General features: G+C 63.8%; 50 protein-coding genes (1 of these 50 running past the window's edge). 36 read left to right on the top strand and 14 right to left on the bottom strand.

Annotated features, from left to right (window positions below; translation table 11 throughout):
* The 8 genes in view from T336_RS0113425 to T336_RS0113390 are tightly spaced (at most 12 nt apart) and all read left to right on the top strand, a layout consistent with a single transcriptional unit that may run on beyond the window.
* A protein-coding gene (locus T336_RS0113425) for a TIGR03752 family integrating conjugative element protein (RefSeq protein ID WP_026432946.1) crosses the window boundary here: on the top strand, positions 1–332 show its 3' portion. Its footprint begins 1,123 nt before the window's first position; only the last 332 of its 1,455 coding nucleotides appear in the window; its start codon lies off the left edge, out of view; the stop codon is at positions 330–332.
* Positions 319–804: a TIGR03751 family conjugal transfer lipoprotein gene (locus T336_RS0113420; RefSeq protein ID WP_026432945.1), complete on the top strand. Its 486-nt coding sequence runs from the start codon at positions 319–321 to the stop codon at positions 802–804. The genes T336_RS0113425 and T336_RS0113420 overlap by 14 nt, the downstream gene beginning before the upstream one ends.
* Positions 801–3,695, top strand: coding sequence for a conjugative transfer ATPase (locus tag T336_RS0113415; RefSeq protein WP_026432944.1), 2,895 nt, complete (start codon positions 801–803; stop codon positions 3,693–3,695). Before T336_RS0113420 ends, T336_RS0113415 begins: the two co-directional genes overlap by 4 nt.
* Positions 3,692–4,126 (top strand): TIGR03757 family integrating conjugative element protein, encoded by a 435-nt coding sequence (locus T336_RS0113410; protein ID WP_026432943.1) that lies wholly within the window; start codon positions 3,692–3,694, stop codon positions 4,124–4,126. Before T336_RS0113415 ends, T336_RS0113410 begins: the two co-directional genes overlap by 4 nt.
* The gene (locus tag T336_RS0113405; RefSeq protein ID WP_026432942.1) at positions 4,123–5,418 is read left to right on the top strand and encodes a TraU family protein; all 1,296 of its coding nucleotides are present in this window, start codon (positions 4,123–4,125) and stop codon (positions 5,416–5,418) included. Before T336_RS0113410 ends, T336_RS0113405 begins: the two co-directional genes overlap by 4 nt.
* A gap of 10 nt (positions 5,419–5,428) precedes the next feature.
* The gene (locus T336_RS0113400) at positions 5,429–6,808 is read left to right on the top strand and encodes an integrating conjugative element protein (protein ID WP_026432941.1); all 1,380 of its coding nucleotides are present in this window, start codon (positions 5,429–5,431) and stop codon (positions 6,806–6,808) included.
* A complete protein-coding gene (locus T336_RS0113395; protein WP_026432940.1) occupies positions 6,805–7,257 on the top strand; it encodes a hypothetical protein in 453 nt (150 codons plus the stop codon). Before T336_RS0113400 ends, T336_RS0113395 begins: the two co-directional genes overlap by 4 nt.
* Before the next feature lie 12 nt (positions 7,258–7,269).
* Complete coding sequence (locus T336_RS0113390; protein ID WP_026432939.1) at positions 7,270–8,898, top strand: conjugal transfer protein TraG N-terminal domain-containing protein; 1,629 nt, start codon at positions 7,270–7,272, stop codon at positions 8,896–8,898.
* Here the strand turns inward: T336_RS0113390 and T336_RS0113385 are convergent, their stop codons facing one another.
* The gene (locus tag T336_RS0113385) at positions 8,899–9,138 is read right to left on the bottom strand and encodes a hypothetical protein (RefSeq protein ID WP_026432938.1); all 240 of its coding nucleotides are present in this window, start codon (positions 9,136–9,138) and stop codon (positions 8,899–8,901) included. It abuts the gene before it with no gap.
* A 272-nt stretch (positions 9,139–9,410) separates the two neighbouring features.
* Here T336_RS0113385 and T336_RS0113380 point away from each other — a divergent pair, with 272 nt between their 5' ends.
* The 4 genes from T336_RS0113380 to T336_RS26685 all read left to right on the top strand — a co-directional run bounded on the left by T336_RS0113380 (position 9,411) and on the right by T336_RS26685 (position 12,326).
* Positions 9,411–9,689, top strand: a complete 279-nt coding sequence (locus T336_RS0113380; protein ID WP_026432937.1) for a type II toxin-antitoxin system TacA family antitoxin — start codon at positions 9,411–9,413, stop codon at positions 9,687–9,689.
* Complete coding sequence (locus T336_RS0113375; RefSeq protein WP_026432936.1) at positions 9,686–10,180, top strand: GNAT family N-acetyltransferase; 495 nt, start codon at positions 9,686–9,688, stop codon at positions 10,178–10,180. Before T336_RS0113380 ends, T336_RS0113375 begins: the two co-directional genes overlap by 4 nt.
* A gap of 27 nt (positions 10,181–10,207) precedes the next feature.
* On the top strand, positions 10,208–11,014 hold the full coding sequence (locus tag T336_RS0113370) for a SprT-like domain-containing protein (RefSeq protein WP_051647202.1): 807 nt from the start codon (positions 10,208–10,210) through the stop codon (positions 11,012–11,014).
* A gap of 349 nt (positions 11,015–11,363) precedes the next feature.
* A complete protein-coding gene (locus tag T336_RS26685) occupies positions 11,364–12,326 on the top strand; it encodes a hypothetical protein (protein ID WP_156957859.1) in 963 nt (320 codons plus the stop codon).
* A 199-nt stretch (positions 12,327–12,525) separates the two neighbouring features.
* Here T336_RS26685 and T336_RS0113360 read toward each other — a convergent pair whose 3' ends face one another.
* The 11 genes from T336_RS0113360 to T336_RS0113325 all read right to left on the bottom strand — a co-directional run bounded on the left by T336_RS0113360 (position 12,526) and on the right by T336_RS0113325 (position 27,766).
* Positions 12,526–13,257 (bottom strand): hypothetical protein, encoded by a 732-nt coding sequence (locus T336_RS0113360; protein WP_026432934.1) that lies wholly within the window; start codon positions 13,255–13,257, stop codon positions 12,526–12,528.
* Positions 13,257–13,481, bottom strand: coding sequence for a hypothetical protein (locus tag T336_RS26105; protein ID WP_084151431.1), 225 nt, complete (start codon positions 13,479–13,481; stop codon positions 13,257–13,259). Before T336_RS26105 ends, T336_RS0113360 begins: the two co-directional genes overlap by 1 nt.
* Positions 13,482–14,065: 584 nt before the next feature.
* Complete coding sequence (locus tag T336_RS0113355) at positions 14,066–14,839, bottom strand: hypothetical protein (RefSeq protein WP_026432933.1); 774 nt, start codon at positions 14,837–14,839, stop codon at positions 14,066–14,068.
* A 125-nt stretch (positions 14,840–14,964) separates the two neighbouring features.
* Entirely contained in the window at positions 14,965–15,753 is a 789-nt protein-coding gene (locus tag T336_RS26100; RefSeq protein ID WP_244883940.1) for an AP2 domain-containing protein, read from the bottom strand.
* A gap of 102 nt (positions 15,754–15,855) precedes the next feature.
* Positions 15,856–16,248 (bottom strand): hypothetical protein, encoded by a 393-nt coding sequence (locus T336_RS26680; RefSeq protein WP_156957858.1) that lies wholly within the window; start codon positions 16,246–16,248, stop codon positions 15,856–15,858.
* 2 nt (positions 16,249–16,250) lie between these two features.
* The gene (locus tag T336_RS0113350; protein WP_026432932.1) at positions 16,251–21,047 is read right to left on the bottom strand and encodes an RHS repeat-associated core domain-containing protein; all 4,797 of its coding nucleotides are present in this window, start codon (positions 21,045–21,047) and stop codon (positions 16,251–16,253) included.
* A gap of 54 nt (positions 21,048–21,101) precedes the next feature.
* Entirely contained in the window at positions 21,102–22,304 is a 1,203-nt protein-coding gene (locus T336_RS0113345; RefSeq protein ID WP_026432931.1) for a hypothetical protein, read from the bottom strand.
* A gap of 14 nt (positions 22,305–22,318) precedes the next feature.
* On the bottom strand, positions 22,319–23,470 hold the full coding sequence (locus tag T336_RS0113340) for a DUF2169 family type VI secretion system accessory protein (RefSeq protein WP_026432930.1): 1,152 nt from the start codon (positions 23,468–23,470) through the stop codon (positions 22,319–22,321).
* Positions 23,467–24,816, bottom strand: a complete 1,350-nt coding sequence (locus tag T336_RS0113335; RefSeq protein ID WP_026432929.1) for a hypothetical protein — start codon at positions 24,814–24,816, stop codon at positions 23,467–23,469. Before T336_RS0113335 ends, T336_RS0113340 begins: the two co-directional genes overlap by 4 nt.
* A gap of 96 nt (positions 24,817–24,912) precedes the next feature.
* Positions 24,913–25,434, bottom strand: a complete 522-nt coding sequence (locus tag T336_RS0113330) for a hypothetical protein (protein WP_026432928.1) — start codon at positions 25,432–25,434, stop codon at positions 24,913–24,915.
* Positions 25,424–27,766: a type VI secretion system Vgr family protein gene (locus T336_RS0113325; RefSeq protein ID WP_026432927.1), complete on the bottom strand. Its 2,343-nt coding sequence runs from the start codon at positions 27,764–27,766 to the stop codon at positions 25,424–25,426. The genes T336_RS0113330 and T336_RS0113325 overlap by 11 nt, the downstream gene beginning before the upstream one ends.
* Before the next feature lie 269 nt (positions 27,767–28,035).
* On the opposite strand from T336_RS0113325, the gene T336_RS0113320 reads away from it, so the two are divergent.
* From T336_RS0113320 to T336_RS26675, 8 genes are all read left to right on the top strand, one after another.
* Positions 28,036–28,983: a LysR family transcriptional regulator gene (locus T336_RS0113320; RefSeq protein ID WP_020425018.1), complete on the top strand. Its 948-nt coding sequence runs from the start codon at positions 28,036–28,038 to the stop codon at positions 28,981–28,983.
* 131 nt (positions 28,984–29,114) lie between these two features.
* Positions 29,115–30,002, top strand: coding sequence for an NAD(P)-dependent oxidoreductase (locus T336_RS0113315; RefSeq protein ID WP_026432926.1), 888 nt, complete (start codon positions 29,115–29,117; stop codon positions 30,000–30,002).
* 69 nt (positions 30,003–30,071) lie between these two features.
* Entirely contained in the window at positions 30,072–31,010 is a 939-nt protein-coding gene (locus T336_RS0113310) for a Bug family tripartite tricarboxylate transporter substrate binding protein (protein ID WP_026432925.1), read from the top strand.
* A gap of 176 nt (positions 31,011–31,186) precedes the next feature.
* Positions 31,187–32,131: a hypothetical protein gene (locus tag T336_RS25180; protein ID WP_051647198.1), complete on the top strand. Its 945-nt coding sequence runs from the start codon at positions 31,187–31,189 to the stop codon at positions 32,129–32,131.
* 525 nt (positions 32,132–32,656) lie between these two features.
* The gene (imuA, locus tag T336_RS25175; RefSeq protein WP_280513498.1) at positions 32,657–33,424 is read left to right on the top strand and encodes a translesion DNA synthesis-associated protein ImuA; all 768 of its coding nucleotides are present in this window, start codon (positions 32,657–32,659) and stop codon (positions 33,422–33,424) included.
* Positions 33,384–34,709, top strand: a complete 1,326-nt coding sequence (locus tag T336_RS0113295; RefSeq protein WP_026432923.1) for a Y-family DNA polymerase — start codon at positions 33,384–33,386, stop codon at positions 34,707–34,709. The genes imuA and T336_RS0113295 overlap by 41 nt, the downstream gene beginning before the upstream one ends.
* Entirely contained in the window at positions 34,706–37,843 is a 3,138-nt protein-coding gene (locus T336_RS0113290; RefSeq protein WP_026432922.1) for an error-prone DNA polymerase, read from the top strand. Before T336_RS0113295 ends, T336_RS0113290 begins: the two co-directional genes overlap by 4 nt.
* Positions 37,844–37,936: 93 nt before the next feature.
* The gene (locus T336_RS26675) at positions 37,937–38,422 is read left to right on the top strand and encodes a hypothetical protein (protein ID WP_156957857.1); all 486 of its coding nucleotides are present in this window, start codon (positions 37,937–37,939) and stop codon (positions 38,420–38,422) included.
* On the opposite strand, the gene T336_RS26095 is transcribed toward T336_RS26675, so the two are convergent.
* A complete protein-coding gene (locus T336_RS26095; RefSeq protein ID WP_244883939.1) occupies positions 38,408–39,493 on the bottom strand; it encodes a tyrosine-type recombinase/integrase in 1,086 nt (361 codons plus the stop codon). The two genes, T336_RS26675 and T336_RS26095, sit on opposite strands and share 15 nt — an antisense overlap.
* A gap of 117 nt (positions 39,494–39,610) precedes the next feature.
* Here T336_RS26095 and T336_RS0113280 point away from each other — a divergent pair, with 117 nt between their 5' ends.
* The 15 genes from T336_RS0113280 (at position 39,611) to T336_RS0113210 (ending at position 53,791) form a co-directional block, all read left to right on the top strand.
* Positions 39,611–40,375, top strand: a complete 765-nt coding sequence (locus T336_RS0113280; protein WP_026432921.1) for a DsbC family protein — start codon at positions 39,611–39,613, stop codon at positions 40,373–40,375.
* Entirely contained in the window at positions 40,372–40,941 is a 570-nt protein-coding gene (locus T336_RS0113275) for a hypothetical protein (protein ID WP_026432920.1), read from the top strand. Before T336_RS0113280 ends, T336_RS0113275 begins: the two co-directional genes overlap by 4 nt.
* A gap of 4 nt (positions 40,942–40,945) precedes the next feature.
* The gene (locus T336_RS0113270) at positions 40,946–41,848 is read left to right on the top strand and encodes a hypothetical protein (RefSeq protein ID WP_026432919.1); all 903 of its coding nucleotides are present in this window, start codon (positions 40,946–40,948) and stop codon (positions 41,846–41,848) included.
* 119 nt (positions 41,849–41,967) lie between these two features.
* Positions 41,968–42,423: a lytic transglycosylase domain-containing protein gene (locus T336_RS25170; RefSeq protein WP_035225997.1), complete on the top strand. Its 456-nt coding sequence runs from the start codon at positions 41,968–41,970 to the stop codon at positions 42,421–42,423.
* Positions 42,420–43,184, top strand: a complete 765-nt coding sequence (locus T336_RS0113260; RefSeq protein WP_026432917.1) for a toxin co-regulated pilus biosynthesis Q family protein — start codon at positions 42,420–42,422, stop codon at positions 43,182–43,184. The genes T336_RS25170 and T336_RS0113260 overlap by 4 nt, the downstream gene beginning before the upstream one ends.
* On the top strand, positions 43,174–44,874 hold the full coding sequence (locus T336_RS0113255) for a secretin GspD/PilQ domain-containing protein (RefSeq protein ID WP_026432916.1): 1,701 nt from the start codon (positions 43,174–43,176) through the stop codon (positions 44,872–44,874). The genes T336_RS0113260 and T336_RS0113255 overlap by 11 nt, the downstream gene beginning before the upstream one ends.
* Positions 44,867–45,496 (top strand): hypothetical protein, encoded by a 630-nt coding sequence (locus T336_RS0113250; RefSeq protein WP_026432915.1) that lies wholly within the window; start codon positions 44,867–44,869, stop codon positions 45,494–45,496. Before T336_RS0113255 ends, T336_RS0113250 begins: the two co-directional genes overlap by 8 nt.
* 22 nt (positions 45,497–45,518) lie before the next feature.
* Complete coding sequence (locus T336_RS0113245; RefSeq protein WP_244883938.1) at positions 45,519–46,898, top strand: hypothetical protein; 1,380 nt, start codon at positions 45,519–45,521, stop codon at positions 46,896–46,898.
* 11 nt (positions 46,899–46,909) lie between these two features.
* Positions 46,910–48,703, top strand: a complete 1,794-nt coding sequence (locus T336_RS0113240) for a GspE/PulE family protein (RefSeq protein ID WP_026432913.1) — start codon at positions 46,910–46,912, stop codon at positions 48,701–48,703.
* A gap of 2 nt (positions 48,704–48,705) precedes the next feature.
* Positions 48,706–49,791 (top strand): type II secretion system F family protein, encoded by a 1,086-nt coding sequence (locus T336_RS0113235; protein ID WP_026432912.1) that lies wholly within the window; start codon positions 48,706–48,708, stop codon positions 49,789–49,791.
* A 20-nt stretch (positions 49,792–49,811) separates the two neighbouring features.
* Positions 49,812–50,393 (top strand): type IV pilus modification PilV family protein, encoded by a 582-nt coding sequence (locus T336_RS0113230; RefSeq protein ID WP_011795810.1) that lies wholly within the window; start codon positions 49,812–49,814, stop codon positions 50,391–50,393.
* A 56-nt stretch (positions 50,394–50,449) separates the two neighbouring features.
* Positions 50,450–51,400 (top strand): ATPase, T2SS/T4P/T4SS family, encoded by a 951-nt coding sequence (locus T336_RS0113225; RefSeq protein WP_026432911.1) that lies wholly within the window; start codon positions 50,450–50,452, stop codon positions 51,398–51,400.
* Positions 51,401–51,429: 29 nt separating this feature from the next.
* A complete protein-coding gene (locus tag T336_RS0113220) occupies positions 51,430–51,849 on the top strand; it encodes a hypothetical protein (RefSeq protein ID WP_244883936.1) in 420 nt (139 codons plus the stop codon).
* Between the two features lie 38 nt (positions 51,850–51,887).
* A complete protein-coding gene (locus T336_RS0113215) occupies positions 51,888–52,547 on the top strand; it encodes a hypothetical protein (protein WP_244883935.1) in 660 nt (219 codons plus the stop codon).
* Positions 52,548–52,561: 14 nt separating this feature from the next.
* Entirely contained in the window at positions 52,562–53,791 is a 1,230-nt protein-coding gene (locus T336_RS0113210) for a type IV pilus twitching motility protein PilT (RefSeq protein ID WP_026432908.1), read from the top strand.
* A 75-nt stretch (positions 53,792–53,866) separates the two neighbouring features.
* On the opposite strand, the gene T336_RS26090 is transcribed toward T336_RS0113210, so the two are convergent.
* Positions 53,867–55,657, bottom strand: coding sequence for an AIPR family protein (locus tag T336_RS26090; protein WP_084151429.1), 1,791 nt, complete (start codon positions 55,655–55,657; stop codon positions 53,867–53,869).
* A gap of 419 nt (positions 55,658–56,076) precedes the next feature.
* On the opposite strand from T336_RS26090, the gene T336_RS0113200 reads away from it, so the two are divergent.
* A protein-coding gene (locus T336_RS0113200) for an IS3 family transposase (protein WP_156957856.1) occupies positions 56,077–57,641 on the top strand; the annotation gives its coding sequence in 2 pieces (ribosomal slippage) (positions 56,077–56,506 and positions 56,506–57,641; 1,566 coding nt in all).
* The last annotated feature ends 30 nt before the right edge of the window (positions 57,642–57,671 follow it).

Here is a 57,671-nt window from a genome sequence, read left to right as displayed (position 1 = left end):
GTGCCAAGGGCCTCGGCGTCGCCGCCGAGGCGCTGGCCCAGGCGCAAACGACGACGCTCAACCGCGGCGACTCGACGTCCTCGGCCGTCACCGGCAATGCGGGCAGCTTTGCGCTCGGCCGCATGGGGTCGGGCGCGGCCGACGAACTCACGCGCTGGCTCACCGAACGCCTCAAGAGCTCGTTCGACGCCGTGGTCACGCCGGCCGGCCAGCAGCTGGTCGTGCACCTGGACACCGAGGTTGCGATCGACAAGCCCGCGAACGCGCGAAAGATCCTCCACCGCACCCAATCCTCCAACGTCCTCTCCGGAGCCCGCTATGGCCTCGAATAGCCGCATCCTCGCTGTCCTGTCGCTTTCCGCTACGCTGCTCGCCGGTTGCTCCGTCAGCGGTCCGAGAGAGAGCCCGCTCAAGGAGGTGACCGAAGGCAGTCCCACCGTCCTGGACGTCTACCGCGGCAAGGCCGCCGGCGGCGCGCCGGAGCGGTCCCTGTCCACGCCCCGGGAACGGCTGGAGCACGACGCGCTCGCGCGCCCGCTCACTGCTGACGATGGCCGGACCCAGCGCTATTGGTCGGCCGTCGAGCCCATGCAGCAGCGCTTTGCCCGCCTGGCGAACCCCGACCTGGTGATGGTCGTGTACCCCCACCTGGCGAAGGGCAAGTACCCGGTGCCGGGGTACGTCACGGTGTTCCCGATGTACGAGCAGACGGAGTACGCCCTGCCCGGCGAGGTGCAGGAAGATTTGCTGCGCGGCCGCGCCGCCGTCCAGGGCCGCTCGCCTGCGGAAGGAGGCCGTCGATGAAGAAATGGTTCGACGTACTGCTTGGCCGCTCCGCGCCGGCAAGCGGGGAACGCGCTGCGCCGTCGCGCGCTGCCTCCAGCGCGACTGGCAAGCCGATGACCTTGGCGGACCGTCGCAGGATGGCGGCCAGGCCGCCGTCGTTCACCGAGCTTCTGCCGTACGTTTGCTATTCGCCGGCGGAGCAGGTGTTTGCCATGCGCGATGGCGCCACCCTGGGCGCCATGTTCGAGCTCAGTCCGGTGGCCACCGAGGCGCAGCCGCTCACCTACCTGCAGGAGCGCGCCCGCAAGGTGCAGGAGGCCCTGCAGGCGATCCCCGAGGCCGAAGGCTCGCCCTGGATCGTGCAGTTCTTCTTGAGCGACGACCGCAACGTCGAGATCCTGAACCAGCAGCTGCACGACTACATCTTGTCCCAGCACAAGGACAACCCGCGCCGGGCCCAGGAGGTGATTTCCTCCGAGTACACCCAGTCCGTCCTGGCCGAGATGCGCAAGCACCTGGACCAGGTGTCTCGCCCGCAGGGCCTGTTCACTGACACCCTCGTCACCGGCCAGGTCTGGCGGGGCCAGCAGCGCCGCGTGCGCTGCTGCATCTACCGCAAGTTCACCGGCCTGGCGAACGAGCCGGCCGAGCCGATCAAGCAGATGGAGGGCGCCGCTACGACGTTGTTTGCGACGTTCACCGAGGCGGGCGTCACTGCGCGCCGCTGCAACGGCCGAGACTTCTACGAATGGCTCCTGCCCTTCTTCAATCGCGATGTTCCGTGGGCGCCCACGCCGGGTGAGCTGCTCCAGAAGGCGCCCTACCCGGGCGAGATGCCTGAAGGCATGTTCGACTGGGACCTGGCCGAGTCGCTGTCGCTCAGCCAGCCGCGTGCGGACGTCGATGCCGGCCTCTTCGAATTCGACGGCGTGCCCGTGAAGGCCCTCACGCTGCAGAACCTGCGTGGCCAGCCCGCCATTGGCCACTTCTCGGCGGAGCTCACCAGCGGCAAGGAGAGCTATGCGCGCTTCGACCGCCTCCCACCCGGATCCATGCTGTCGATGACCGTCACCGTGACGCCGCAGCACCTGGTGGAGCGGAAGGTGGAACGCATCCGCGACAAGTCGCGGGCGAAGACCGCCATCGCCATGGAGGCGCACGCTGAGTGCGAGCGGGTGCTCCAGCGCATGGTGAACGGCGACAAGCTCTACCCGATGTTCGTCACGCTGTACCTCACGGGCCGCGACCGGACCGATCTCGACGCCGCGATCTCGGAGGTGAATGCGCTGCTCGTTCCCACCGGAATGCGCTTCGTGGATCCGCGCCATGATCTGGTGCCGCTCGACAGCTTCGTGCGCGCGCTGCCCTTCAACTTCGATCCGGACTTCGACCAGCGGTACATGCTGCGCTCTCGTCTCACGTTCGCGAGCCACATCGCTGCGATCGCGCCCGTGTACGGCCGCTCCCGCGGCACGCCGCACCCCGGCATGTGGTACTGGAACCGCGGCGGCGAGCCGCTGTTCATGGACCCGCTCAACAAGCTCGACCGCAAGAAGAACGCGCACATGTTGGTGCTCGGGCCCACGGGCGCGGGCAAGTCGGCGACGCTGAACTACCAGGCCATGTTCTCCATGGCCGTCCACCGGCCGCGCCTGGTGATCGTCGACGCCGGCATGTCCTTCGACCTGCTGGTGAAGGACATGGCCGCCAAGGGCCTGTCGGTGCACCGGGTGCGGCTGACCATGGACTGCGAGGAGTCCTTGCCGCCGTTCGTGCACGGTGCCCGGCTGCTTCAGGACAAGGAGATCATGGATTCCTTCCATGCGGCAGAGAACCAGGCGAAGCGCAATGCGGGCCTGACCGTGGACGAGGCGGCGGACGGCGGCAAGAGCTCGAAGATCATGGAGACCGTCGATACGGTGATCGAGGCCCAGGCAGCAGACACGGATAGCGACGACGACGGCGTTGATGAGAAGCGAGATCTGTTGGGCGAGATGCTGATCGCCGCCATCATGATGATCACCGGAGGCGAGCCGGCCGAGGTCGCGCGCATGAGCCGTGCCGACCGCTACCTGGTGACACGGGCCATCATCAAGGCGGCGCTGCAGGCATCGAAGGGAGGCCACAAGCATCCGCTGACCCAGGACGTCGCCATCGCCCTCATGGCGATGCACAACGACCCTACTCTCTCGACGCACCGCCAGGCGCGGGCAGAAGAAATGGGGCAGTCGATGATGACGTTCACCCAGGGACTGCGTGGGAAGCTCTTCAACCGCTACGGCGGTGACTGGCCAGACGCCGACGTGACCCTGGTGGAGATGGGCACGCTCACGAAGGATGGCTACGGCGACGCGCTCGCCGTCGCCTACACCAGCCTGATCGATTCGGTCCAGTCGCGCGGCGAGCAGTTCCAGGACCAGGGCCGTCCGCTCATCATGCTGACCGACGAGGGCCACCTCATCACCACCAACGATCTGCTGGGCCCGAAGGTGGCCAAGGCCACCAAGATGTGGCGCAAGCTGAACATCTGGTTCTGGCTCGCGACCCAGAACTTGAAGGACTTCCCGGACAGCATGGAGCGCGTGTTGTCCATGTGCGAATTCTGGATGCTGCTCACGATGGACAAGTCGGAGATCGAGGAGGTGGCGCGCTTCCGCAATCTCACGTCCGAGCAGCGGCGCATGATGGAGTCGGCCGTGAAGGAGCCGCCCAAGTACACCGAGGGCGTGCTCATCAGTGCAACCGGCCAGTGGCTGTTCAGAAACGTGCCGCCCGCTGTTCCCATCGCTCTCGCGATGACGGAAGGGCACGAGAAGGCCCACCGTCGGCGCCTCATGGATGCCCATGGCTGCACCGAGCTCGAGGCAGCCTACATGGTGGCCGAGAAGCTGGCGGAGGCACGGGCATGAAGCGCAGGATCCTCATCGCCGCGGCCGTGTGTTCCGCCGGTGCCGTGTGGGCCCAGGGTGCTCCATCGGTCACCACGGTGGAGGTGTTCGCCAACAGCGCAACCAACCTCTCCACGCCATCCCAACCTCCCTACGTGCTCCAGGTGTATCGCGTCGACGCGCTCGCCCAGCTGGGCCGCCAGTTCAGTGCCCGGTTGCCGGCGAACGAGGCCCAGGCCCGGGCATACATGCAACAGCAGGAGGCGCAGATCCGCGCCCGCTACAAGGACCAGATCACGCAGGCGGCCAACGGCATGTCTCTGGCGATGCACTACCGGCTCACGCGCCTGCCAGCCGTGGTGATCAACCGTGAGGCTGTGATCTACGGTGTGGCCGACGTGCAGCACGCGGTCGGCCTGTACCAGCAATCCAAGGCGAGGGGCGCCCGATGACGTTCACCCGAATCGCCACCGCCCTGCGAAAGGGCATCGCACTCGCGGCTGCGAGCTCGGTGCTGACGCTCGGGTTGCCCATGCCGGCGCAGGCCATCACCACGCCAGGCGTCATCGCCGGCACCGCGGCCGGCCTCGCCTCATGCCTGTCCTACCGTGTGGAGGGCGTGTGCTTCTTCCTGCGTTGCAAGCTCGCCTTCTGCTGGATCGAGACCTCCATCAAGATCAGCCACTACGTGCCCGACGTGGTGGTGAGCACGTACAACGAGCCACTGCAGCACCCGTGGAGCGACATCGGCCGTATCGTGGCCACGACCATGAACGGGGCGAGCTCCACCGTGTTCAGCCAGCTGTTCGATTCGTCCGCCGGCGGGCTCAATTCGACGTCCGCCATGGCGAACTTCAAGGGTGCCGATGCGATCGGGAATCCGGCCGGCATGCTGGCCAGCATCATCGCGAACGGCGGGCAGGTGACGATGCCCACTACCCTGGTCATCCCGGGCCCGTTCGAGCTAGCCCAGTTCCCCAGCCAGCTTCCCAGCATCGGCGCCAGCTGGGCCAACGTGCCCTCCTCGATCGCGAGCACGGTGGCGTCCGATGCCCGCAAGATGCTCGACGCCCCGGGCCAGCTGCTCGGTAGCCTGCAGACGATCATGCGAGGTGTGCAGGGCGTGAGCCAGGTGATGGAGATCGCAGAGACCGTGAACCTGGTCTACGGCGCTTCCAACACCTTCATGCAGATCGGCAGCATGATCACCGGCTCCACCGGCGGCACCATGTTGCTGTGCCCGGGCAGTGCCACGCTGTTCGGGCTGCACTTCCAATCGGAGCTCGATGCGCCCTTCTGGCGAGGGGTCATTCCCGTCGAGATGCTGTATCCCGACTCGTGGGTTCCCGGGCTGGGCGAAGTCGGCAGCGGCTACACGCAGACGTGGGGGCCGACGTTCCCGCGCACCGGCGAAATCATCCAGGCCCACCCGGTGAAGGCCTCGGCGGTCCTGGCCGAGCGCGTCAAGTCGATCATCTACCGCTCCGCCCAACCGCACATCTACGCCAAGGTGGAACTGCAGGGCACGAAGGACTACGTCTACTTCAACGAAGACAAGGCGCAGTGGCAGATGCTCCATCCGAACGTCTGGACCAGCTGCGAGCAGTTCGGCACCAACGACTCGCTGTCCCTCACCTCCTGGGGCGATGCCCAGACCGATTCCGCCGATGGCTATTCCTGGAACCTGTGGAAGCACTACGTGTGCTGCCAGCGCCGCGGCGCGTTCCTGTTTTCTGTACCGTAAGGACCTCGACATGTCACCCTTCGCCCTGTCGCGCCTGCGCCCGGTGCTCGTCGCCGCCTGCACTGCCGCCGCACTGCTCGCCGCCGCGGCCCCCGCGGCCGCGCAGCCCGTCTCCTCGTCCAGCCTCTACTACCGCATGGGCGGCGGATCTCCCGGCGGCGCCGCGCCCAACCGCGGCATGATGGCAAACCAGTTCAGCGCCGGCGTGCGCGCCAACTACTCGTGCGGCCGCTTCGACATCGGTGCGTCGTGGTCCGCGCTTATGAATGGCATCTCCAATCTGGGCGCGACCATTTCGGGAGCCATCCAGGCGGGCATCGCCGCGCTACCGCTCTACTTCCTGCAGCGGGCGCAACCCGGGCTGTACCAGCTGTTCCAGAACTTCTCACAGAAGGCCGATCTGCTGGTGGCGTCCTCGCTCAAGTCCTGTGAGGACATGGAGGCGCTCATCAAGGCCGGCAAGGATCCGTACGAGGACTATGTCGCCCTGGCCAAGGGCGATGCCTGGAAGGTCGCCGCTTCGACTGGCGGCAACGTCGTTCAAGCCAAGATCGACATCAACAAGAACGAGGTCGCGCAGCGCGCCGGCCTGCCCTGGGTGTTCGGCACCCGGGCCGGCGGCGCCGGCACTGCGCCCATCCAGCCGGTGCGTGACCTGGCCGTGGCCGGCTACAACCTGACCATCAACAAAACGGCCAGCACGATATCCACAGCCAACTACGGCAGTTCCTCCCTCGCCTCCACCCGCCTGGTCCAGGCGTTCAAAACGCCGGACGACCTCGCGAAGTGGAGCACCGAGGTCCTGGGCGATCAGAAGATCTACCTGTGCACGCAGGACTCCAGCTGCCCGACCGCGACTTCGACGGTGACGGCCACCGGCCTGGGCCCGAAGTTCGAGCAGGAGCTCGAATCCGTGCTTCCGACGATGCGGACGCTCGCCGAGGCGAACACGGTCGGACAGGCCGACCTGGTCAAGGTGAGCGCCCCGGGCATCGCCGTGAGCCCGCAGCTGATGGATGCGATGCGCAAGCTGCCGAAGGATGTGCGATCCGTGGCCGTGAACCGTCTGGCGCAGGAGATCGCCATGCACAAGGTGGTGGACAAGGCCCTGGTGGCCCGCAACGCGCTGATTTCCGGGCTGAGCTTGCCCCAGGCGAGCGCAAACGGCCAGGTCAACAGCGAGGTGCAGACCAAGATCGACCGCCTGACCCAATACATCAATGACCTCATGTACGAGTTCCGGATCCGCAAGGAGATGACCGGCGAGACAGCCCTGGCGATTATGCAGAACCAGCTGGCGGCAGGCGCTTCGTCCAACGCGGTCACCGGCGGCTCGCGGGCCGATCCCGCGCCGGTCTTCGACGGCCGCGTCGAGGTTCCCAAGCAATGAGCGCGGGCCCGCACCTGCCTGCCGCCGGCTCCGATAAGTCCGGTGATGCAGCTGCCGGCGCTCGGCCGCCGGCCCGCAGCCGCGTCAGGCGGTGGCTGGGTTGGATCCTCTACGGCCTGGTGCTCGCCGGCGTTGGTGCGCTGCTGCTGACGGCAGTGCTCACGATGCCACCGGAGTTGTTCATCCGCCTGCAGCGCGCGCTACGCGGCGCCGCGCACGTGGGCGTGCTGGTCCAGGTAGCCGTGTGCGTCTGGATAGTGGTCCAGTGGCGATTTATCGTGCTCATCGGCCGCCGCCGGGGGATCGTTGCGAAGCGGGAGGTCCGCCGTGTGATGGCCCTGCGTTGGCACGCGGCGCTTCTTCTGGCGCTCTACCTGGTCACCGTGCCCATCGGGCCGGCGCGTCTGCTCCAGGTCGTGACCCTGTTCCTGGCCGTCCCGCAATCCTGATCGGAATCCACCATGCAGCTCGACAGCTACCTGGAGCTCTTCACCACCATGTACGGGTGGGCCTTCGCCAACATCATGGGCGAGATCATCACCGGCACGGGCCTGGCCGCCCTGCCCTTCGCCCTCATCGTGTTCAACGCCTGGCGGGAGGCCAAGGAGCAAGGCCAAGGCTTCCACGGCGTGCTCGGGCTGCTGGAATCGGTGCAGACGCGCCTGTACACCGCGCTCTTCGTGATGACCGTCTGCTTCGCGACCACGCCGATCACCTCGCTGCACAACGTCAACCTGAGCTACACCCCCACGCGGTCGCTCGACAACAGCGAGCCGCAACCGGTGTCGCTCAAGAGCGGCACGCGCTCGAGCTACGACGTCGCAATGGCCGACGCCGTCTCGGGTGCGTTCAGCAAGGCGGGCAACCTCAGCTACGTGCCGGCGTGGTGGTACGCGGTCATGGGCATCTCGTCGGGCATCAACAGCGCGTTTCGCGCCGGCTTGAGCAGTTCCTCGCGCGACATCCGCGTCATCGAAGACATGGCGCGGATGGCGACGATCGAGGACCCGGGCCTGCTGCACGATCTGCAGCGGTTCTATTCCGAATGCTTCATCCCCGCCCGCAGCCAGTACCTGGCCATGGACAAGGCCACGATCTCAGCGACCGGAAAAGCCATCCTGGCCGAAGGCAGCAGCTACGGGCCAACCGACGTGGACTGGGTGGGGAGCCAGTTCTTCCGGACCGAGAAGGGCTTCTACGGCACCATCCGCTCGTACAACCCGGTGCCGGGCTGGCCGATCGATTTCGCCCGGGACACGGACTACATCCAGACGCCGGCACCGGAGGGCACGCCCGAGGCGGGATACCAGAATCCGGACTGGGGGCGGCCGACCTGCAAGGAGTGGTGGGAGTCAGGCACGATGGGCCTGCGCGAGAAGCTCATCACCAACACCTCGGCCTGGCGAGGCCTCTCGCAGAAGGTCCAGAACACGCTTTCGTTCAAGTCGGCGGACGAGGCCAAGGACAGCGTGGCCCGGCTCGGCTTCGAGAAGGCCAATCCGGTGTTTGTGAGCCCGGAGCGGATCATGGGCGACGAGTACGGTGTGGGCACCAACACGTGGCGAACCGTAACCGGGGCAATCAGCACCTGGGGCGTCGCCAACAAAGCGCTGGACGCCTCGCTCGCCATGGTCCCGCTTCTGAATGCCCTGCCCATGGTCCAGGCCCTGGTGCTCATGGCCCTCTACATGTTCCTGCCGATGATCATCTTCCTGAGCGGCTATGACCTCAAGGTGGCCTTCTACGGCACCCTGGCGATCTTCACGGTGAAGTTCTGGTCGGTGCTCTGGTTCGTCGCGCGCTGGATCGACGCCCACCTCATCGATGCGATGTACCCCGGGTTCAGCGGCTCCGCGATGATGCAGGAGATCACGCAGAGCTTCAGTTCCGGACAACCGCAGATCTACAAGCGGATGCTGCTGAACATCCTGCTGATGCTGATGTTCGTGGGTCTGCCGCTGATGTGGTCTGCCGTTCTCGGCTGGATGGGATATCGGATTGGAATGGACAGCGAGTTGCTGTCGCAATCAGGAGGAATGGCCGTATCCGCTGGCAGCGCGTCCAAGTCCCTCCCGCGGGGCCGTCGATGATTAATCGCCGAGTCGGTCTCGATAGGCTCGGCGTTCGAATGCGTCGATTTCACCGTTGAAGAAAGCTCGATCAGCATCGTGAGAGGTGAAGACCATGCCATCCCCGCCATTTTCTTCTTTGCGAGCGAAGGCGGATGCTGCGTTGCCCATCGCGGGCACAAGCGCGCCGCCCAAAATCATGAGAAGCCGAAAAGCGAATTTGACGGTCTCTACGACCAGGCGAAAAAGAAATTCGAGCATGTTGATCCTCCCACAGATCCTCCGATCACATGCGCGATCGGGCGGCTGCCGACAAAACAGCCCAGACCGAAACGCACCACGCGGTTGGAACCGCGTGTGCCAGGTGGATCACATCACCTGGTCGTCCAAGCCGGACATCACGTCTGCGAGATGCCGGTTGACAGATCGTAGCGAGTGCCCCGGCCGGTGTAAAGCTCGGCTCGGTCCAGAGACCGCTCACGCAACATACATTCCGGCAAATTGCCGTACAATTTTCGCAGGAGGTTCACACCATGGCCATCGCTGCATCCGCCCGGCTAGAAGCCCGGGTCACCCCTGCACTGCAAGAACTGATCAAGCGCGCTGCAGAACTCCAGGGCCGGTCCCTGACCGACTTTATGGTCACGTCGCTCCAGGCCGCCGCACAGCGCGCGATCGAGGAGTCGGAAGTCATCCGCCTGTCCCTCGAGGATCAGCAGCGCTTCGCCGACGCGCTGCTCGTCCCGCCGAAGCCTGCTCCGGCGCTCAAGCGCGCCATGGCGCGCCACGGCAAGCTGCTGCGCTCGGAATGAGCCGGGCCCCGTTTCATGTCGCGTTGCTCGATGGTTCAGCGCACGACCGGAGCCAGTTCTCCAGCGGCGTCCCGGCTCTCGATCGCTATTTGCGCGAGCAGGTGTCCCAGGACATCCGCCGGCGTGTCGCCGCATGCTTCGTCGCGGTGGACGATGCACGGCGCATCGTCGGCTACTACACGCTCGCGGCCGCGGGCGTACCGCTGGACAGGCTGTCCGACGAAGTGAGGCGGAAGTTGCCGCGCTATGCCTCAGTTCCCGCGGTTCGCATGGGCCGGCTCGCGGTCGACGTCGAATTCAAGGGTAAGGGCCTGGGCGGCGCGTTGTTGGTCGACGCGCTGCGCCGCGCCGCCGGCGCCGAGATCCCAGCCGCAGTCCTGGTGGTGGATGCCAAGGACGACCAGGCTGCGGCGTTCTACGCGCACCATGGCTTCATCGCGCTGGTCGACGCGCCTCGCACCCTGTTCCTGCCGCTCGCGACGGTTCGCTAGGCCGCCGTCCAACGCTTATTGCTCCGCATGAACGCCATCCTCGAGCCGACCCTCTTCGCCGCGGCCGGCGCCGCGCCGACTCGGGTTACCTATGCGGAATTGCAGCAGGCCTATGACCACTTCAACGCGCGGCTATTCGGTGGCCAGCTGCCCGGTTGCCTGATCACCCTGCAGCGGGAGAAACGTACCTGCGGGTACTTCTCGGCTGCACGGTTCGCTTCGCTCGACGGCGGAACGACCGATGAGATCGCGATGAACCCGACCTACTTTGCCGCCGTGCCGCTCATCGAGACCATGCAGACAATGGTCCATGAGATGTGCCATCTGTGGCAGCACCACTTTGGCACGCCGGGCCGAGGGCGGTACCACAACGAGGAGTGGGCGTCCAAGATGGAGGCCGTTGGCCTCATGCCCTCCTCGACGGGCCAGCCTGGCGGGAAGCGCACGGGCGACATGATGGCCGACTACGCCCTGTCCGGCGGGCGCTTCTTGGAGGCCTGCAGCGAGTTGCTGACCTCCAGTTTTCAGCTGAGCTGGTACGACCGCTTTCCTGCAGAGGATCACGTCCGCTTGGGCCAGCAAGCGGCCGCGGCCGCACATCTTTCCGGCCTGGTCGGCTCCAGGCCTCCGATGGAAACGGTACCTGCACTCGCGGGCGTCGTGCGTCCCGTGCGCAGCGCTGCAGGGACGGCAGCGGAGCAGGATGGTGCGACGTCCGCCAACAAGTCCAATAGGTTGAAGTACACCTGCAGCCAGTGCCGTGTGAGCGTGTGGGGGAAGCCTGGCTTGAAGATCGTGTGCGGCGAATGCCAGTTGGGATTCATTGCTCAGTAGCTTGAGCACCGATGGTCAACAGTTCTCGTAGTGCAGCCATTTGTGACCGACCAGAACCAGACGACCGTTTTGCAGCGGTTGCCGACCTTGAAGATCTGCTTGCAGGCGACTGCTTTCGGCTAGTAGCAGTCACTCTATCATTGGTAGTTGCACTGCCTGCAACTAGCTCGAATCTCTAATTTTAGGGTTGTCTAAAATTTTTTTGATTGCTCACTCTTAGAATCGCGGGTTATATCCATTTTTATAAGAACTACGAGCCTATTGTTCTTTGCTTTCGTAAGAACTCAAGCACGTCGCCTGAGCCTTTAATTTCTGATGTTGCTCAGATTCGGGAGATTTTTTGGTCATCATGGATAGATATATAAAATATAACTTCAGAGATTTTTCCAATTTTCCAAAAGTTGGAAAAATTGCGTACACTCCGACGGGGGCATTTCGGATTTATGATGAGGGAGTCTTTAATTCGATACACTCTATATCCTTTCCAGCCCAAAAGAATAAAGGGGATAAAAAATTATCTCCTATGAATTTTTGTGTCTACTGCCGCAGAACTCACGATAAACAAGGGGCTAAATTGCAGCTCACAAGTGAGCATATTATTCCTGAATTTTTAGGCGCCTGTCTTGAGCTTCCTGCTTCTTCTTGTTCTGATTGTCAAGAAATAACTTCCGATTTTGAACGCAGCCTTGCTAAAGAGCTATTCCTTGGACCCCGCACACAAATGGGCATCCAAGGAAAGAAAATTGAAGGACGATCAGCTCCGATGAAGAAGAGTTTGCTTGCAGATGCTGGTGCTGAAAACAATGATTACTTCGTCGCATCTCTTGCCGATCATCCAACTGTACTTGTCCTGCCAGTGCTATTTCCTGCAGCCTCTGTAAGCTCAAAACCAAAAATTAATAATGAAATTCTGCGACTGGCAGTCTGCAACTTGAACGTTTCAGAAGATAAGCTATCCAATTTTGGCATCAAATCATTTTCCAGTCAGCATATTGACCTGATAAGGTTTGCTCAGTTAATTTGCAAGATAGCCCTTGCATATTCAATGCATTATTTTAGAGAAACACCCTTCATTGTTTTGGTGGATAAATTTATAACTAGAAAATTTCTTCCACAAGATTCTGCAGTCGATCACTTCGAGCATGTGGGGGTACTATGGAATAGGCCTACCCCAAAGTCAGAAAATCTACACGAAATAGAAGTCGGAGAAATAATTAAAAACGGCGTCAGATTTTGTGTGGTGCGTGTTCAATTGTTTGCCTGTTATGGCATGCCTTCATATTATGCGACCGTCGGATATCATTCGAATTGAAATCCAATTCATTGTTGCTAATGAGCGCCGAAGATTTTCACTACCGCTGGGGACGCTGACATTGGTTAACACCAGATAATCTTCATCAAACGTTGCGAAGACCCAAGATGAACTTCTGCTTTTGCCGATAGCGTAAACTGGCCAAACGACCGCAGTCAGCCTGCAGGGGTTGCCGGGTGTCCTATCAAGGCTCAATTACCTATTTCGCGGGTTGTCGAGGCTTTGCCGCAGTACGCTGCCTTTTTGCTTCGTCCAAACGCGTCTTGGCCTCTGCCAAGTCCTTGTCACTGAGAAGTTCGTCACCTGGCACCAAGAACCACCCCTTGATGCAGGCCAGATCGCGCACGGCAATCTGGATATGGGTGTCCGCGCAAATGGAACTACCCTCGGAAACCACCCCGCCCTGTTCGAAGGCCCCTCGGGACGCCTGATATGGCGCAGAAGCAACGATGGCATGCGTGTCCTGGGCTATGAGCGCTTCGTCGTGGGCCGCTGCCCGAAATGTATGCACCATCTCGCATGCAGCTCGGTCGAATCCACGGTGCAGGAGATCTTGGTCTCCAGGGAACGCGGGCTGGTTCTCCGGCGACGTCGTGCCTCTTTCCGCGCTCGCCTTGCCAATAGCTTTGGCGGCTTTCGTGAAGTCTCCGATTCCGGCCTGGGTAGTCAGATCGAACCAACGATCGACGTCCAAAACTGCGCCCACAACGGCCGGCGTCGCAATGGGCTTCTTAGTTAGCAACCGACTAGGATGAAGGTGGGAGGTCTGGGCCAGCTTCAACGCGCGGCCCCAATCGCTTTCGAAGAAGTACAGGCCATCGCCCAGCCAGTCGTACTGGTTCTTGGAGATTTTCGGTTTGATTTGCCCACGGACAAACCCGTCACGGGTCGTGATGTCACAGCCGTGGTAGGCCAGGACGATCCGACCCATCAGCGATACTTCTTCGCGAGCTTCCCTTTCCCGTCGACGATGCCGGCAGCTTCCATGAGCGCAGCTGCTTCAGCACCAGAAAGATCGGGAAACCTGAGATCGGAGCCGCCCGCTTTCCGAGCGCGCTTCAAAGCCGCGCCAATCTTGGGCTGGAGCTTGGCACGCACCACGGACGTGTGCTTGCGCACACGACCTTCGGAGGGGGATTTGAGTAAGCGGCCCATGACGAAAGTGTGCCACAACGGAAATAGATTTGCTCCGATGCCGCATCTCGATCCCTGGGCCCCGTATGTATGGACCGGCGTCGCCTCGAGGGCCAATCGCAGCCACTCGCATCGCCAGCCAGGCCCTCCGCTCACGGGACGCGGCTTGCTACGAGGTTTTGTAGTTGAGCCAACGCTTCCTGGTTGGGCGGCGAGACAGCACCCAAGCCCGCTCCACTGCAGACCGATTTGGCCACGAGGTGGGCGAGAAAAAGCCTGGGTCGCTCGTCAGGTACCCCGCACTCCGCAGCAAACTGGCCACGTCGACCAGACAGGACCTGGAGCGCTGTAGTGAGAGACCAGTTTGTTCCATGCGTGGCCTTCATAGCTGCCAGGGCCGATGGGAGATCTCCGTCATCTGCGACCCACGCCAGCACGACGTGGGCAGCACTGCGGATGAGCGGCAAATCCGAACTTGCTCCGGCTCGGGTCTTGGCAATCTTGGCGCGCAGCGCAGGGCTTTGGTGGGCCATGTTCATAAATGGAATGTGTAGTGGTTGCTACAGATCTCGATAGGGGATCGTTGTGGCAGCAGTGGCGCGCTGCTACCAAGAAGTCTCGGCAGACTTTCCTGCGATGTCCTTCCAGACACCTGTGACGAGCGTGACGACGGCGCGCTCCCGAAGGTACGCGATCGCGCGCCTGATGTCCGGCACCACATAGGCGGTGTGCTCCAGGTCCGCGGTCCCGCACAACGCCGGCAGTGCCTCGTCCCACCCTTCAAACACTGGCAGCGGTGCCAGCATCTGCTGTCCATCGTGGCGTTCGACGCGCACCCATGCTGAGCCATCCTTGAGCTTGAAATAAGCCATCGACGTCCTGGGTTTCATCCATGGCCAGGGCCCTGGCCTTGCAGGCGCCATGGCCGGCTCCGGTGACGGTTTCTGGCGAATCAGTGGATGAGGCCAGGAGGCGAAGTTGGCATACGCCGGCACTGGCCTGGCGCGCATCGATTGCAGCTTGGCCTGTGCGGCCGCCCGGTGAGCCAGGTATTCCTTCGCGAAACGCTCGATGAACGCGCGAGTGTTGTCCTGCAGCATCTGCCGCTCTTCGCTCGTCAGCACCCGCCCCCCGCCAGTTCCATACGCAGGATCGCCCAGTTTCGTGGGAGACCCATACCGCTTCCCAAAGCAGGTGGAGCCGAGCACCAGCAAAGTGCCCTGCTCGTCCACGACATGGATCGCCTTGTACACGGTGTGGTTGCACCCCGGCTGCTGGCAGCGGATCCGCTGCTCCTTCTCGACCTCCACGACGGCCAGCAATCTCGCAACGCCTCGGTCGGTAATGCATACACCGTGGGAATTCGTGTGCTGGTCCATTCTTCCCTCCTCCAGTTTTGCTTTATGGTACCTGCGCAAACGTGATGGATGCGTAACCGGCAACGGGCCCAGTGGATTGTCCGGCTTACCTCGCTTGGAGCTTAGACTCCTATGCCTCTCGAGCATTAGAGACTGTGTGTGTTCTTCCGCTGTGTTCGTTTGCGCGACAGTTCTGGAGGATGCGCAAGCCACTCGCGACGCTGTTCAAAGGCAAGATGCCGGGCTCTGTCTTCACCGTACTCGGCTACGGAGAACTGCTTGCGCCGGGTGCCCCCGGTCGCTACCGCGCATTCCGCTACCCAGTAGTCGCGGCAAACCTGCACGCCGCTGCGCAGGCTCCACTTGATCTCCATACGGTAGACCCGCTTCTCTGGCGATGGCTGACGCTTACCTTCCGCTAGGCTGCTTTCACGCTTAGGCATAGCGATTGGAACAACAGCGGAGGGAATTTGACCAAGTGGAACGGCATCAGGATGATGGACAAACCAGCCATCAAGCAACTTGAGCAATTCGGTCCGTGCTTCGATGGCCTTTTGCCGGGCTACCTTTTCTCCGTACTTCACCACAGCGAAGGTTCGTCTACGTGTCGTACCGTCGGGCAAAGAAACAAGTGCAGACCATCTGGCATAGCCGTTTTCCTCACGGCGCGATACGCCTGGAACGCCAGACGTGTTATTGCTGCGGACGATCGTTCCGAACTCGCGTCGGCTCATCGCCGGAAACTTCTTCAGAAGTTCGTCGCGATAGGCGATGGCTGCGGCTTTGGCCTTTTCCGGATCACCATAAGTAGCGACCCGGAACTCTTTGCCGAAGTGCTTACCGCGACGTGTGATGGATACGGACCAACGCAGCAGCTTTCCGCTTTCGTACCTGGGGATCAGTCCGTATATTTTAGGAGGTTTCGGAACAACCATGTAAACGGATGGAAGTCGAGAGCGTGGGATGCCCTCAGAACTTCCTGAGCTCAATTAGTCAAAACAGACTTGCCGCTTGCTGCGGCGGGGATGTTCAAGTCGTTACATGACTTCGAACATATGAAATTCAATGTTATTTTTTTCGTTGAAATCAATCGGGAATTCACCTCGCATGGTTATATCTGTTTTTTCTCCAGACTTGAAGATATCCATTTCAAAACCCCAGCCACCCTCATTCAGCTTGTAAATTCTGATCGGCGCATCTTCGTTTTCCTCGTCATCATCATCTTCTTCTATGGAAATCTCACAATCCGCGGCCGGCGGTGAGAGGTCTCCGCGGTTGTTTTTGGTGAGTTCGCTCAGCCGCTCTAGGCCTTCTTGAATTAATTCATGGTTCAGATTAAATCGGTCTTTCAAGGTGTTTTCTTCACCCATGAAAAAGGACGTGCCAAGAAGAAGTAGTGCGGATTTTGCTTTTGCCAAATCAAGTTTCATAATTATCTGTTCCCAGGTATGTTTGTCACTGTCGACGGATTCAGTCCAAGGCCAATCAAATGATTGTCCGCTTCAAGCATAGCGCATTTTGCCTGTTCCTCAGTGAGCCCTGCGCGACGCATGCTTTTGTATCCGATACGTCGCTCGGCTGCTAGCGTTCCTCCACCTGCCTGGTCTTGCACTCGATTTGCATTATAGTGTGGCGTACCCCGTGTTGTCCTATCCGCATTTCTCCCTTGCAAGCTGATTGCAACGGCTGCGCCACGCGTATAACCAGGCAGACCCTCTAGCGCCTTGTCTTGATATATATGGTGAGAGTCATATAATCCGCCAATCTTTTTTATCTTGCTGTGGGGGCCAACGTTCAATCCGGCGAGGATATCCTTGCAAACACATGGACAAGCTCTAAAGCCAGCAAGGCCTGTAGGGTCGATCCAAGAGTAAGGATCGAGAGGGTATATGAAGGTATTTATTCCGCCCAAAAATCCTATGGGATCTTCGCTGATGAATCTTCCTACTGCCGGGTCGTAGTATCGGGATCGGTTGTAATGTAATCCTGTTTCCTCATCAAACTGCTGGCCCTGAAACCGGAACGGTTGCTCGACACGTTGAGGTTCTCGAGCGCACACTACCTCGCTATCGGCAGCATGGGATTTCGCTTCAGGGCCATGCCCTTGGCGCCGAGGTCCAGGCACACCATGTGTACCAGTGTCGGACCGCGGTATAGCCCGCAGCGTAGCCTCGCCCCACACTTTGTAATCGACGGCCCATGCAATTTGACCATTGACATCGGTCAGTTCCAGCGGCGCCCCGATCTGGTCGCAGTGGTACCAGTATGTGTGTTGCTCCTCTCCCGTGCCCTGGACGGTGGCCAGCGGAACGAAGCTGTCCGGCTCGTAGATGAACAGCGATCCGCGCCTCCCCCGCTGGCTGTGCACCATCAGGTCACCGTCCCACAGGTAGTGCGTTGTGCCGAACCGGTCGCTTTTGGCCACGCGGCGGCCGAGCGCATCGTAGGCGTAGCGGGTCGCCTGCGTCACGCCGTGTTGGGTGGTGGTGGATTCGACCAGTTGGTGGTCGGCGTTCCAGCGCAGCTCGATGGTTTCGTGGTGGCCCGCCTTGCGGTTGCCGCGCGTGCGCTTCGTCACGTTGCCATGCACGTCGTATTCGAAATGCAGGTCCTGGTAGAAGCGCAGGCGGTTGTCGCCCACCACGCCTAGGCCTTGCTGAGGCATGCCCTGGCCTGCCTGCTGGCGCTGCATCTGCGCTTCGCTGGCATCCAGCAGGTTGCCAGCAGGATCGAACGCGAACAGCTCCCTGGCCAGCGCACTGCCTAGAGCGGGAAGTGCGGCGAGGATGCGCCCCGTGGGGTCGTAGCGGAAGTCCTGCCGGCCGCGCAAGGTATCGGCACGTGCGACGAGCTGGCTCGTTGCGTCGTAGGCGTAGGCCCGCTCAAGCACCGTGTTGCGTGCCGCTGGCGCCACATTGCCGCTGCCCCGCAGGCTGGCGCGGTGGCGCACCAAGCGACTGGCCGGGTCCCAGCTGAAATGGCTGGTGGTGGCGCCCTGGCTACGCTCGACTTCACGGTGCAGCATGTCGCGTTCGATGTCGGTGATGACTTCGCGGGCGATCTGGCTGTCTCCCGGTGCGATGTTGATCTGGTGCAGATGCCCGGACCCGTAGAACAGCCAGCTCAGCGTGCGCCCGTCGGGCAAGCTGGTGCGGATGCGGTTGCCTAGCGGATCGTAGGCATGAGTTACGGTCCTAACCAAGTCGCGGGAAGGCAGATCGCCGATGCGCGATTTGCCGAGGCTGCCCTGGCCGATGAGCGTTTGGGTTTCCGATAGTAATTGCCCGATGGGGTCATAGGCGAACGCCAGATGTGCTGCACCATTGCTTGCCTGTATGAGTCGGCCCAGTGCGTCGTAGCGATAGGTGGTCTCTTCCACGACTTCATACCCGTGCGACCGCCTGACCAGCAGGCGGCCGAGCGCGTCGCGCTCGAAACGCGTGACCTTGCCGGGGCCGGCATCGCAGCCTCCCGCTTCGATCACGTGGGTGAGCTCGCCAGCGGCGTTGTACACGTAGCGCTGCCAGCGACCGTCGAAGCCTATCTCGTCGGTGAGCTGGTCGCGCAGGTCGTAGCGGAAAGTGGCCTGCGCACGGTTCTCGTTGATGAGAGAAGCGAGGCGGCCCGCTGCGTCGTAGTGGTAGGCGAGTGTGCGACCAGCAGCGTCCTGACGCGCGAGCGGGCGGCCCGCGCCGTCGTAGGTGTAGCGCGTGGTCTGGCCCATCGGGTCGCAGTAGGCCACCAATTGGCCCTCGCCATTCCAGGCGTACTGATGCACGGCGTGTGCGTCATTCGTTCCGGGCTCCTGCACCTGCACAAGGCGGCCCGCGCCGTCGTAGGCGTAGCGCGTTGGCTGTCCGAGCGCATCGATGCGCTCCAGGATCTGCCCCATCGGACCGTAGGTGAAGCGTGTGGTGCGGCCAGAGCAATCGGTGGTGGCGATGAGATTGCCGGTCTTGTCCCAGGCAAGGCTTCGAATGCTGCCGCGCGCATCTGTAATCTCCACGGGGCGGCCTTGAGCGTCGTACGCATAGGCGGTGGCTTGGCCCAGCGGATCGGTCGCTCGCACAAGATGACCGTTGTGGTCATAGGCAAGGCGCCACTCGAAACCCATGGCATCGCGCAGCACGGTGACAAGGTCCCGCTGGTCGTACTGCAGTTGGGTGCTTTGCCCCAGGGCGTCAATGATCTGCACGATGTTGCCGCGCGCGTCGGTGCGCAGGCTGGTGCGCCGGCCTAGCGCGTCGATGCGCCCGCGCGGGGTGCCCATAGCGTCGAACGGCGTTTCCTCGCGCACGGCCTCGGGCGTGCCCTCGGCGGTGACGGTGGCCACGATGTTGAAGCGCGCGTCCCAGTGGTAGGCGGTGACGCGGCCCAGGCCGTCGATGTGGCGGGTGATGCGCTCGGTGGGGAAGTAGGCGAAGCGGTCGTCGTCCTGGCCGGGCACGGGCGCGTCGGCACACCAGGAGCGCAATACGCGGCCCTGGGGACCTTCGTTGTCGTACTGGGCGAAATAGCGGTGCCCGCTGGACTTCCGATAGCCCACCAGCACCCCCGAGCGCCAAGCGTATTGGCGGTAGAGGATGCCGCCATGTTGCGTGGAAACGAGCTGGCCGTGGGCATCGTAGTCGTAGCGCGCGAGCTCGGTGGGCGCATGGCCGGGCACGAGAAGTTCGACGCGTGCGATGCGTTCGCCCTGCAGGGCATCGTGCAGTGCGGGTGCCGGCGCGCGCTGCCAGGACAGTCGTAGGTGGCGGCCTGCCGTGTCGGTGAGGCCGGTGAGGCGCAATGGGCGAAAAGCTGCAGAGAAAGCGTCGGTGGAAGCGCTCTGCGCTTTTACGCCGCTCTCCAGAGTCCTGCGTTCGCGCTCCTGCCGGCCGCTCCACGTCAACGGCTCTGCTGTGCGGACCCCGTCGCCAAGCTCCATTGGTTCCCAGTGCAGCACGATAGCATTGCCATCGCGGTCTTGTAAGCGCGCGAGGGGAAGGCACCACTGTTCGGGGGCCTGCCGGCAGAAGTGTTGCTGCAAGCCGCTCTTGTGCTCCACGATCCACAGATCGGAACTTGTGTGACGCACTGTGAACTGTTCATATGGATCGAAGTAATCCACGCCCTCAGCCACAAGTGGTAGAGGCACGTGACGCCCTGCCTCGTCCTGGAACACCATCCCTTCTGCCGATAAGCGCAGTTGCTGCAACACCGCGTGGCCCCAGCCGCGCCCGAATGGACCATCCTCTACCAGACCCGAGCGATAGCGACGGCGCCAAGGCAGGGACAGCAATGGACCAGGCCCAGGTAGAGTGAAGTCCGTCTCGTCCATGAGCTTTTGCCCGCTGGAGAGGAGTACCGGATGCTTAGATGGGCAAAGCTCGCATGAGCCTTTGCCGTGTGGTTGCTTCGTATCGCTGTGTCCTGTGGTTTCGTGGGTATCGTTCTTGCCCTTGCTTTTGGTGCGCATCTTGAACTTCTTGCCGGCCAGAGCCAGAAGAAGGGCAAGACCGGCGCCGAGCATCCATTTCGCCAGACGCTTGCGGGCCGCTTCCCGTTGCGCCTCCGTCATCGGAGAGCTCCAGGTCTGCATGATGTCCCGCAGTTCCTGGGCCGCGGCGATGCCTGACTCGCCCAGGGTCGCGATGCGGTCGGCCACCACCGCGCCGCCCAGGACCTGCCCGACCACCGGCACGCCCTGCGCCGCCGTGGCCGCCATTGAGAGCGCCAGCCCGCCGTAGGTGGCCGGGTCCTTCAGCATTTCCATGATCTCGTCGATCTGCTCCTGGGCCGCACCTTCGAAGTGCTCGACCTTCATGCCGCCCAGGACGTCGGCACCGTTGCGGACCGTTTGCTGGATTTCCGGGGCCAGCTTGCTCAGCACGGAGTTCGTCAGCGTGGTCACGCCGTTCACGACCATTTCGCCCGATTCGTAGACCACCGTCTTCACATAGGTCACGTGTTCGTTGACCTTGTCGCGCACGTTGGTGAACAGGCCCACGATGACGCTGACCGGATCGTGCTGGCCCTGGTCCATGGCGCCGTAGCGGTTGGCCATCTGTGTGCCGTGCTCGTGGATGGTGCCCAGCGGGACGTCGATGGCGCGGCTGTTGTTGGCGTGCCATGCCACGCCGGGCGTGCCGCTGGTCTTGAGCTTGACGGGGGTGGCCGGATCGAAGGTCCATCCGCTGGCGACCTGGGTGATCGCGCCGTTGCCCCCGCTGAAGATATGCGTGCCCATGCTCGGTCGACTCCCTGATCTTGTTCGTTACTTGTTCGTTTGTTCTTCTGTCCGTCAGTCGGCGCGCTGGAGGAAGCGCGACGAATACGTACGCACCGTGTCCAGTTCTGCGCCGCTTGCCGCTTCCCGATGGGCATCCCGCCTTCCAGGTAGCGTCACCGTGCGCTCCAGCGCCACAGCCGCGGCGCCAGTGCCCTCGTCGAGTGCCCAGGACAGCACCGAATTCGGCGGGCGCTCGTCATGCCATGCGCGCTCGGCGGCCAGGGCCCAATGCACGGGCCCGGTGGCTGCGCCCACTTGGCCGATCACGGCAGCGGGCTCCCAATCGGTGGGTTCCAGGTCCGGGGCTGCCCGCACGCGGGCGGTCACCTGGGCGAGCGCCCGCCATGCCGAACCGTCGAAATCCGAGATGCCATAGCCCACGTGCTCGCCCTGCCAGCCGGCCTGGGCCAGCGCGTTGCGCAGCACCTGTTCGAGCGCGCCGGTGTCGGGAGGCTGTGGTGGCCTCCTGTGCGGGCTGCCGCTTTCCGCCAGGGCGGGGGCGTGCAGCACGAGGTGGCGTTCGCTGCTGGCGTGGGTATCGGGCGCGCCAGCCAGCCACAGGCAGGCCGCTGCTTCGCTCGCGACACAGCCTTCCGGCGTGCGGTCGGTGAGCAGCGCGCCGTTTGCGTAGGCCCGGGCCAGCCGTGGCGCATCGAGCAGGCTGTCCACGGCCATGAGCAGCGCGGTGCCGCCGCCGGGTGCGGTGGTGCCCTGCAGTGCAGACAGGGCCGCGAAGCCCGCTGTATGGCCGCCGCGCACGAAGCGGCAGGGCAGCGTCGTCCAGGGCGCTTCGGCCCCGGCTCCGGCCCAGCGCGCCAGTTCTGCAAGGCCCGATCTCCAGACCTGCGCGCAGTCCGCATCTTCCAGCCATGCGGGCAGGGCCAGGACCATCTGGCCGGGGATGGGCAGTCGGACACTGCCTGCCGGGTTTGCGGTGCCCGCTGCGGTCTGGAGGCTGCTAGCGAGATCAGCCAGCGCGGCGCCCAGCAGGCGCGCCAGGCGCGGAATGCCGGTCGCGTCGCCGGTGATTTCCGGGCAGGCGGCCGTGGTGATGGGATGCGGGCCGACGGCGGGCCAGGCCGACTTGCGGAACCGCTTCTGCAGTCCCACCCAGGAGGCGGCCGATTGCCATGCGCGCGTGCCGGCCGAAGTGACGGCGCCGCAGTGTTCGATGCGCCAGAGGCGGTGGGGCGAAGCGGGGGAAGGTGAGGCCATGGGAACTGCGTGCGTCAGGCGGGCTGCGCGGAAGGTCGGGCGGCGTGGAATGGCACGGCCGAAGGCGAACGGGCGTGGGCGGCGATGTGCACAAGGCCGATGTCTTCCCGGGCCGGCAATGCGATGGCCGTGCGCCAGAGCAGGCTGGCGAGCCGCTCGCCGGTGTCCGCCATCAGCGTGTCCCAGCGCATCTCCTGCGGGGGCAGCAGCGTGCCCCCGGTGGTTTCCGCCTGGGCGGTGAGGGTGATCTCAGGCCAGGTGAAGAAGAGCGGACCTGCCGCGTCCATGCCGTGCAGCGCCATGCGATGGCCGGGGCGCGGGAACTCGCGCAGTTGCAGCGCCTCGGGCGCGGCGTTGTAGTGCCGGGGATCGAAATCCTCCGGCAATTCCGGTGCGCGCGTGGCGCGCCAGTGTTCATCGAAGGTGCCCTGCAGGTCGCGGCGCGGCACGTGGTGGGGCGGGACGGGACCCAGCGCCGCTGGAGCGGGCCGGTCGTCCCAATCGCGCATCAGCCGGTCGGCCGGCTCCACCCAGGGCAGGGGCCGGCCCCGGGCATCGGCGGCCGTGCGGTAGTACCCCATGCCTTCCGGGTTGGCTTCGATGGCATGGTGCTGGCCCGTGGCGGGGTCGGTGCACTGGCCGCCGAAGGCGAAGGGGCGCAGCAGCGGGATGTGCGATGCCGTGTGCGCGCAGTCCGGGCGCAGCCGGCCCAGGCCGCCGAAGTCGGCCGTCCATGTCCGTGGCGCGAAGGCGCGCAGGGCCAGCAGTCGGCGTACCGCGGGGCCGGCCAGGACATCGACGGCGGCCTCCAAGGAGCGCACGGGCTGGCCCCCGGGCGCCACGGCCCAGGCATGGAGCAGCAGGTCGAAGCAGGGCTTCGGGGGCACGTGCTCGGATTCGATGCGGCTCCAGCATTCATTCGCCCGGTCCTGGATGGCGGCGGCCTGTGCGTCTTCGAGCGGCAGGCTGCCCAGCGTTTGCTGCAGGCCGCTGCGGAAGATGGGGGCCTGCCGCTCCGCAGGGGCGAGGCGCGCAGGTGTGCCTTCCGCGTGGGACAGCAGCCAGCTGCCTTTCACGGCGACCACCAGGGCGGGGCCGGTGTGTGCATCCCGATGCACGAACGTCTGGGCCCGGAACGGCGTGTGGTTGAGGATCTCGCAGCTCATGGGTTGTCGCTGCCATCTTCGAGCGAGGCGATCAGCTGCACGGCCTCGACGGCGGCCATCTGGCGCGTGGCCAGGTCTTCCGGCTGCAGGGGAAAGCACCGGGCGCCGTAGCGCGCATGCTCGGTGTACAGCCAGCGCCGCAGGGTATGGCCGACGTCGAAAGCCTGTTCCAGGCAGGCTCGCGGCGACCACGGGCGGGCACCGCGCAGGCGCACCGGCTCCAGCGCCCAGAGCCGCTCCTTCATGGCGGGATCGGCCCAGGAGGTGACATCTTCGGGCGCGAGGCCGGTGCAGCCGTTGGCGGCGAACACGCCGCAGGCGAGCGCGCGCAGCGCGCCCTGCCGGGCCTCCGGGCTGGCCCCTTGCGTGTTGGCCAGCTCCGGCGGCACCTGCCCGAAAACCAGTTGCAGCACGTCGCGTTCTGCCGGGCTCACCGGCCGGTCCTGCCGTTCGATGAAGTCGAGCACGGGCAGCAGGCCGCGCGCCTTGCCGGTGAGCGCCACCACGCGCAGCGCGGTGTCGTTGGGCACGCGCAGACCGCCCACCACCGCGTCGAGCGCGGCGTCGGGCTCGCGGGCCGCCCAGAGGGCCATGGCCGCATCGGCGGCCAGCGCCCAGCCGACCGGATGGGACTGCTCGGTCGGGCCGTCGTGCGCAGTGATGCGGGTGATGTAGTTCCGTACCTCCGGTGCCAGCCGTTGCCCGCCGGTGATGGCCAGCGCCCGCAGCGCCATGATCTGGCGCGACAGGTCCCGGCCTTGCAGCACTTCGGCCCAGCGTTCCTCTGCGCGGGGCGGCAGTGCGTCCATGCCGGCGCATGCCAGCAGGCAGGCATCCTGGTCAGCGCCGTTGCGGGCTGCGGCATAGACGGCATCGGCATGCACCGGCAGCGCCAGCCGGCCGGCCAGTTGCACGCCGCAGTCCCGCAGTGCGGGGTTGACGGCAGCGAGCAGCCGCGCGCAGGTGTCGGGCCTGCCGTAGAACCACAAGGCATCGCCCACGGCTTCGGGGTGCTCGGCCAGCAGTGCTTCGATGAGTGCGAGGCGCTCGCCCGCGTCCGGCTCGTGGTGTTCGGACAGCATGGTTCGCACGAAGGCAGCGCCGGTCCGGTCCTCTGCCGGTGCTTCTGCGGCGGCCTCTGCAGCGGCGTCCAGGCAGGCGCGCCCGTAGTAGCGGCTGACGGCCAGCAGGGCGTCCAGCCGCTGGTCCACGGCCTTGAGGGCGCGGACCGTGTGGCCGCCGCGCAGCAGACCCGCGCGGCGACCGTAGGCGCGGATGGCGATGCCCATCTGCCGGGACAGCATGCCGGGCAGCGGGGGCGGGGCGATCGATGGAACAGAGGACATCGTCTGAAAGTGCAATGGCGCGCTCTGGCCGGCACGGCCTCGGGCCTATGGCGGAAGAAGGCATGCCGCCCGGCCTGCCGGCGGGCGGCATGCCGGTCAGTTGAGCTCGATGGAACCGCCTTCGATGCGGTGCGTCTCGACCGCGGCCGACGTGATCTGGTGGGCCCGCGTCTCCACGGAGCCGTCCTTCTCGAACTGCATCCGGGTGTCGCCGCAGCGCAGCACCACGCGGCCCACGGCCGCCAGGTCGATCTGCGCCACCTCCAGCGCGAGGTTGCCGGTGTCGCGGTCGAACTGCCATGGCGGGCAGGCCGGCGCTCCCGGGGCTGGCCAGGCGGCCACGACCAAGGCCGGTAGTGCTGCACCGTTGCCGCTGGTGCCTTCCTGGCCTTCTGCCGGGAGCGCGGCCAGCACGGATTGCCCCGTGATCACGCCCGGCACTTGAGACGCCAGTGCGGCGCGCCATTCGCGGCCGTTGCACAGAATGACCGTCTCGTCGTGCCCAACCCGTAGTACCTGGGCGGGGAAGAGCCCGAAGGCCGCGCCGGCATCCTGATGGGCCGATGCGGTTCCGGCATCCTCGCCGGATGTGCGCAGTACGCGGAGGTCAGTTTTCATGGATGCCTCCGGAATTGGTGGTGACGTCGCTGGCGCCGATGAGCTTGATGCTCTCGCCGTTGGCGGTGATGGTGCCGTCGGCCTGCAGGATCAGCGTGCTGCCGCCCACCTTGAGGGTGATGGATTCGGCATCCATGGTGATGCTCGATCCGCCGCCTCCGCCTCCGCCGCTTTGCGGAGAAGACGCGACGATGTTCTTGGCGCCGCCCGCGGCAGCCGCTCCGCCACCACCGCCTCCACCACCGCCGCCCACGGTGAGCGTGTACTTGGTACCCACGTCCGTGCTCTGGTTGGAGCCGACCTTCACGCTGCGGTCGCTGCCGACCATGGTGGTCTGCGTGCTCCCGACCACGGTGGCCATGACGGCGCCCACGTTGAGGTTGTAGGCCACGCCGACGTTCTCCATCCGACCCACGCCCACGTTCTGCATGTAGGCGATGCCGATGGTCTCCGTCTTCATCTTGCCGACCTTGATGGACCAGTTGTTGCCGATCTTGTCCTTCTCGTTGCGGCCGATGGTTTTTGTGCGGTTCTTGCCGATGGAAACCGTCTCGTCGATGCCGACGTCTTCCCGGCGGTTGTCGCCGATGCTGATCGTCTCGTCATGGTCCACCCGCTCCGTGCGGTTATTGTGCACCGTGATCTTCTCGTCGCGGTCCACGGTTTCTGTCCGGTCGCGATGAACGATGGTCGTTTCGTCCCGGTCGATCGTCTTGCGCCGGTCCTGGCCCACCCACTTATCCTCATCGTTCTCGACTTCGGTGAGCTGGTCCTTCTGCGCATGCAGCCACAGCTGCTCCGCGCCCTTCCTGTCCTCGAAGCGGATCGCGTTGGCGTCGCCCGCGCCGTTCTTCATGCCATCGCCGAACGCCCCGCCCTTGCTGGACTTGGTCTTGATACCCGACTGCGTGGCATTGCCCGGTAGCGCCCAGGGCGGCATGTTGGCGGCGTTATAGACGCAGCCCACGACCAGGGGATAGTCGGGGTCTCCGTTCAGAAAATCGACCACCACTTCGTGCCCAATGCGCGGGATCGAGATCGCACCGAACCCTGAACCCGCCCAGCTCGTGGCCACCCGCATCCAGCAACTGGAGTTCTCGTCCATCGCGCCGATGCGGTCCCAGTGGAACTGCACTTTCACGCGGCCGTACTGGTCGGTCCAGATTTCCTCGCCTGCCGGGCCTACGACCACTGCCGTCTGTGGGCCCGTGGTGCGTGGCTTCGGGGTTTTTCTTGCGGGGGTATAGGGCAGGCTTGTGGGCTGGGCCGTGAGGCTGAATTTCTGGAAGGAGCCCTGCTCCTCGTTGTGCTTGAGCGCCTCGCCCGGCTTGGCGCTGTTGAACGAGGAACTGCGTGGGTTCTCGTGCAGGTGGTAGGTGACGCCCGTGATGAGGTATTGCCGGTTCTGGTCGCCGCGCGGGTAGTTCTCCAGGGTGAAGGTGTAGCCCGTCGCCAGGCTCCGGTGGCGGGATTCACCCCTGACGGTGCTGTGGCCGGTCAGGCCTTCCTGCAGGCGTACCCGGGCGTATTGCTCGCCGTCGCCGTGCTGCACGTAGCCTCCCGGCCATTCGTAGATCTCGTACGCATCGTGCGCATGGCCCGGGGGCTGCTGGCGCATGTTGGAGAGGTCCGACCGGGGCTTCTTGAAGTCGTAGTCGTCGTTGTAGTACCGCCCGGGCTTGATCTCCTCGCCCAGGGTCCAGGCGTGGATGTTCTCGCGGTCGGCCGTGGCCGACTTCTCGGGCGGGTAGAACGGGATCACGGCCGCGCCCGGCAGGGGCTCGTGCCCGGCCACGATGTCGTCGGCGATCACCAGCGTGTGCTGGCCGCTCGCGTGCTGGAAGTAGTAATAAGCCCCTTCATGCTCCAGCAGGCGCGAGACGAAGTCGAAGTCGCTCTCCCCGTACTGCACGCAGTAATCCCAGGCGCGGTACGCGCGCGTGAGCTTCAACTGCATCGGATAACCGTAGCGGCTCAAAACCTCTTCCACGATCTGCGGGACGGTCTTGAACTGGAAGATACGGAAATCCTGCCGCCGCGTGGCCACCCAGAGCCAGGGCTGCAGGCGCAGGTGGTACGAGTACAGCCGATGGTCCTGGCCCTGCATGCCGAAGCGCGTGACCAGGCCGTCCAGGTACCGCTTGCCGCCGCCTTCGGTCTCGATCTCCACCGTCGCCGTCTTGCCCAGCAGCGCCTTGGGATCGATGTCGCGCCCTTCCGAGAGCAGGTCGATGTCGAAGGAGAAAAGCTGGCTCAGCTCCTCGCTGCCCCGCAGCTGCCGGAAATGCAGTTGCTCTCCCAGGGGCGTCTGGATGGTGACGCGGCGTGTCATTTTGCAGTAAGTAAGCGCTATGTTGGCGCTTCACGGTGGAGTCGAAACGGCCGCGATCATAGGCGCACCAACCTGATTCTTTATGACGCACTCGGCAACAAATTTGTTTGTAAATGTTTCTCTTTTTGCGCCAAATCGGACGCCATCTCGCATCAAAAAAATCTATGCGAATCATTCATGATTATTTTTGAAATTAAGGAGGAGAAACTTCCGCGGGCCACTGGTCGCGCCATCATGAGCGCGCTTACACCTACACGCGAATCACAGCCATGCAGTTCCGACTTAAACAGATGGAAGTCTTCCGCGCGGTGATGTTGACCGGCACGGTCAAAGGCGCCGCCGCCATGCTGTGCCAGTCACAGCCCGCCGTCAGCCGCTCGCTCGCACATACCGAGCAGTCTCTGGGCCTCACCCTCTTCCAACGCACCAAGGGCAGACTGGTGCCCACCCCGGAAGCGGAAGCGTTGATCGAGCAGGTCAACCCGTTCTTCCAACACGCGATCCGCATCAACGATTTCGCGACCAGCCTGCGCACCGCTTCGGTCGGTCACCTCACCGTGATTTCCAGCTATTGCCTGAGTCGGGGCCTGGTGTCCAGAGCGGTCGTTCGCTTCATGGAGCGGCACCCCAAGGTACAGGTGCAACTGCGCACCAGTCTGCTCGCCGACATGCCCAAGGCACTACTCAGCGAAGAAGCGGATATCGCGGTTGCCGCCGTGGCAATGGACCATCTGCAACTCCAGGTCCAGCCCCTTACGGAGGGACGCATGGTCTGTGTGATGCAGACCGACCACCCCTTGGCGGAAGCCGATAGCGTGTGCTTCACCGACTTGGCAAAACATGTGGTCATTACGCCCCACCCCAGCATCCCATTCGGGCAATTGCTGTCCGCAGCCCTGGAGCGGGCCGGTGTTTCCCTGGACGCACGCGTCAACGTCCACAACATGGATCTCGCCTGCGCATTGGTCCGTGCCGGTGCCGGGCTCGCCATCGTGGACGAATTTACCGTGGATGGGCTGGATGGCATGCAGGGCCTCACGACCGTCGCGCTCAAGGACGACGTGCTGATCGCGCCGGCTGTCATTTGCTCTGCGCACAGAGCAATGCGCCCATGCACCGAATCGTTCATGGACGCACTCACAGAGCAGGCATTCGTGGACCGCCAAAGGCGAGGTCGCCAGGGACGCGAGCAAAAGCCGTGTTTATCGGCAACATAAACGAGACAGTCCTTGCCCAGCGAACGTCCGAATGTATTAACTCGACAGTCATACCCCCAAAACGATTTTGCAATCGGTAGATTCCGCGCTGCGGCATAGCATTTCATCCAGAAGTCATTCGGGAGGAAGCTATGCGGATAGGGTTGGTGGGCGCCGGGAACATCGGCAGGCATTTTGCGGCGCGATGGGCAGCCGCCGGGCATTGCGTCTCGGTGTACGACACCTGCAAGAAGGCCAGGAGCCATGCAGCGAGCATGGGCGCGCTACCAGCGGCCGATCTCGGCAAGCTGATCGCCAACCAGGACGCGATTGCGCTGAGCCTTCCTACGCCAGAAGTCGTCGTCGATGTTGCACGGACTATCGCCTCCTTGGTCTGTGTCCATCCAGTGCGTCTCATCGTAGATTTGTCCACGACGGGCGCGGACGCCACGGTCCACGTGGATACGCTGCTGAAAGAGGCCGGAGTGCCATTCTTTTCTGCGCCCGTAAGCGGTGGCACCGTCGCAGCCGCGGAGGGACAGTTGACGGTGATGGCGGCAGGTCCCTTACCCGGCTGGGAGCGCGCCATGCCGATGTTCGACGCCATTGCGCGGCATACGTTCTACCTCGGACCGAACATACGGCTAGGCCAAACCCTCAAGCTCATCAACAACACGTTGTACGCGGCATGCATGCTCGCCAGCTGCGAGGCGCTAGTGTGCGGAACGAAAGCGGGGATCGAGGCGCATACCCTGCTGAACGTCATCAACCGCTCCAGTGGGCGCTGTTTCGCGACGATGGAGCGCCTGCCCAACGCACTGGACCGCAGCTTCCCTCTTCGCTTCAAAACCTCGCTACTGCGCAAAGACGTGCATTTAGCGCTCATGGCCGCAGACGAACTTGGTGTCCCTATGCAAGTCAGCAAGGCCGCTTTGCGGCTACTGGACGACGCCATGGTCGCAGGCCTCGGCGAGGCCGACAACATCACTGCCATCCGGGTCGTCGAGCGCCATGCCGGCGTCGTTTTCGGCGATTTTTGACATCGCCCTGCCCAAAGCGAATGCTCGCGGCACCCTACACAAGAAAACCAGATCATCGAGGAGAGAACCATGAAACGAAAGATCGTCGCTGCACTCGTCGCAGCCCTTCCATTGCTGGCTTCGGCGTTTCCCGAGAGGCCGATCAAGCTGATCGTGCCCATGGCTGCCGGGAGCATCACCGACGTCGCTGCGCGTTCAGTCGCGGAAGCCATGTCGCAGCGCCTCAAGCAGCCAGTCGTCGTGGACAACCAACAGAACCTGGTTGGCACGATGGCCGCGGTCCGAGCCGCGCCCGACGGGTACACGCTGCTGATCGTCGGCATCACCAATGCCGCAACCAACGTAATCACCATGAAGTCGCCGCCCTACGATCCGCGCAAGGACTTCACGCCGATCGGCCAGATGGCCGAACTGCCCTACCTCCTGGTAGCCAGCACGAAGCTGCCCGCGCAGACGATGAAGGACCTCATCAGCTACGGGAAGTCCCATCCGGACAAGCTGTCCTATGGCTACGGCTCAGGCAGCGCCCAGTTGGCGACGGTGCGCTTCACGTCGATGGCCAATTTCACCGCGACCGGAGTCGGCTACAAGGGCGTCCCGCAGGCGATGACGGATCTGATGGGTGGCACCATCGACTTCATCGTCGCCGATCTGAACAACGGGCTTCAGGCAGCTCGTGCCGGCCGCGTCACGGCGCTCGGGGTGACCTCCGCGAAGCGCTCCCCCCTCGCTCCCGACGTTCCCACGTTGCACGAGCAAGGCCTGGAAGGCTACGACATCTCGGTTCGCTTCGGCCTTGCCGGTCCGGCACACCTGCCCGCCTCCATCACCGAACAGCTCAACGCCGCGTTGCGTGAAGCCCTCAACGATCCAGCCGTCCGGCAGCGCTTTGACGGCGCGGGCATCGCGATCGTGCCCTCTTCCCCCGAGGTCTTCGCCCGCAACATCCGGGACGACATTGCCAAATGGTCGGCGATCGCTAGGGACGCCGGCATCGCCCCTCAGTAGCGGCCGCGCTCTCAGCGCCCTCGTCCATCTGCATTGAGGACGGGGCGTCTTCTCGGCTGACCGTGCTCAGCCCGCCCTTGGCGGCTGCGCCCGCCTGGACCACAGTCAACTCGTACCAATCGCATGCCCGCTGAGGCAGGGATCGGCTCGTCCCTTCATCGCGAAGATCCTCGACCATGACGCCAACCCGAATCAACACCCACGTTGCCCTGGCACACGCCATCTCACCTCTCAAGGTATGGAGCAGTTTCAAGGACGAGAACGTCCGCCAGCATGTGTTGCGCGTGGCACGGGCCCTCTTGGCAGTGAGACGTGACCTGGAGGCCAGTGCGCATGCGTTGGCGACCACACGGTTACACGCCCTGGGGCACACAGTCGTGCAGCTTGCGCGGGTTGCAGACCTGCTACCTGGGGGGCCCCTTCACGGTCTTCTATTGCCCCAAGACCGCAACGCCGCCAAGTGGTCGAGCGGCATGCTGAAACACGGGTGGCATGGGTTGGCAACGACATCACAGATCGCCTGGGCACTGGGATTCGATCACGCCAGCTTTGCAGAAGCCGCGGACAATCCGACGCTGCGCTGGATCTCCTGCGGCGAAGTTCCCCTGTATCTCCGGGGCTCCTGGCAAGTATTGGGTGGGGTGATCGACGCGCCGCTGCTACGCTGGATGAGCGACTTGGGCCGACGCCAAGACGAGCAGCCAAAAGCGAACTGCGCAGCGCTCAAGGGAAGCTACCGCGACACGATCCAACAGTGGGATTTCATGGCTTCCGCGCTGCGCGACCTGCATCTTCGGATGCAGGAGTGCTGTTGGATGCTCAATCAGCTTTCCGAGCGGCTGGACCCACTGGGTCGAAAGGTTCTCTCTGCCATGGAGACTCGATTCACAGGATCAGGCAGAGGGCTCCCCACCGACCACGTGTATGCGGAGTTCGACTCAGACCAGCAACACAGCATGCGCACCGGATGCGCTGCATTACTTCGCTTGGCGCAAATCCGCCTGATCAATGATGAGGGGGCACTGACCGATCACGGTCGCGACGCTGTGGTGGACGCGAGGCGACTGCTCCTTGCTGGCTTCACCGCCAAGGCAGGCCAGCAACTCACAGTTGTCGCATAAACAGTCCGCTTCCGAGCCACGTCTACACGCGCTTCCGAGCGCGAGATGTCCCTCTCTCACCGCAGGTCGCGGGTGCAACGCCTAACGTCCCAGCCACCCATGATCTTCCGCCGAGGTTCCATATCGCCTCACGAGACAGGTCGAGCCGACCACCGGCAAACGCCCCGCTCTTCAACCACTTGAATCGCTTTGTAGTTGCAGTCAACGCTGCTGGCAGCGGATACGCTGCGCCTTCTCTACGTCTACGACGGCCGGGAATTTTCCCGAGCATGCTTCGTAAATGGCCGCTCAGTGGTGCTGGCCTTCTCTCCCATCTTCCCTCTTGCTTCTTCCCCACGGTAACCGCGCGAACGCATGCGGTGCGCTACCGCCATCAGATAAATCCGTGTTGTTTGTTGTTGTATGTTGTATTTATATTTTATAAAATACTACCCTATCGCAGGGCCTGGTTCCGGGGGATTCCACATCTGGCCGACACAAGAGCGGAAATTCCGTGATACTGTATAAATCATCAGTATTTACCGCATGCAGAGGCCTACCTTGACACTCGACTCCCTCCCCCGCGGCGTATGGCGAGCCACGGAAATGCCGGATGCTCATGGTGCAACCCTTCCTACAGGGCACACGGTCTTGGACGCGGCCCTGCCGGGTGGTGGATGGCCGCTGCGCTCGGTCATCGATGTGCTGCAACCACAGCCAGGGGTGGCAGAACTCCGCCTTCTCAGCCCTGCCCTGGCTGCGGTCGCGGCGACGGGCGAGGACCTGGTGCTGGTGGGGCCTCCGATGCCACCCCATCCTGCGGGCATTCAGCAGGCGGGCATCGATGCATGCCGGCTCACCTGGATCGAAGCGGACACGCCGCTCGACAGGCTGTGGACCGTGGAGCAGTTGGTACGGGCCGGCAGCTCAGGTGCAATAGTGGCCTGGCTGCCTCGCGCCCGGGGGGATCAGATTCGTCGCCTGCAGGTGTGTGCTCAAGACTGCGCCGGGCCCGTGTTCCTCGTGAGGCCGGCCGAGGTGGCTCGCGAGCCCTCGGCGGCTCCGCTACGGGTATTGCTGGAGCCTGCGCTCGACTGGGAGATCCACCTGCAGCTGCTCAAGTGCCGCGGTAGCGTCAGCGGTGTTCGCCTCACGATACCGACCGTCCCTCCTGCCATCGAGCCCATCTTGACTGCGCGCAGTCGCCGTCCGGCGGCACTCATCGCCTCGCGCAGAACCGCCCAGCCGCGTGCCAGTGGCCGGACACCCTCCCATGCTGTGGATCGCACTGCTCCCCTCCGCGCCGGCGTCTAGCACTCTCGCAGGCCTCGGGCTGTGGTGCCTGCAGTTCACGCCAAGGGTCGCCATCGCGGAACCGGCTTCTTCCAGGCCGGCGGTGGTCTTCGAAATCGAGAGCAGCGCGCGCCTTTTCGGTGGCAAGCGCCAGCTGGTGCGGCGCCTCCGGGACGAAGCGCGTGCGCTCGGCGTTGAGAACGCGGCCTGGGCACCGACCAGCCTTGGCGCGCTGGCGCTTGCGCGGGCTGGCCTGCGCAACGGATTCGGTCGTCCGCTGGCAGAGATCCTGGATCCGCTGCAGCTGGACACGCTGGGCGCTACGCTGCCGCACGCGACAACACTCGAAAGCCTGGGCTGCCGCTCCCTTGGGGCCCTGCGGGCCCTGCCCCGCGGCGGCGTGGCGCGGCGGTTCGGCGCCCCGCTTCTGGAGGCTCTGGACACTGCCTACGGACTGCAGCCGGCAGTACACACCTGGTTGACGATTCCGGAGCGGTTCGACGCACGGCTGGAGCTTCCCCAACGGGTTGAGCAGGCCCCCGCCATGCTCTTCGGCGCACGGCGGCTGCTCATCCAACTCTCGGCCTGGCTCGCGGCGCGGCAATGCGGGACCACGGCGATCACGTTGGGCTGGGCCCACGACGCCATGCGCAGCAAAGATGCCGGTGCCGGCGGCGCGCTCACCGTCAGAACCGCGCTGCCCACACGCTCGGTCGAGCATCTGTTGCGACTGCTTGGCGAGCATCTGGCCCGGGTGACGCTGGCCGCTCCCGTGGGCGACCTGCAGCTTGCCGTGGGCGAGGCTGACGTCGTCCCGCAGCCCATCGAGAGCCTCGCCTTGTTGCCCGATACCAGAGTTTCTGCGAAGAGCCTCGGCCTGGCGCTGGAGCGGATTGCCGCGCGCCTCGGGCCGACCAGCGTACTTCGGGCACGGATCGTGGAGGACCATCGGCCCGAGCGAATGTCGCGGTGGGCCCCGGCCGGCGCGCCGAGCCCGCGGGCCCGCGCCAGATGTACTTCGCTGCCCCAACCCACTTTTCTGTTGGCTGAGCCGCTGCGGCTGGCCCTGCGAACGGGCCAGCCGCTCTACCAGGGTCCGTTGCTCCTCCTGGCCGGCCCCCACCGGATCGAGGGTGGGTGGTGGGCGGGCGATTCGTCCAGCGATTCGCCAGCGGGCGGCCGGCCTGGGGTCACGACGCGGGACTACTGGATTGCGCTCACCGAGCGCGGCGCAGCGCTCTGGCTTTTTCAGACACGGCTCGCCGGCGAGGCTGGTCATTGGTTTTTGCACGGTCATTTCGCATGAGCGACGACGAGACCCCGAGCAGATCCGCCGGCGTGCCGGACTACGCAGAGCTCCGATGCGCCAGCAGCTTCTCCTTTCTCGTCGGCGCGAGCCACCCGCACGAGCTCGTCGAGCGCGCCGCCCAACTGGGCTACACCGCCCTCGCGCTCGCTGACGAATGCAGCCTGGCTGGCATCGTGCGCGCGCACGTCGCGGCGAAGCAGTGCGGCCTGCAGAAGCTGCTGGTCGGAGCCCAGTTCAAAGTGGCGCCGGATCGCGGCATGCCGCCCTGCACGCTGACCGTGCTCGCATGCGACTTGGAGGGCTACGGGAACTTATGCGCCTTCATCACGCGGCTGCGCCGCGCTGCATCCAAAGGCACCTACCGGCTCGCAGCAGCGGATCTCGCCGGCGAGGATCTCGCGCGCTGCGTCGTCATCTGCTCCCCGGAGCGCATGAGCGAGGCCTTCCATCTACAGGCGCTCGCGCAGTGGCTGCTGCGGCACTTCATGGGCCGCTGCTGGATCGGCGTGGAGATGCTGCGCCAGATCGATGACGAAGCATGGCTTGCACGGCTTCGCACCACGAGCGAGGCCTCGGCATTGCCGCTGGTGGCCTCCGGCGACGTGCATTTCCATGTGCGTTCCCGCAAGCCGCTTCAAGACACGATGACAGCGGTACGGCTGGGGCGCCCTCTGGCCAACTGCGGCCTGGATTTGCAGCCGAACGCGGAGCGCCATTTGCGGACCCGGTTGCGTCTCGCGCAGACCTATCCGGCCGGGCTGCTCGAAGAGACACTGCGCGTCGCCGCGCGCTGCAATTTCAGCCTAGACGAACTCCGCTACAACTACCCCGCCGAGGTGGTTCCGCCGGGCGAGACGCCGGCATCGCATCTGCGCCGCTTGACCTACGAAGGTGCCGCCCGGCGTTGGCCGGCCGGCATTCCGCCCAAGGTGCAGGAGATCGTTGAGCACGAGCTCGCACTCATCGAGGACCTCCGCTACGAGCACTACTTCCTGACCGTTGCCGACATCGTTGATTTCGCCCGCAGCCGCGGCATCCTCTGCCAGGGGCGCGGGTCGGCCGCGAACTCGGCGGTTTGCTACTGCTTGCACGTCACTGAAGTGGATCCCGCGCGCATGAGCGTGTTGTTCGAGCGCTTCCTCTCACGCGAACGGAACGAGCCGCCCGACATCGACATCGATTTCGAGAACGCCCGGCGCGAGGAAGTGATTCAGTACCTCTACGGGAAGTACGGCCGCGAGCGCGCAGCCTTGACTGCCGTGGTTACCAGCTACCGTCCGCGCTCGGCCCTGCGCGACGTCGGCAAGGCCTTGGGCTTCGATGAGGGGACTGTCTCAGCGTTGGCCCAGGATCACCAATGGTGGGAAGACGATTCGGTGCGCGACGAGCAGCTGCAGGCGCTCGGCCTCGATGCAGAAGATCTGCGCGTGCGCCAACTCCTGGAGCTCACCGAGCAGCTGCTCGGCTTCCCTCGTCACCTGAGCCAGCACCCTGGCGGCTTCGTGCTGACCCAGGATCCTTTGTGCCGCATGGTGCCCATCGAGAACGCCGCCATGGAGGACCGCACGGTCATCCAGTGGGACAAGGACGACCTCGACGCTGCCGGCCTGCTCAAGGTCGACGTGCTCGCGCTCGGCATGCTGACCGCGATCCGGAAAGCCCTGGTGATGGTCGGCCAGATCCGAGGCCTGGACGATGCGCTGGACCTGCAGGACATCCCCGCGGAGGATCCCGCGACCTACGAAATGCTGTGCCGCGCCGACAGCATCGGGGTGTTCCAGGTCGAGAGCCGTGCGCAGATGAGCATGCTGCCGCGGTTGCGCCCGAGATGTTTCTACGACCTGGTCGTTCAGGTGGCCATCGTACGCCCGGGCCCGATCCAGGGCGGCATGGTGCATCCATACCTGGACCGTCGGCAGGGCCTGGTGCCCGTGACGTACCCCAGCGATGCCCTGCGCGAAGTGCTCGGGCGCACGCTCGGCGTGCCGGTCTTCCAGGAGCAGGTGATGCAGTTGGCGATCGTGGCCGCGGGGTTTTCCGCCGGCGAGGCCGATGGTCTCCGGCGCGCAATGGCCGCCTGGAAAAGGAAAGGCGGGCTGAAGCGGTATCACGCGAAGCTGGTGGACGGCATGTTGGCGCGAGGGTACGAGCGAGAGTATGCAGAGCGGGTGTTCCAGCAGATCCACGGCTTCAGCGAATACGGCTTTCCCGAAAGCCATGCCGCGAGCTTCGCGCTGCTGGTCTATGCGAGCAGCTGGATCAAGCGGCACCACCCAGCGGCATTCCTCGCGGCGCTGCTGAACTCGCAGCCCATGGGCTTCTACGCCCCCTCGCAGCTGGTGCAGGATGCGCGGCGGCATGGCGTCACAGTGCGGGCACCGGATGTGCTGCACAGCGGATGGGACTGCACGCTGGAAGACTTGCCGCACGCGCCCGCGGTGCGTCTCGGGCTTCGGCTGGTGAACGGTTTTGGTCAAGCCGCTGCCGAGCGCATCGAGGCGGCTCGGGCGGAGCGGCCGTTTCAGGATGTCGAGGATCTCGCGCTGCGCGCGAGCCTGGACCAGCCCACCCTGCGCGTCCTCGCGGGCGGTGATGCCCTGGCCAGCCTGGCCGGGCATCGACGTCAGCAAGTCTGGGACGCGGCCGGCCAACACGCGGCGCCGGCTCTGCTCCGCGATGCACCTGTCGGCGAGGCCATGCTGGAGTTGCCTGAGGCGCCGGAAGGCGACGCAGTGGTGCAGGACTACTCAGCCCTGGGCCTGACCCTTAGAAGCCATCCTGTAGCGCTGCTGCGGCCGCAGCTGCGGCGCTACCACACGGCGGAGCAACTGGCGAACGTGCGCGATGGCTTTCGACTTGCAGCCTGTGGCCTGGTCACGCTTCGACAGCAGCCTGGTACGGCGAAGGGCACGATCTTTGTTTCGATCGAGGACGAGACGGGCACGGTGCAGGTGATCGTGTGGCCGCATGTGCGGGACACGCAGCGCGATGTTCTGCTACGCGCGAAGCTGCTGGGCGTCTACGGCATCTGGCAGCGAGAAGGTGAGGTCTGCAACCTGATCGCCCGGAAGTTGGTCGATCTCTCGCCGCTACTGGGAAACCTTCGCCTAAAAAGCAGAGACTTTCAATGAATACCAGCAGAATTTTTTTAACATGCGCTAGACTGTCGAGTGCCGGCCCCAACAAAACCGGTCCTAACCATCAAAATTTTCACGGGAGGACAAATGTACGATTTTCATAATTCTCAAACTCCGCTTAATTCCATAGTGTATAGCACAGACGACAAGGGACTCGTTGCAATTAAGGGAAAATGGGAATGCACTATTGAATGCTCTGCCGATGACATAACTACGGCAGCTATCAGCAAAACCAAGTATTTTATAGTTATGGTACTCGGAAATGTAAAATATATTTACAGCGTCCGAGAATGGGTTTTTCACCCTGAGTCACCGGAAAAAGTCACCGCCCGATTCTCTCGTCGAGCAAAAGCTCATAGAACCAGGTTGAGCCCCGAAGTCAAGAGCACACCAAAATTTGCAGAATCTGAGTTAGAAAAGTATTTTCTCGAGAATTCGAATGAGGTGATAGATGCCCCCGAGCCTGGAACGGTTGCACTTGATATTGAAAGCGGTGCGGACGCAATAGCCGTCTTTTATGGGCTCGAGCGTTCACAGATTTCAATTACTATGCGGGATTTACGACAGCAATGAATCCGGCCCCGGCCTCGCGTGCTTCTTTGCGGTTGGGGCCCATCGTTTGAAGAGATCGTGCTTTGCGCCTCGTGGGTGGTGGACGCTCAGTAGTTCAGCATCGTCATCTGAGTGACGCGATACATAAATCGTTGTGGTAGCCAGGTGCTCATGCCCAAGGAGTAACTGAATCGTCTTCAAGGGCGCCTTGTGCTGATAGAGATGCGTTGCGAAGGCGTGCCGTAGCGAATGTGGGGTGAGATGCAGGCCAATCATGGCCGCATATCGCCCCACCATTCTGCGTAGTTGGGAATACTGATAGTCTGGATGTGTTCCTGCACTGACGAACAGTCTGTCGGTCGCCGTGGCCCGGTGCCCTCCAGTTCCAAGCAAGGTCCGGCGCACGGCTTTGTATTGCGCAATCCAATGGCGCGCATGCTCTCCGAGGATCACCAACCGCTCCTTCGCACCTTTGCCCACCAGGCGCATGCCAGGCGCATCAGGCACTTGGGCGACGTGGAGGCCTAAAAGCTCAGCGGAGCGCAATCCAGCGCCATACAGAAGTTCCAGCGCAGCCCGATCCCGCACACCAATGGGAGTTCCGGTGTCCGGCAGAGAGAGGATGCGCCGCATCTGGTCCACCGACGGCACGGTGGTGAGGCGCATCGGCGGCGTGGCGCGGACCGCGACCAGCGCGGCCTCAAAGGACACGTCCACGATCCCCTCGGCTCTAGCCCAACGATAGAGCCGCTGTACGACCCACCGCTTTAATCGCACCGTGGCCGCAGATCTAAGTTCGCGAGCCTCCTGGAAATAGGCCTTCAGGTCATCCGCCGTTGCCCGATCCCACGAACGCCCTTCTCTGGCCAGAACCCATGCGTTGAAGCAGCGCAACTGGGTCTGCAGGGCACGCAGCGAGTCGTCCGCCAGACCCTCTTCAGCTGCGGCCTGCATGAGCAGGTCATCGAATCGAGGGTCCCACCCTTCCCCGCGGCCCTGGGTCTCGATGCCCGGCTCGCGCATTCCACCATCCATAAACACCTCTGCGACAGGCCGGCGCCACGGCGTTGCCATGGCGTCGGCGAGACGCACCCCTCGACTCGTTAAATGTAGATCAAATAAAGACTCCGCAGTCAAGCGGAAACCGTGTTCTCTGAAACCGACGCTTTTCGATGGCGACCGCGGCCGGCGATTTCTAGAGTTCGGCCCATGCCAACCCCCTCGCCAATCCTTCGAGCCGCAGTCGCCGCGCTTGCGGTCATGGCCGCACAGCACGCAACTGCAGAGGTTTCCGAGAAGATCGCCGCCCGGCTGAAGGCTGCGATCGCTGCGAATACCGGCGGCTCGGTCCGCGTGGATCAGATCAATTCCACCCCCATCAAGGGCATCTATGAAGTGCTCTCAGACAACGAGCTCTTCTATACGGATGATACCGGTCGTTACAGTTTTGTGGGAAGTTCGCTCATCGATACGGTTGAGCGGCGGGATCTCACCGCTGAGAAGCTCGATCGCCGCATGACGATCCCCTTCGACCAGCTGCCACTGCAGCACGCGATCAAGGAGGTCCGGGGCGACGGGAGCCAGGTCTTCGCCGTGTTCGAGGACCCCATCTGCCCCATCTGCCGGGTGTTCACGAAGTTCATCGACCAGATCGACAACGTGACGGTGTATCGCTTCATCTTTCCGGTCATCAGCCCGCAGAGCCAGAGCCTGGCTCGCATGGCATGGTGCTCGGACGATCGCCCTCGCACGTGGAAATCGATGATGGATGGCGCGCGGCCGCGCCTCGCAGAGACCTGCGACACCGCTGGCCTGGTCGAGATCCTTCGCACCGGGGAGCGCTTTCAGATCATCAACACGCCGACGGTCGTGCTGGCCAACGGGAAGCGGCTGGTCGGCGCCACGCCGCCCGAGCAGTTCCTCGCGGAGCTCGACAAGGGCGGACGGGCCGCGGCGAGAGGGGTGCCGCGATGACGCCCTGGACCTCTCTTCCTGCCAGCTGCGTCGCGGCCATGGCGGCGGTGATCGCTGCAGGTCAGGCCCGCGCACAGGAGATCACCGAGGTGACCTGGTCGCCGATGCGCGAGGTGGTGTTCCACAGCAGCAAATTCCCCTCCTCCGGCACGGAGGCAGACCGCCAAATACTGCGGAGCATCTGGGCCAGGGAATTGACCTCGACACGCAAGTCCGCGGACGGACAACCGCTTCCTTCGTTCGCCCTGGTCGGCGACGTGCAGCGCGGTGGCCGAAAGGTCGTGTTCTCGATGTTCAGCGCAGCCGGGACCGATCGCTGCGAAGACCCGGAGAACGGCGCACAGGTGACGGACATCTACTCGGTGTGCAGTCTGCGTGTGACGCCCTGGCCCATGCAGGGCCGCCAGGTCGCCGATCTGCCGGGGTACTGCATGATCTTCGGCACGCAGCGGGACAAGAGCCGCATCGAGTACGCATTCGATGCTGGTGAAAGTCTGCTCCGCCTGCGCGCCATCCAGTTCGGCAAGGTCGTGCCGGCCTGCAGCCGCTCGCTGCGCCTCGGCTGACGACATGGCGCCGCCACGCATGTCCCGGGCTGCGGCCCTTCTCCTGGCCGCGGCGCCCATCGCCGCGCTGGCGGTCATCGTTTCCGCCGCAGAGATCATCGCATCGATAGAGCGCTCGCCAAACGCCAGCCCGTGGCTGCGGCAGAACGCCGCGGCCGTGGCAAACCTCGCGATCAACGTGGAGAGCAGCGGCGAGACGACCGCATTCAACGGCTCATGCTGCTACGGCGTCCTGCAAATGGCCCAGGGCAACATCACGCGCTACGCTGGCGTGACGCCAGAGGAGTACCGCCGGCAGTCTCTCCAACAGCAGGTCGACGCCTGGTCGGCGCTGACCTCCGATGCCCTGCAATCGCGCGTGGTTCAGGACCTCCTGGCGCTGGGCACGTTCGATGGCCGTCCGGTCGATGGCAATCTCGTGCTCGCGTGCGTCCAGCTGGGGATCGGCAACTGCCGAACGATGCTTCGCGCCGGCCGTTGCTCCGGCTTTGCCGACAGCAACGGCACCACGATCTGCGGCATGGCCGACCGCATCGCCAGCGGTACCGCCGGAGGCACCCCGACGGCACCGGGTGGAGGCGGAGGCAGCGGGAGCGGATCAGGGGGCGGCTCGGGGTGGCAGCCCGCCTTCGGCTCGTGCGTGCGGGACGCGGGTGGCGCATGCGTACCCGTGGCGGAATCCATCCAGCGAGGATTCGAGCGCGGCTCAGGGCAGCAGATGGCAAGCGTCAGGACCGTGTCGATCGCCGTGGCGGTCGCCGCCTGCTTTCTCGTGGTGGGCTACGTGGTGATGGGCGTGCTGCAGCGGTTCGGTGCAGGCCAGATCTCGCTGGTCGATCTCAAGCGCTACACAGTGGTCGCAGGCCTCACGCTGACGCTCGTACTCGTCGCGCTCATGATCCTATGACGGTCGCTCCCACTCGACGCGCCGCAGTGGCGCTCGCGCTTTGCCTGTGGCTCCAGTGCGCCAGCGCAGGCCCCGAAGCCTGCCTTCGCGGGAACAGCCGCTCCGAACCATGCCAGCGCATGCTGCAGGACTACTGGCGTCACGAAGCGGCCATCACTGCGATCGCCCGGCACTATGGCCTTGAGCCTGCATTGCTCAAAGCGCTCGTTGCCGTCGAGAGCGGCTACAACGCGGCGGCTCGATCGCCCGCCAATGCTCGCGGCCTGACCCAGGTGCTGCCCTCCACCGCCGCCGGCGTGGGCCTGCAACATCCCGAGCAGAACCTGTACCGCCCGGAGCTCGCTCTGGCGGCGGGAGCAGCCTACCTGCGCCAAATGTGGTTCGAGTTCCGCGCGTGGGATCTCGCGCTGGCTGCATACAACGCCGGGCCCGGCGCCGTGCGCAAGCACGGCGGCATACCGCCCTATCGCGAAACGCAGGCCTACGTGCCGAAGGTCCTGGCCCTCTACCGCGAATTCGCCCTGGCCGAAACGCTGGCCGCGTCCCGCTCAATGCCCCAAGGAAACACCCCATGAACCTGCGCGCCTGCGCCTTGGCGGCCGCATCGCTCGCCCTATCTTGTGCTGCGACGGCGGCAGAGCCCATGGAGATCTCGCAGACCCGTAGCGCGCTGCTCGCTTCGAACATCGCGATCACGTGGAAGGCGAGTGTCGATGAGCTCGGCCAGTTGCTCGCCGACCGCCTCGGCGTTCCCTACGCCCGAATTTGCCCGCCGGAGCCAGGCAAGGTCGTCGTGCTGGAGCAGCTCGGGTCCGCCACCGTGTCCGATGCGCTGCGCACGGTCAACGCACAACTGCAGCCGTCGCAATCGCTCTCGATCGCCGCCACCACCACCGGCCCGCGCGTCGAGCTCGCGCGCACTGCACCGCAGGCAACGCTGCCTGTGCGGGCCGAACAGGCAGGTTGCGACCAGCAAGCACTCCTGGAACTCGATGCGCGCAGCAGGGCGGTGGCCACCGTGTCGCTCCCAACGACGACACCCACACCTCCAACGGCGAGATACGTCCTGCGCGCCGGCGAGCCAGTACATGCCGAGCTCCAGCGGTGGGCCGAAGCCGCAGGCTGGAAGCTGATCTGGTACCCCCAGGTTTCCTGGGAAGTGATCTCGGCCTCCGCGTACAGCAACGAGCTCGAGGTGTCCGAAGCCGTCGAGGCCGTCGTGAAGATCTTGCGCTCGGAGGGCAAGCAGATCGCCCTGTCGGTCGCTGCCGCCAACCGCCTCATGGAGGTCACGTCCATGGACATCACCGATCGGAGCGAGAGCGATGAAGAATGAACGACGCGGTCGACGCCTCGTCTGCGGGCTCGTGGCCACGACCTTGGTCCTGCAGGCCTGCTCCACCATTCAGGAGACGGAAGCGAACGCGCAGAAAGCGCGGGAGCAGACACGCCGCATTTTGGACGAGCGTACCGCCCAGGGAGCACCCGCCGGCGTGACCCGGCTGGCGGGCCCGCGCATCGCCGGGCGAGAGATCAAGCTCGTCAAGAAGGAGGCGCTGCCCGACATCTTCGACGCAGAGATCGGCTATGCGAGCCATGGAACGCAGCGCCTGAGCGAAGTGCTCGAAGAACTCGGTGCACGAACCGGCATGGCGATCTCGTCCACTGAGATCGCGAGCATGCCGCGTACCGGACAGGCCGCGCAGGCGAGCGCCGGCAGCGAGCAGCCCATCACCACGTACGTTCAGGTCGAGTTCAGCGGGAAGGTCCGCAGCCTTTTCGACGACCTGGCACAGCGCGCCGGCGCCAGCTGGCGGTACGTGAAGTCGACGAACTCGGTGCAGTTCTACCGATTCGAGACACGCACATACCCGATGCACCTCCCATCCGGAGCCAAGTCGCTGCAGGCGGCGATCAGCCTGTCGTCCACGAGCTTGAGCAGCGGTGGCGGCAGCGGCTCGGCCGGAGGCGCGACAGGCGGGGGCGGCTCGTCTGGAGGAGCCGGAGGCGGCGGAAACGTCTCGGTGACGCAGAGCCAGGTCATCGACCCATGGACGTCGATCATGGCGTCGGTGCAGGCCATCCTCGGTGCGAGCCAGGACACGACGGCCACCGGCCGCGCTGTGCCGGCGCTGGCCGCGGGCGCCAGCGGTGCAGCGCCTACCGCAGCGAGCAAGCTCTCCGCATCCGGACTGGATGGCTTCGCGACGGCCGCGCCGGAGCTCGGCATCGTCACCGTCACGGCAAGGCCACTCAGCCAGGCCCGCATCGCAGCCCTCCTCCACTCGATCAACCAGCGTTTCGCGCGCAACCTCCTCATCGACGTGACGATCTACAACGTCTCGATGACCAAAGAGGAGACTGCCGGCGTGTCCATGGACCTGGTGTACCGGCGCCTCAACGGCAATGGAGTGGGCGTCGCCGGCGCGGCGCCGCTGCAGCCAGCGAACGGCCAGCCCGGGCGCATCACCCTGAGCTTCACCGACCCCGCTTCGCGCCTGGCCGGCTCGCGCATGGTTGCCGAAGCACTCCAATCCGTAGGCAACGTGGCGCTCTACAAGAAGGGCCAATTCATGGCCATCAACGGCCAGCCCAGCCCGTTCCAGGTGGTTGATGACGAGGAGTACAACACATCGGTGTCGGCCACTCAGACCGCCAACGTGGGCACACAACTCGCCACGCAGAAGGCCGTGCTCACCACGGGCCTTACCGGCAACGTGCTGCCGCTGATCCTGGGGGACAACCGGATCCTGTTGCAGTACCAGATGGAGATCAGCGCGGTCAGCAACATGAACCCGGCGGTGGTCAACGGCATCCTGACCTACTCCCCCAAGCGCTCGCGCCAGAGCTTCCAGCAGCAGGCGTTCCTGAAGGACGGCGATGCCATCGTGCTCTTCGGCTACGACAGCGGCGGCGATGAGGCCGCCGGCCAGGTGTCGCTCTCGGGCGGCAGCAAACGGGGCCGCGGCGACCGGACCATGTCCGTGATCGTCATGCAAGTCTTCGGGGGGCAGAAGAATGGCTGACGGAAAGTCCATCGCCTGGGGATTGCTGGCGGCCGTCGCCCTGGCAGCAGGCGCCCACGCGCAGCCCAGGACGCTCGCCGATCGCGCGGCCGAGGCCGACGTCACACTGGAACTGCTTCAAAAGGACCGGCAGATCCAGGACATGCTCGCGACCGACCCGATCCTGCGGCAGCTACCCACGGTGGTATCGGTCGTCGTGCTGCAGGGCAAACGCACTGCGCGGCTGGCGATGCCCAACGGCGTCATCCAGACGTTCGAGGAAGGCGACGAGATCGCGGACCGGATGCACCTGCGCAGCGTAGCGCTGCGCATGGTGCGCGTGATGATCCAGCCGCTGCCGAACGCGAAGAGCCGCGCTCCTGTCTCCCTGCCCCTGAGTTTCCACGCGGCGCGCACCACGGGCACGCCGGGATACCCGGGTGGCCTGCAGGGCGCAGGCGCCGGGCCCATGAGCGCGGTGCAGATGCCGGGCATGCCAGCCGCGCCGCTGGCGATTCCGCCTGGCCTGCTCCAGGCGCCACCAGCCATACCCGCCACGCGGCCGCCCACGGAGCAGCCGATGTCGGCACCGCGGGCCGATGCATCACAGGCGGCCGCTGGTTCGCCTTCGACATCCCCCTGAGCGCCGGCATGAGGTCATGTATATGAAGTGGTTCGGACGATCTGGCGTGCGCAACGGCGGAGACGCGGACGGCCAGCTGGACGAGGCAGCGTCGAGCGCTGGAGCGGCCAGCGAGGTTCTCGAAATCGGTGGCATGCGGTTGGCGATCGCGCTGGCATGGACGGTAGTCGAGAGCACTTCCGAGGGACGACGATTCGCCGGGAAGAACAACGCCTACCTGGTCAAAGACGTCGGTGGCGAGACCGTAGCGGCCGCGGGCGGCCGACAGGTGATAGGCATGCTCGCGGGCGGAGCGGTCGTCGGCCACGTCGTGCCCAACGCCTTCGTCTACCACCCGCTGCCCAACCACCGATTCTGGATCTGCCTCATCCGCGATGGGGTGCCCTACCCTGCCTACGACCAGGTCGTTCCCGCCGCCGACGCGGCGCAGCTCTACACCAACGCGACCTCCATGGCAGCTGCCGACACGCGGATGATCGGCGACACGGCGCCCGCGGCGTTCACGCTCGAGGAAGTGCTTGCCAAGGTGCGATCGCTACCTCGCAAGGAACTCGAGACGCTCCGGCTGAAGAAGAACGGAGTCCAGCTGCGAACCGTCGTTGCCCTGGCCGCGCTGGTCGCGGCTCTCGCTGCTGCGGCGCAGGTTGCCATCCAATACCAGGACCAGCTGCGCAGCGAGCGCAAGCGGCAAGACATGATGCGGGCGCTCCTGCAGAGCCAACAGGAGCGGGCGGCGGAGGCCACACGCATCGCAGCGGCCAAACAGGCCTATGAGCAGAACGTCGCGCGGCAGCGGGCGCTGTTCCGATCACACAGCACGGTGCTTCCTCAATGGCAGCAATGTGAGGTGCTGCGCCAGCGACTTCCTCTTTCGGACTGGGGGTATCGCCCGTCCAAGCTGACTTGCGACTTCGGCGCCGGCAAGGCCACCGTCGAGTGGCAGCCGGTAAACCTTCAGACGCGGGTCGCTGACCGGGCCCACCTGCCGGGGATTTTGGACCCACTCGACATCGGTACCCGCATCGTGTCCACCTTCGACATGCCGCAGCTGGACGTCAGCGAACCAGAAGATCGACGCGTCGAGCTCAAGTCGGTGCGCATGGCCATCGCCGATTGGGGCCAGGCCCATCTCAGCGGCGGCATGCGCCAGGGAACCGAGGAGGTCGTCACCGTGACGCCACCTGCTGACATCGCGGGACTGGACGGCGTTCACAGCGTCACGCTGGGGTCCAAGCAAACCGTCGACGTCTCGGCGACCACGAGCCGGCACGTGCTCATGCTCGGCGAGGCCATGCGATTCCTCAACACGTTTCCCATCACGTTCACGCAGATGGTGTGGTCGTCGCCCAGCGCGCCCGGCGCCCAGTTCGCCGGCACATCCACCCTCTTCATTCGGCAGTAAGGACAGGTCTCATGGAATTGGGCATCTCTTTCAGATTACCGTCGCGCGGCGCTACGCCGGTGGCACCGACCCGCGCCGGCGCAGCCGACACCGCGCGACCCGAGGCCGAACGCGCAAGCCGCTTGTCCGAGAGCCAGGAGCGCCAGCGTCAACTCGAACAGATCGCGTTCAAGGAGGCCACGCAGCTGCCTGAAGGCGACTACATCAACCTGTTCACGCTCAAGCGGCCCGTCTCGGAGATCCACAGAGCGACGTTTGCAGCGATCCGTAGCGAGTTGTTGGTCGACCAGAAGGTCATGGCTTCGGGACAGTTCCTGGACAATCCCAAGACGGCCGGCTCGCGCAGGTTCAGCACCTATCTGCTGATGCCCCCGGCGGCGTACCTTTCAGCCAGGGCGATGATGGACGTCGCGCAGCGGCTGGAAGAGGACGGGCATACCAACATTCGTCCGCTGCTCACCACCACGGAACTGATCCAGGCCGTGCACCACCGCGCGAACCGTGGTATCGACAGCGGCAACAGCATCCAGACAACCACACAGGACGCAGCACGCGAACTTCTGCTGGAGGCCGACAGCCTCCAGTCATCGGACATCCACATCGAGACGCGCGGAGACGTCGCCGTGGTCCAGTTTCGGGTCCACGGACGACGCCAGCGGAGGGCCGACATTTCCCGCGTGACGGCCGAGGCGATCGCGCATCTGCTCTTCAATTTCGAGTCTGCCGACGGGGCCCGAAAAGGCAGCTGGAATCCGAAAGAAGTGAAGGACACGTCGTTCGACGTATGGGAGGATCCCGCCGAGCGCACGAAGCGCCTCATGCGCGTGCGCTTCCACTCCACGCCAATCCATCCAGAGGGCAACTTCCAGATCGTCATGCGGCTCTTGCGGCCTGCGGCCAGGACGGGCGGCGCGCGGCCCCTGGCGCAAATCGGCTACACCCAGGACCAGCTGGCGCAGATCGAGGAAATGCTGGTCGGTGGATCCGGCCTGGTGCTGATGGTCGGGCCTACCAATTCCGGCAAGTCGTCGTCGCTGCACAGCTTTGTCGAGCATCTCTTCCAGACCCGCGGCCGGCACATCAAGGTGACGACCATCGAGAACCCGGTCGAGAACGAACTCCTGGGTGCTTGCCAGATCTCGGCAAGCAAGGACAACTTCCAGGCGTACCTGGAGGCCTCGCTACGGCAGGATCCTGACATCGTCATGGTAGGTGAGATCCGCGAGAAGCTGGCGGCGCTGACGGTGAAGGACCTGGTGCTGGCCGGGCACAAGATCCCGGCCACGCTCCACGCACACTCGGCCACGGCAGCGTTCTCCCGGCTCATGCAACTGGGCGTGGAAAAGGACCTGTTGACCATGCCCGGTTTCATCTCCGGCGTGGTGTATCAGCGCCTGATCCCCACTGTGTGCCCCCACTGTGGCCACGACTTCAAGTCCGCGCATCAGAACGGCCTGGTGTCGAAGTCCCTCTTCGATCGCCTGACGTCGGTCTGCGACCTGCAGGAGCACCACGTCCGCTTCGTCAACAGCGAAGGTTGCGTCGAATGCGGCCACTCCGGAATTGTCGATCGGACACCGGCGGCAGAGGTGCTGATCCCCGATTCCTCGTTTCTGAACCACATCAAGAACGACGACCTCGGCGCTGCCCGCGACCACTGGCTTCGCATACTCGGCAAGCCGGCAGGCTACGGACTGGGCGCTACCGCCCTCGCCCATGCGATCCTCAAGATGCGCCAGGGGCAGGTAGATCCCCGTGACGTCGAGACCGAACTCGGTGTTCTGCGAGACGAGAGTTCCCGCTGACCATGATGCGATTCAAGGCCCTCTACAGACTGCGGCTGACGTCGGCCGTGCGTGCGGACTTCTACTCCGTTCTCGCGTCGCTCACCGGGACAGCCGGGCGCATCCCGCTCGGCACGGCGCTTGTGAAGATGGAGTCGGAGTTGCGCAAGCAACGGCACCTGCTGCGGCCGTTGCTTCAAGAGGTGATCCGCCGGATGCATGGGGGACGCCGTCCCATCGACGCTGCCAGCGGTCACGGTGGGCGCACCTCGCTCAAGCTGGGGGATGCGCTGCTCACATTCGTCCCGGCCGCCGAGGCCATGATGGTCAAGGCCGGCGAAGAGCGCGGCGACGTATCCACCGGTCTGAAGCAAGCTGCAGTGATCGCCACCAGCCAGGCGGAGATCCAGTCCATCATCCGCGCCGGCCTGTTCCTGGTGACGGTGTACGCCGTGGTCATGGTGGGCATCTACTACTTCTACTCCGCGGAGATCATCCCCGAGCTCGAGCGCGCGGTACCGCGTGCGAAGTGGCCAGCGAACGCGCAGGCCTTCGCCTACGTCGCCGACCACATCTTTTTCTTCAGCGCCGGGCTCTTCGCGCTGCTGGCCGGCGTCTGGCGAGTCTTCATCCTGCTCAACGCCAATCTCACGGGTGCCACGCGAAATGCCCTGGACGCCTACGTCTGGCCTTTCACCATGAGCCGGCGGCTGCACTGCTTCGCGGTTCTGAGCGGCCTGAGCGGCTTCGTCAAGACCGGCGTGCCGTTCCAGACGGCAATCGACAGCCTGTCGAGCTCGGCCAGCCGGTACATGCGGCACAAGTTCCAGCTGGTACGCCATGAGATCAAGCTGGGCCGGCCGGACTACGTCGCGCTTCTCTCCTGCGATCTGTTCCCTGCGGACCGCGCATGGATCATCAATCTGTACGGCCAAACAGCCGACTTCGGTGCGTCGCTGGAACACATCGCCGATGGCTACATCGACCACCTGATCAAGAGCGCAAAGAAGACCACCGAAATCATCAACGTCCTCGGAATCATGTGCGTCGCCGCACTGGTGATGTGGATCTCCAGTGCCCTGTACTCGATGCAGGGCGCCATTCGATAACCCCCAGCAAGGAGCACATCATGAACGCACACATCCCCCATTCCAATCCCCGCCGCCCGTCACACCAGCGAGGCGTGAGCATGATCGAGGTCGCCGTCTGGAGCGTGATTCTCGGCGTGGTCGTGGCCACGGTCCTCAGCTACTTCAACGGCGTCAAGGGCGGCTACAACGCCGGCGCCGCGGGCGAGAAGATCATCCTGCTCACCAGCGAAATCACGAAGAACTGGTCGCGGGCCAACGACTACTCGACCGTCTCCCCGACCGAGGTGAACAAGCTCTCGCTCATCAAGAGCCCGCTCCGATACGACAGCGGCTCGCTCTACGACGGAGCCGGAAACACCATGGACCTGAACGGCTCCCGCATCTCCTTCGCACTCACGGTTGGGGGCAGCAGTTTTCCCCTGAACAAGGACGACTGCGCCACGATCGTCTCAAGGATCGAGCCCGTTGCCGTGGCGATCCGCATCGGGAGCAGCGCTGCCGCCTCCGCCGGCGTCATCAGCGGCGGCAACGTCTACAAGAGCGGCGGCGACATCACGCAGACCGGGCTCACGACCGGCTGCTCTGAGCCGTCGCCGAAGATCGCAGCGCAGTTCCGCTGACCTCTCCTCTCGCGCCGCCCGCACGGGCGGTGCATGACGCAACCACCGGGCTCGCCATGGACAGCACCGTCAAACCCTTCCTCGACGCGATCACCGACGTGCGCGCCAGCATCAACGAGCCAGGCCGCAGCCTGCAGTTCCCTGGACCCGTCGTCTTGCAGCCCGAAATCCAGCCGTATGTGGCCGGGCTGCTCAAGCACTTCATGGAACTTCAAGCCGTGGACGCGACCTTGCATCATGAAGGCCTGGTTTGGCGTGGCCACCTGGACCGCAGCGTGGTGGACGGGCCATGGGTCAACTTCCGCAAAATGCCCGAGCAGCCGCCGACCCTGGACACGCTGCCATCCCCCTTGCCAACCGTAATTCGCGAGTGGCTCCTGAAGCCTTCACACAGCGAAGGGGGCCTGATGCTGGTGGCCGGCCCCACCGGGGCAGGGAAGACGACGACGGCGTCTGCGACCGTCATATCGCGCCTCCAGCTGCTAGGCGGTTTCGCTACGACCGTCGAGCAGCCGCCGGAGCAGCCGCTTAACGGCTGGCACCACGGGGCCACCAAAAGAGGCTATTGCTCCCAGGCCTGGGTGAAGATCGAAGGCGAAAGTCCGTGGGCCGCGGCGCTCACCGGAGTGCTCCGCTCCCAGGCGGCCGGCACGCCGACGATGCTCTTCGTCGGTGAGATCCGAGAGGCCGAGGCCGCCCGGGTCGCGCTGCAGGCCGCGGGCAACGGGTTCCTGGTCATCTGCACGTCTTTCGCCACGGACACGGTGTCTGCCGTGAGTTCCTTTGCGAAGTGCCTGGACAAAAGCCAGCAGGAGATGTTCTCTCTGCTCCTGCGAGGTGTCGTGTTTCAGAAGCTCGACGGAAAGCTCCTCACGGCCAAGCTGCTGGAATCCACGTTGGCCGTGCAGCAGGCGATCGCCGCTGCAAAGTACGCATCGCTCGAAGGCGAGGCTCAGCGCCAGGCCAATGAGCGGATGCTTCTCGGCACCAGGTTCGCCACGCATTGATCATGTGGATTCTCCTTCCAGCCATCTTCTTGACCTGCCTGCTGACAGCCTTCATCGGCGCACGGGGAGACGCCGGCGCATCCGAGATCCGCACCCGCGCAAACGAAGAGCTCATGCACTACAGGACCTTCATCGCCGCGGCAGATCTGTATTTCAGGTCCCACGCCGCGCCTGCGACCTCCACCCGCTACACCTGGATCCAGCTCAAGGTGTCGGCGCCATCGGGGATGAGTGAGGCCACGATGCGCGATGACTGGTATGCCGTACGCGACGCGGACGGATCCTGGGCTGCATGCACCCAACTGCGTGAGGAAGCGGCCCGGAAGGTGGCGGGCCTGTTCCCCGATGCAGGCGGGCCCCGAGCGCCCTCACCGACCACCCTGCTTGCCCTTGGGGATCAGGCAGCGGCCGCCGCGGCTACCTCCCTCTGTGAACGAGGTGCGTCATGAGGCGGCGGCACCAGGGAACCTCGCTCCTCGAAATCGCCTTGGCGCTGATTGTCCTCTCGCTGGTGTACGTCAGCGCGATGCCATGGATCACCCGTCAGCAGGATGCCGTCGCGGCCAAATCGGTCTCCACCGACCACACCCAGTTCGCGGCCGCGGCGCGGGCCTACTTCGAGGCGAACCGGGCCGCGTTCGTCACGGCCATGAAGGATGGGACCGGGGCCGACAAGCTCTGCCTGGTCAACGTTGACCCGACCAGCGGTACCGGCACCCCGACCTACGCGGCTTCCCTGCATCGATGCGCCATCGATGCGAGCTTTCTCCAGCAGCGCGCGGCGCTGCCGTCGACGGCCAGCGGGACAAACGCCTACGGAGAGTCCTGGGTAGCTGTCTTTCGGCTCGTGTACGACGGCGCATCACCGTCGCAGCCGACCGGCGGCGTCGAAACGTGGATCACCTCCGCGGCCCTGGGTGGCGCCTCACCCATCTCGGCCGCGCCCTACCCCTACGACCGCGCCGCGACCGCTGCCGGGTTCCTGGAGGGCAACGGCGGCGTGGTCGCTGACAAGGACCGCTCCACGTGCATTTCCTCCACGAGCGCGAACCGCTTCGAAGCGTGCGGCGCCGGTTGGCGCGTCGATTTGAAGAACTTCCTCACCTCGGACGAACTCGCGCAGTTCGCCGCAAGGCTCAACAACTAAACGGCACCACCAACATGAAAAGCATCATCGACAACGACACGTTCGGCCGGTTCGTGGTCCAGACCTTCCATCAGGGGGAAGGCAAGCTCTACACCGATGCCTACATCCAGCCGGGTAAGCCGGTCCGTGTGCGGTTGGGAAGTCATCGCTGGGCCGACCTCGAGTACATCGTGGGTGACCAGAAGGAAAAGCGGAACCTGGTCTTCAGTGCCGAGGACTTCGACGCGCTCATGGCCAACCTGTTCCAGAAGCTCACGCACCGCGCCGGCGAGCCGGCCAGAAAGTGGCAGGACCTGGTCGCGCAAGCGAACGGCTGCCTTCACCCCATGATCACCCTCTCGGCGCCCTCTCCCGCAGGCGAAACGACCTTTCGCGTACGGTTCACCCTGCAGCGCCAGGACATGGGCGGCTACGGGTTGATGCTGCGGTGTCTGCGGCCCGTGCCGGAATCGATCGAGGAGCTCGGGCTTCCCAGCACCGTGCATGCGCTCTGCCAGGCCGGGCACGGCCTGGTGCTCGTCACCGGCCGCACTGGCGCGGGCAAGAGCACCACCACGGCCGCGCTTATCCACCAGATCAACCGGAGCACGACGTCGAACATCGTGGTGATCGAGCAGCCGATCGAGTTCATCCATCGCCCGGACAAGGCCCGGTTCACCTATCGAGAGGTCGGTGTCGACGTCGACACGTACGCCAATGGTGTGGAGCAGGTGTTGCGATATGTCCCCGACGTCATCAGCATCGGAGAGATCCGGGACCCCGAGACGATGCGTGCCGCGGTGCGGGGGGCCGAATCGGGACACCTGGTCTTCGGCACCATCCACGCCGCGAACACCACGGGCGCCATCCGCAAGGCACTGGGCTATCTCGATTCGCCCGGCGAAAAGCTCTCCTTCGCGACCAACCTGGTCGGCGTGATCGCGCAGGCGCTCCTTCCGGCCAAGACCGGTACCGGCAAGGCGCTGGCATTCGAAGTGATGGATTTCACGACAAAGCGCAGCGGCACGACGCCGCTGGCCGAGACGGTGGAGAGGATGCTCTCGGCCAAGAGCGACGGCACCGAGCTGCGTCAGTTCGAGACGGACTTTCTGAGCTCGTCCAACCTCGGCATGGGCAACAGCCCGTTCATCCAGAGCGTGGTTACTCTCGTGCGCAAAGGACATGTCGACGCGAAAGCGGCGCTGTCGTTGCTCACCGACGCCGCAAGCATGCAGCGGCTGAATGATGCGGTTGTGAAAAAATAATACAGCGCTATCCTTTTCCGACATTCGCACTTAACCTCTCGTATCCCAAAGGGTCGGCCAGGTCCTAACGATAAATTATGGGGTGCGACAATCACCGAGTGCGACAGCCTTCAACCTGTCGTGAAATTCTTTACTGTTTAAGTAAAGATCTCGTCTAAAGCTATGACGAAGCTCTCCGGTCTTCTTGTTCTTTTTCGCTTTATGGAAAGCAGTAGGTGTTGTGGACTTAGACTTTTCGGAAATTATGCTTTCACTGAGTCGGTTGAGCTCAGCAACCTTTTGCTTTATATCCGACTCTCCCATCGTGCTGTGAACGCCTCCAAGTATTGTCACATAGCTCATAATAGAGAAGTAGATGCTCGGATTAACCTTTTGCCGCTTCTCGATATTTTCTTTTGCCAGAATCAGATAGACTTGGTATCCAATATGGAAGTTATTTAACACAGACGGATTTTCGATCTCTATATCAGAAAAATCGTTCTGACTGAATAACTTCCTTCGATTACCTTTCGATGGATTCCCATTGGATGCATAGACAAGACGTAGGAATAAATTTCGTTCTATAACGCTATTTTTATCTATATACCCCATTTCAACGCCGTCAGCAAACTCACCTCTCTTTCGTTCGTAAAGAAGGCCAAAAAGCTCAAATACCTTCTTTTGAATATTTTGATGGATCACTTCGTTGGCGAATTTGTCGGCATTTATAACTGGTGTTTGTTTGTTGGTGGCATTGGATATCTCATCGATGAGCTGCCTTTTTCCATGGTCACTTTCGTTGTTGATGAGTGTAATGATTTTTACCAATACCTCCTTGCCGCGAAAAACTTCATCAGCTTCCTCGGGAGATCGGTCCGCGTATATCCTGCTTAAGGTGTAAGATGTTTGTCCGCCGTTTATAATCTGAGGATTCTTGACTATAAGCTGCGCTTTGTTTTTCTGCCCAATTCTTTCGTTGATGAAAGTCTCATCGGAAAGCATTGTAATTCCATTGTTATAAAGCGCAAACTCGTTTGTTTCAGAATCAATTATCGTTTGACGAATGGATTCGTTAACGCTCTTCCCCTCTAATTCCAAGTAACTTCGCGGATTGTACTTCAATACGGAGTTTTTATACTTGTGCATTATTCTCGCAATCTCAATTGCAGGCACAAATAAAACAGTAATCTCGCAGTCACTAATCTTGGTTGTGACGGTGTAGCTTATCTTAGATCCAGAGCTCTTGTTTGACAGGTCAATTGGAATGCTCAGATCGCCAGCAGTAAAGAATGAGCCTGCAACAACAGGAAAAACTAACTCTTCGTAGCACCGGTTGAAGTCAAATATCTCGACGGGGTGGCCTCCCGTGAGAATTTTTAACTTTTCTTTCGGGATTTCTGAAGTATTTGCGAGTACTACGACGACGTACTTATAGCGCGCCACGTCGGCAATATTGTTGACTTCCCGCTGCAGTTGTTTTATTTTTCCCGAATACTCGTTGCCAGCCTCATCCATGGTCTCTCCATCGAGTATTCTATTTATGTCCATCCGTAGTATTTCATCGAGACTGATGTTTTTGCTTTCGAAATTCTCCGCGGTACTTCTGAATTTTGACTGGATTAAATATATCTTTTTATTATCCTGGTCGATGTAGTAGCCGTCTATACCGCCGTCATATGCCCCATCGGTAACTAGAAATTCCCGGTCTTCGAAAGACAGAATCCCAAAAGAAACCTTAAAATACAAATGGATCAGCGCGCGGGCTCTGGCTTGATTGATCTTCTCGAGTTCTAGCGCATCGGGTTTGTATTTTTTTAAATGCTTTTCCGACGCTTCTGATCGAATCTGATCCAGAATTCTCAAGAGAATTTGATACTTCACTGTCATGCCTTCCTCCTCCGTTTCAAGAATGCATTGTGCTTCAGACTTGCTTGTTCGGGAGCGACTCGGGGCCCTCTCACAACCGCTGCCAGCCAGTTTTTCCGGCGTGCCGTCAAGATTCCAGCGCGCCGAATGCGCTCGGACACCTGGACGTGGGGCGGGACGCTGGCCATGCCCCGGGGGCCACCCCCCGCGTCAGAATAGTTGTCGCCTCGATAGGACTCCGGTGTTCGGAGTTCATGAAGGTAGTAGGAGGCTGTGTAGTTGTGGTCGAAGGTCTGCGTGGTGGGCAACGCGAAGCGTTGTCCACGGCAAGCGGGCCGGTGCGCGCAGCGCATCGTCCACAAATGCACAGCCTTGCAGGTGCCTTCAGGCGCCGGCCCGCTGCCGTGTGTTCACCCCGGGGGCGAAGAGCGAGAAGCCAGTTGGCACGATACGGACAAGCATTCAAAGACAGAGCGGTGGGCAGGTTGCTGCCACCGCACAGCGCCACGCCCGATGAGCTGGCGCGTGAGATCGGCGTGAGTGCCAGCACGCTGGAGCGTTGGCGTGCAGATGCGCTGGCTCAGCCCGCGCGCGAGCGCCACTGGACGGCCGCGGCACGGCTGGACGCGGTGCTGACGACCGCGGCAATGGACGAGGCGGCCAAGAGCGCCTGGTGCCGCGAGCACGGCGTGTACCTGCAGGATCTGGCCCATTGGCGCCAAGCGGCCACCGCGGCGCTGGCCGAACCTGAGGAGGCCCGCGCCACGCCGCAGGCCACGCGCGCGGACCGCCAGCGCATCAAGGAACTCGAGCGCGACCTGCGTCGCAAGGACCGGGCGCTGGCGGAAACCGCGGCGCTCTTGGTGCTATCAAAAAAGCTCGAGGCGATCTTGCCCGGGGACGAGGACGAATGATCGGCCTGCAAGATCGCCAGCAACTGGCCCGCGACATCCAGATCGCCCACGACAGCGGCGCGCGGCTGCACCTGGCCTGTCAGGTCGCCGGTATCGACGTGCGCACGCTGCAGCGCTACAAGGCTGCGGGTGGGCTGGCCCAGGGCGATGCACGGCCCCAGGCGCTGCGCCCCACGCCAAGCCATGCCTTGACCGAGGCCGAACGCCAGCGGCTGGTTCAGGTGGCCAACGCGCCGCGCTTTGCCGACGTGCCGCCGGCGCGCATTGTGCCCATGTTGGCCGACGAGGGTGTCTACCTGGCCAGCGAATCGAGCTTCGCGCGGGTGCTGCGTGCGCACGGGCAGAACGCTCATCGCGGTCGCGCCCGATCGCCGCAGGCCAGCCGCGCGCCCAGCACCCATGTGGCCACGGCGCCCGGCCAGGTGTGGTGCTGGGACATGACCTATCTGCCGGCCCGCGTCGCCGGGCGCTGGTTCCACCTGTACCTGATCATGGATCTGTACAGCCGCAAGATCGTGGGCTTCGAGGTGCACGACAGCGACCAGGCCGAGCATGCCGCACGACTGGTGCGCCGCACGGCGCTGGCCGAGGGCATCGCCGCGCGCGCCGACAAGCCAGTGCTGCACGGCGACAACGGAGCCACGTTGAAGGCCACCACGGTGCTGGCCATGCTGCATTGGCTGGGCGTCAAGCCTTCGTACTCGCGCCCCCGCGTGAGTGACGACAACGCCTTCGTGGAAAGCCTGTTCCGTACCGCCAAATACCGCCCTGAGTTCCCCGCCAGCGGCGGCTTCGACGATCTGGACCAGGCACGCCAGTGGGCCAGCGGCTTCGTGCATTGGTACAACTGCGAGCACCGCCACAGCGCGATCGGCTACGTCACGCCGACGCAGCGCCATGCCGGGCAGGACCAGGCCATCCTGCAGGCTCGCCATCACCTTTACACCCAGGCCCGACAGCGCAACCCCGCGCGCTGGTCGGGCAGCACCCGCAACTGGGCGCCGGTCCAATCGGTCACGCTCAACCCTGAGCGCGACGGCATCGCCGATGCCGCGGCGACCGCATCGAATACGCAGCCTCGGGCTGCTTGATCGACGCGACAACTATCTTGACATGCTCCG

The organism is Paracidovorax oryzae ATCC 19882, assembly GCF_000687165.1.
Classification (GTDB): domain Bacteria; phylum Pseudomonadota; class Gammaproteobacteria; order Burkholderiales; family Burkholderiaceae_C; genus Paracidovorax; species Paracidovorax oryzae.
This window is presented reverse-complemented; position numbering and strand designations above follow the sequence as displayed.

Coding starts and splice junctions, on each gene's coding strand:
- T336_RS0113420 (WP_026432945.1), top strand. CDS start 319: ATGGCCTCGAATAGCCGCATCCTCGCTGTCCTGTCGCTTTCCGCTACG.
- T336_RS0113415 (WP_026432944.1), top strand. CDS start 801: ATGAAGAAATGGTTCGACGTACTGCTTGGCCGCTCCGCGCCGGCAAGC.
- T336_RS0113410 (WP_026432943.1), top strand. CDS start 3,692: ATGAAGCGCAGGATCCTCATCGCCGCGGCCGTGTGTTCCGCCGGTGCC.
- T336_RS0113405 (WP_026432942.1), top strand. CDS start 4,123: ATGACGTTCACCCGAATCGCCACCGCCCTGCGAAAGGGCATCGCACTC.
- T336_RS0113400 (WP_026432941.1), top strand. CDS start 5,429: ATGTCACCCTTCGCCCTGTCGCGCCTGCGCCCGGTGCTCGTCGCCGCC.
- T336_RS0113395 (WP_026432940.1), top strand. CDS start 6,805: ATGAGCGCGGGCCCGCACCTGCCTGCCGCCGGCTCCGATAAGTCCGGT.
- T336_RS0113390 (WP_026432939.1), top strand. CDS start 7,270: ATGCAGCTCGACAGCTACCTGGAGCTCTTCACCACCATGTACGGGTGG.
- T336_RS0113385 (WP_026432938.1), bottom strand. CDS start 9,138: ATGCTCGAATTTCTTTTTCGCCTGGTCGTAGAGACCGTCAAATTCGCT.
- T336_RS0113380 (WP_026432937.1), top strand. CDS start 9,411: ATGGCCATCGCTGCATCCGCCCGGCTAGAAGCCCGGGTCACCCCTGCA.
- T336_RS0113375 (WP_026432936.1), top strand. CDS start 9,686: ATGAGCCGGGCCCCGTTTCATGTCGCGTTGCTCGATGGTTCAGCGCAC.
- T336_RS0113370 (WP_051647202.1), top strand. CDS start 10,208: ATGAACGCCATCCTCGAGCCGACCCTCTTCGCCGCGGCCGGCGCCGCG.
- T336_RS26685 (WP_156957859.1), top strand. CDS start 11,364: ATGGATAGATATATAAAATATAACTTCAGAGATTTTTCCAATTTTCCA.
- T336_RS0113360 (WP_026432934.1), bottom strand. CDS start 13,257: ATGGGTCGGATCGTCCTGGCCTACCACGGCTGTGACATCACGACCCGT.
- T336_RS26105 (WP_084151431.1), bottom strand. CDS start 13,481: ATGGGCCGCTTACTCAAATCCCCCTCCGAAGGTCGTGTGCGCAAGCAC.
- T336_RS0113355 (WP_026432933.1), bottom strand. CDS start 14,839: ATGGACCAGCACACGAATTCCCACGGTGTATGCATTACCGACCGAGGC.
- T336_RS26100 (WP_244883940.1), bottom strand. CDS start 15,753: ATGGTTGTTCCGAAACCTCCTAAAATATACGGACTGATCCCCAGGTAC.
- T336_RS26680 (WP_156957858.1), bottom strand. CDS start 16,248: ATGAAACTTGATTTGGCAAAAGCAAAATCCGCACTACTTCTTCTTGGC.
- T336_RS0113350 (WP_026432932.1), bottom strand. CDS start 21,047: ATGGGCACGCATATCTTCAGCGGGGGCAACGGCGCGATCACCCAGGTC.
- T336_RS0113345 (WP_026432931.1), bottom strand. CDS start 22,304: ATGGCCTCACCTTCCCCCGCTTCGCCCCACCGCCTCTGGCGCATCGAA.
- T336_RS0113340 (WP_026432930.1), bottom strand. CDS start 23,470: ATGAGCTGCGAGATCCTCAACCACACGCCGTTCCGGGCCCAGACGTTC.
- T336_RS0113335 (WP_026432929.1), bottom strand. CDS start 24,816: ATGTCCTCTGTTCCATCGATCGCCCCGCCCCCGCTGCCCGGCATGCTG.
- T336_RS0113330 (WP_026432928.1), bottom strand. CDS start 25,434: ATGAAAACTGACCTCCGCGTACTGCGCACATCCGGCGAGGATGCCGGA.
- T336_RS0113325 (WP_026432927.1), bottom strand. CDS start 27,766: ATGACACGCCGCGTCACCATCCAGACGCCCCTGGGAGAGCAACTGCAT.
- T336_RS0113320 (WP_020425018.1), top strand. CDS start 28,036: ATGCAGTTCCGACTTAAACAGATGGAAGTCTTCCGCGCGGTGATGTTG.
- T336_RS0113315 (WP_026432926.1), top strand. CDS start 29,115: ATGCGGATAGGGTTGGTGGGCGCCGGGAACATCGGCAGGCATTTTGCG.
- T336_RS0113310 (WP_026432925.1), top strand. CDS start 30,072: ATGAAACGAAAGATCGTCGCTGCACTCGTCGCAGCCCTTCCATTGCTG.
- T336_RS25180 (WP_051647198.1), top strand. CDS start 31,187: ATGACGCCAACCCGAATCAACACCCACGTTGCCCTGGCACACGCCATC.
- imuA (WP_280513498.1), top strand. CDS start 32,657: ATGCAGAGGCCTACCTTGACACTCGACTCCCTCCCCCGCGGCGTATGG.
- T336_RS0113295 (WP_026432923.1), top strand. CDS start 33,384: ATGCTGTGGATCGCACTGCTCCCCTCCGCGCCGGCGTCTAGCACTCTC.
- T336_RS0113290 (WP_026432922.1), top strand. CDS start 34,706: ATGAGCGACGACGAGACCCCGAGCAGATCCGCCGGCGTGCCGGACTAC.
- T336_RS26675 (WP_156957857.1), top strand. CDS start 37,937: ATGTACGATTTTCATAATTCTCAAACTCCGCTTAATTCCATAGTGTAT.
- T336_RS0113280 (WP_026432921.1), top strand. CDS start 39,611: ATGCCAACCCCCTCGCCAATCCTTCGAGCCGCAGTCGCCGCGCTTGCG.
- T336_RS0113275 (WP_026432920.1), top strand. CDS start 40,372: ATGACGCCCTGGACCTCTCTTCCTGCCAGCTGCGTCGCGGCCATGGCG.
- T336_RS0113270 (WP_026432919.1), top strand. CDS start 40,946: ATGGCGCCGCCACGCATGTCCCGGGCTGCGGCCCTTCTCCTGGCCGCG.
- T336_RS25170 (WP_035225997.1), top strand. CDS start 41,968: ATGCTGCAGGACTACTGGCGTCACGAAGCGGCCATCACTGCGATCGCC.
- T336_RS0113260 (WP_026432917.1), top strand. CDS start 42,420: ATGAACCTGCGCGCCTGCGCCTTGGCGGCCGCATCGCTCGCCCTATCT.
- T336_RS0113255 (WP_026432916.1), top strand. CDS start 43,174: ATGAAGAATGAACGACGCGGTCGACGCCTCGTCTGCGGGCTCGTGGCC.
- T336_RS0113250 (WP_026432915.1), top strand. CDS start 44,867: ATGGCTGACGGAAAGTCCATCGCCTGGGGATTGCTGGCGGCCGTCGCC.
- T336_RS0113245 (WP_244883938.1), top strand. CDS start 45,519: ATGAAGTGGTTCGGACGATCTGGCGTGCGCAACGGCGGAGACGCGGAC.
- T336_RS0113240 (WP_026432913.1), top strand. CDS start 46,910: ATGGAATTGGGCATCTCTTTCAGATTACCGTCGCGCGGCGCTACGCCG.
- T336_RS0113235 (WP_026432912.1), top strand. CDS start 48,706: ATGATGCGATTCAAGGCCCTCTACAGACTGCGGCTGACGTCGGCCGTG.
- T336_RS0113230 (WP_011795810.1), top strand. CDS start 49,812: ATGAACGCACACATCCCCCATTCCAATCCCCGCCGCCCGTCACACCAG.
- T336_RS0113225 (WP_026432911.1), top strand. CDS start 50,450: ATGGACAGCACCGTCAAACCCTTCCTCGACGCGATCACCGACGTGCGC.
- T336_RS0113210 (WP_026432908.1), top strand. CDS start 52,562: ATGAAAAGCATCATCGACAACGACACGTTCGGCCGGTTCGTGGTCCAG.
- T336_RS26090 (WP_084151429.1), bottom strand. CDS start 55,657: ATGACAGTGAAGTATCAAATTCTCTTGAGAATTCTGGATCAGATTCGA.